The sequence below is a fragment of the Vibrio breoganii genome (assembly GCF_024346795.1).
GTDB lineage: Bacteria > Pseudomonadota > Gammaproteobacteria > Enterobacterales > Vibrionaceae > Vibrio > Vibrio breoganii.
This window is the reverse complement of the sequence record NZ_AP024864.1, coordinates 1-57,671: the sequence shown is the minus strand read 5'-3', so window position 1 is coordinate 57,671 and position 57,671 is coordinate 1. Positions and strand designations below refer to the sequence as shown.

Sequence of the window (57,671 nt, the reverse complement as noted above, 5' to 3'; positions counted from 1 at the left end):
TTTTCAAACAGTAATGCAGGACCACCAGCACGCAGGGTTCGGTCGCTGATTTCTGTCATTTCGTAGTCGGGATCAACCGGATGGGAGATGCGCTTTAATTGTCCTTCTTTCTCCAGAAGGGCAAGAAAGTCTCGCAAGTCTTTGCAGCTCATAACAATCCATTTAGCCTAAAAAGATGGGCGCAGTATAGCAAAAAGCCCATCACCTTCCGCTAACAAATTTAACGGTTAAATATTTCTGGGTACTTACTTGCCCACTGATTGAACCAGCTATTGTACCCATAGCCTTGGATGCTTTCAGTGATCACCTGTGCATCACCTTGATTGCTCATCCTGGAGACCAAAAAATCTTCCGCGGGTTGCGAGGTCGGCGCGTATTTGGCTAGCAACTGCAGACTACGCTCACTCAATGAAGGGTTTTGGCTCGCCACGATCATTTGTTGTATTGAAAAGTCACTACCGTCTTGCCCTAGTCGTTCTAGCTCTCGACTTAATGCGCTATCGGCTTTCATCTTCCACACAATATCGTAGAGTTCAGGGTTATTGGATCTCGTTGCCATTGCGACCATCAGGTCTGAACTTGGTAACCAAGATAACACGCTGTTATCGGTAATCTGCTCAACGAGATAGGCCAATCCCTCATCTGAGATCGTGTCGATGTTGTTAATCAGTAGCTTTTCTCTTTGCGATGTCAGGTCTGGATGTTCCGTTAGCCAAGCACGTAAATCGAGTTGCTCATTCTCCACACCCACGTACAACTCAATGACTTGATCGTCCAACTTCCAATCATCAATCAGGCGCTGTGCCATTATTTGATAGGAAAACGCCGGAGAAACAAAACGGAAGCCATCCCCCTGCTCCACTATTTTCAGTGACGGGGCTACCTTGCGCTGAGTGTCAACAAAGACGGCTAAATCAGAGGTATATTGGGGGGCACTTTCAGAAATAGATTTGATGGCAAGAAACCTGACTACTTCTTGCTGCGGCTGTTTAATTCGAAGCAGATTGAAATTTGCTTGATCGGATTGTTCGGATAGAGCGAGCGATACTATGCGTTGCGCACTCTCCTGAGACTGAGCATCAGATAGCATTTGCTGCTTATCTTCCACGCTAAGTTCAATGGCTTGCACTGCAAATGAGCTGCCAAGCATGGCAGATAACAACGTAGCCAATAGCTTTTTATGCATACTCTTACTCCCTGTAATACTGTATACCAGCTTAGTGATACTATGCCGTCCTAGCATAGTTTTGTCGTAATTAAAAAAACGCCACCTTAGTTAGGTGGCGTATCTTACGATAAGTTCAGTTAATGGCAAATTTCGAAAGAAATCTGCTATTGACGTCGCATAGCGTCGAAGAACTCATTGTTAGTTTTGGTCATTGCCAACTTATCAATCAGGAACTCCATCGCATCAGTCTCACCCATTGGGTGTACGATCTTACGAAGAATCCACATCTTCTGAAGTTCATCTGGCTTAGTGAGCAACTCTTCACGACGAGTACCTGAACGGTTGAAATCAATCGCAGGGAAGACACGCTTTTCAGCAATCTTACGGTTTAGGTGCAGTTCCATGTTACCTGTACCCTTAAATTCTTCGTAGATAACTTCATCCATCTTAGAACCCGTATCTACCAAAGCAGTTGCAATAATAGTTAAGCTACCGCCTTCTTCTACGTTACGAGCCGCACCGAAGAAGCGCTTAGGTCTGTGAAGTGCATTCGCATCCACACCACCTGTTAGAACCTTGCCTGAAGAAGGGATTACTGTGTTGTAAGCACGCGCTAGACGAGTGATTGAATCAAGAAGGATAACAACGTCTTTCTTGTGCTCAACTAGACGTTTCGCTTTCTCGATTACCATCTCAGCAACCTGTACGTGACGAGACGCTGGCTCATCAAACGTAGAAGCGATTACTTCGCCCTGAACCAGGCGCTGCATCTCAGTTACTTCTTCTGGACGCTCATCGATAAGCAATACCATCAACTCACACTCTGGGTGGTTGCGGGCAATACTTTGGGCGATGTTTTGCAGCAACATTGTCTTACCCGCTTTTGGCGGAGCAACGATTAAGCCACGTTGACCTTTACCGATCGGTGAAGCCAAATCTAGGATACGAGCTGTAATATCTTCAGTCGCACCGTTACCTACTTCCATTACCATACGCTCGTTAGCGTGCAGTGGAGTCAGGTTTTCAAACAAAATCTTATTACGTGCGTTATCAGGCTTATCGTGGTTAACGGTATTAACCTTAAGCAATGCAAAGTAACGCTCACCATCTTTAGGCGGGCGAATCTTACCGGCAATGCTGTCACCTGTACGCAGGTTAAAGCGACGAATCTGACTTGGCGATACATAAATGTCATCTGGGCCAGCTAGATATGAACTGTCTGAGCTGCGCAGAAAACCAAATCCGTCTTGTAGAATCTCTAGGACGCCGTCACCAAAGATATCCTCTCCGCTTTTAGCGTGCGCTTTTAGCGTAGAAAATATGATGTCCTGCTTTCTCAATCTAGCAAGATTCTCAAGACCAAGGCTCTCACCAAGTTTCACTAAGTCTGAGACAGGTCTGTTCTTCAGCTCTGTTAGATTCATAGTGGTCGATTTTTCGGTGGTCTTTGTATTAGATTTAGTAGTCAAAATAGGATCTGTATGTGTTAGTTAGAGAGATTTGGTCTCAGGATCGACCAAGAAAAGGAAAATTGTATGATTTACGTGCAATAAACTAGCACTAAAAACAAGCCTAGTCTAGCTTCTAGAAAAAACAAAACCGTGCATTAAAAAATACACGGTTAATTTGTTTTTCTCATTTTAGATATTTGCGTCTAGGAACTCTTTAAGCTGAGTCTTTGAAAGCGCACCTACCTTGGTTGCCGCTACATTGCCGTCTTTAAACAACAGTAATGTTGGGATACCACGAATGCCATATTTTGGTGGCGTTGCTGGGTTGTGATCGATATTTAGCTTACCAATAGTAAGTTTACCAGCGTACTCTTCTGAGATTTCATTCAAAATAGGGGCAATCATTTTACATGGACCACACCATTCTGCCCAGAAATCTACCAGCACAGGGCCTGCAGCTTTTATTACATCACTTTCAAAACCGTCGTCAGAAAGCTGCAAAATCTTATCGCTCATCTTTAGCTCCAAATCAATTTTCTGATGCCGATCCGATGATTATCGGCAATTAGATTGCCTATTGGAATGGATTTCCTTTCTTAATGCAAGCGTAAGCTGATATTCTATGCTCATGAAAAAGACACACATCACAGAGCAAAAATTCGCCGACTTCGATTTGCACCCAGATATTATCACTGGATTGCAAACAAAAGGATTTGAGTATTGTACTCCGATTCAAGCGTTAGCGCTGCCAGTACTGCTCACTGGCCAAGACATTGCGGGGCAAGCTCAGACGGGTACTGGTAAAACATTAGCCTTTCTAACCGCTACTTTCGATTACCTACTTAAAAACCCTGCCGATGAGTCTCGAGCAGTGAACCAACCGCGCGCCATTATTATGGCACCAACGCGTGAGTTGGCTATTCAGATCCATCGTGATGCTGAAGCTTTGATTGCAAGCACCGGCCTTAAAGCTGCGCTTGCATATGGTGGTGAAAGCTACGACAAGCAGCTGAATGAGCTACAACAAGGTGTTGATATCTTGATCGGCACTACTGGTCGTATCATCGATTTCTTCAAGCAGAAAGCTTTTAACCTTAATCATATCCAAGCTGTTGTTCTTGACGAAGCTGACCGTATGTTTGACCTGGGTTTCATTAAAGACATTCGCTTTTTGTTCCGTCGTATGCCAGAGCCAAAAGATCGTCTTAACATGCTTTTCTCTGCAACCCTTTCTTACCGAGTGCAAGAACTTGCGTTCGAACACATGAACAATCCTGAGCATGTGGAAGTAGAACCAGAGCGTCGCACCAACGTCCGTATCGAAGAAGAGCTGTTCCACCCTTCAAATGAAGATAAGATCGCTCTGCTTATGACCTTGATTGAGCAAGATTGGCCTGAAAAAGCGATCATTTTTGCCAATACAAAATACAAATGTGAGCAAGTCTGGGGTTACCTAGCAGCCGATGAGCACCGTGTGGGTCTTTTAACAGGTGACATTCCGCAGAAAAAACGCGAACGAATTCTAGAGCAATTTACTACAGGCGAATTAGACTTCTTGGTTGCGACTGATGTTGCTGCACGTGGTCTACACATTCCACTGGTTACGCACGTATTTAACTACGACCTACCAGATGACGCTGAAGATTATGTTCACCGTATTGGCCGTACAGGACGTGCTGGTGAAAGCGGTCATTCAATCAGTTTTGCTTGTGAAGAGTATGCAGTTAACCTACCTGCAATCGAAGAATACATCGATCACTCAATTCCAGCATCAGACTATGACCCTGAAGCTTTGATTCAAGAGTTGCCGAGACCAATTCGTCTTCAACGCTCACCAAACACCCGTCGTCAAAGTGGTGGAAAACCTCAAGGTCGCAATAATAATCAGCGACGCAGCAGACCATCTAGGCCACATAACAGATAATCAGGAAACAGCTAATTTAGGTTATGACAGACTCATCTCCTCTTTATGCCGCCATTGACCTTGGCTCGAATAGCTTCCATATGCTTGTTGTAAAGCACGTACATGGAAGCGTTCGCACTATGGCGAAGATTAAGCGCAAGGTTCGCCTCGCTGCTGGTTTAGACAGTAGCAACGCGTTAAGTCAGGAAGCAATGCAAAGAGGATGGGACTGTTTGTCTCTATTTGCTGAACGCTTACAAGACATCCCTGAACAAAACATTCGTATTGTCGGAACCGCCACGCTTCGTGTCGCAACCAATATTGATGAGTTCTTGAATAAAGCCAATCAGATTCTGGGTAAAGATATTCAGGTTATCTCTGGGAATGAAGAAGCTGCCACTATATATAAAGGGGTTGCTCACACCTCTGGTGGTAAAGGTAAGCGTCTCGTTGTTGATATTGGTGGCGCCAGTACCGAACTGATTATCGGTGAAGGCTTTGACGCTAAGGTACTTAACAGCCTGCAAATGGGCTGCGTAACTTGGTTAGAGCAACACTTCAACGACCGACAGCTCACCGCTGACAATTTCCACCGCGCCATTGAGGCCGCCAAGCAAACTCTAAGCCCGGTTCTGAATGAATATACAGAGCTAGGTTGGGACTTGTGTGTAGGGGCTAGCGGAACCGTTCAAGCACTGCAAGAGATAATGCTAGCGCAAGGCATGGACGAAGTGATTACTCACTCCAAGTTAAAGCGCCTACAGAAACAAGCCATGCGAGCTCATGCCTTAGAAGAGCTTGAGATCGAAGGTCTCACCCTTGAGCGAGCCCTTGTCTTCCCTAGTGGTCTTTCTATTTTACTGGCCATTTTTGAGCTTTTAGACATTGATGAAATGACTCTTGCCGGCGGCGCGCTTCGCGAAGGCATGGTCTATGAAATGATCACCGAACTGCATCAAGAAGACATCCGTCAGCGAACCTTAACCAGCGTTCAACAGCGCTTTCAGCTCGATCAAGACTATGCACAGCAGGTTGCCGAGACCGCAAATAAGCTAGTCAATCAATGTGGTAGTGAGTTTCTGCCTGAGCCTGTCGCAATAGAATTGCTACAAGCCGCTGCTCAGTTACATGAAATTGGACTGACTATCGATTTTAAAAAGGCAGGTCAACATAATGCCTACCTACTGCAACACCTTGATTTACCGGGTTATACGCGAGCACAGAAAAATCTACTTGCCGACGTTACGCTACGCTATAAGGATGCTTTGTCCTCTTTACCTGAGCAGCAGGCCGTCAGTAAACAAAGCGCAGAAAACATCTTAAGAATTCTACGCTTGTCAGTGCTACTTACCCATAGGCGCAATGTGAATCTGCAGCCCTCAGTGGAACTGCAAGCGACAAGTAAACAACTTTGTTTATCCATTGATGCAAGTTGGTGTAACGCCAATCCATTGACCGTTGCTGAACTAGAGATTGAAGCCAATCGGCAGTCAGACCAAAACTGGCCTTTGCAAATCAAGCAGATATAATTTATCTAGCCCAGTTTATCCAACTGGGCTTTTTTACAGACAAATATTTTGAAAACAAAATCGAAGCAAGGAGAGCTTGAGAAATGAGCATTATATTGGAGTGCATCCGCTGTGTTGGCCGAGGAGAGCGTGGTCGTAAACCTCTCTCATTTGATCAAGCCTTTACGGTGATGGATCAATATCTTGACGGTCAGATCGACGATGATCAAATGGCGATGTTGATGATGCTCATTCGAGTTAACAATGAGACAGCTGCAGAGATTGCCGGCTTTACCAAGGCCTTCCACCAGCGATTACCAAAAATCGAAGTCGATATTGATTGGCCTTGTTATGCAGGAAAGAAAAGCAAACAAGATATCAATGGCAATCAACAATCCCTGCCCTGGAATCTGATCGCCGCCTCTATTCTCGCAGACGAGGGTTATAAGGTGCTGATCCATGGTCATCTTGATACAGGATCAGACCGCGTGCATAGCCAACACTATTTGCAGCCATTGAATATCGAAACGGCGCGCGATATTGAGCATGCTACTTCACTACTGCAATCTTCAAACATCGCTTACTTGCCTCTATCCCACTTTGCTCCTATCGCAGAGAAGATGCTTGATTGGAAGAAGCGCTACGGCTTGAGAACTCCGATAAATACTGTAGTGAGAGGATTAAACCCTGGTAGCGCAAAGTATGGCGTTAGAGGCAGCTTCCACCCAGGCTTTCAGGAATTGCATGCGGAGATCGAAACAAACATAGGTCACTCGAACTGCTCTATTGCCTCCTTTAAAGGAGTATCCGGTGAGTCTGAGTACAATCCAAAGGTAAGCCAGACAATTTGGACAAGTGATAGTAAGGGCTTACATTCGCACTACTGGAAAGAGATGTACAACGAACAAATCGTCAGCCCAAAACAGTGCCCTCTTGGCACGATAGAGGCTGACAAGGTTCAGATGGCTAACCACGTGGTAGCGTCTATTGCCGTGTTACTCTTTACCAAACTAAAAGATAAGCAATTATCCGACCAAGAAGCCTACCGCTTATGGACGCAGTTCTGTACCAAGTACTAACACTCAGTATAAAAAAAAGAGCTCCCTAGGGAGCTCTTTTTTTTGCGATATTCTATGCCTGTGCAGCGATTCTTTGGTCTGATTCGGTCGTCAGTTTTCGAATCAAGTAATTGAGCAAGACACCGTACATAGGAACAAACAAGCCCAAGCTAATTACAAGCTTAAACACATAGTCCACTAGCGCTATCTCTTGCCAGTGTTGCGCCATAAACGCATCAGGGCTGTTATAGAAAGCGATGCTAAAGAAAGCTAAGGTATCTAATGCATTACCAAATAAAGTGGAGCACGTTGGGGCAATCCACCATTGCTTCATTTGACGCAGGCGATTAAATACATGCACGTCCAAGATTTGTCCTAGCAAGTAAGCCATGAATGAAGCAATAGCGATTCTGGCCACGAACAGGTTGAACTCTCCAAGCGGAGCAAAACCTTGAAACTGCCCTTCAAAGAATACTACCGAGAGAAAATAGGACACTACTAGCGAAGGCAGCATTACCAAGAAGATAATTCTACGTGCAAGTGCAGCACCAAAGATGCGAACGGTCAGGTCTGTTGCCAAAAAGATAAATGGAAACGTAAACGCGCCCCAAGTGGTGTGAAAACCAAAAACGGTAAATGGCAGTTGAACGAGATAGTTGCTCGAGGCAATGATGATCAGGTGGAATGACGCTAAAAAGAAAAGCGCTTTTCGCAGTTGCGATGGATTAAAACGGTTCATATTGTACCTTTTTAGTAGATGGGGGCGAGGGAACCCATTCGAAGCAAGTCGCTTCATCTCAAAATTTAAAGCCCACCAAAATGGCGGGCTCGGAATTATACATAACGATTCAGATTGTGCAATACATGAACAGCACTATGGTTTCATGTGAAACCTTTCTAACTAAATACCCTTTGCTACCAGTCCAGCGAGGTATTGCAGTTCTTCTTCCGATTGGCCAGCAGATAGCGCCTCCAACCACATGGATTCACTATAGTGTTCCGCGCGCAGCATTAACTGACAACCTTCGAAGTCAATCAACCAAGAGTGAAGGTCAGCATCTTGCTGCTTTTCCAATACTGTGGCACTGATAAGGTCGATAAATTGCTGTCCAACTGAAGGAAAGTCATCATGATCAAACGATGGCGTGACCAAGGAAAGGCGACCTTTTTGTGAGTCAAAATGACGAAGAGTAAAACTAGACACCAGTAATGTGCTCCTGAATTAGATCGAGAAAGGCATCAGCGTATTTATCGAGTTTGCGTTGCCCCACTCCATTTACGGCCAGCATTTCGCCATACGAAGTAGGCAGGATATCAGCCATATCAATCAAGGTAGCGTCATTAAACACTACATAAGGAGGTAAGCCTTCCTCATCAGCTACGCGCTTACGAAGATTACGTAATTTTGCAAACAGCTTCTTATCGTAGTGTTTGCTTGGGGTCTTGTCGGATTTGGCAGAAACCGTGAGATCCAGCCTAGGCACAGCAAGCTCTAATTCCATATCGCCACGTAATAACGGTCTGGCTTCTTCTGTCAGCTGCAAGGTTGAGTTTCGAGCAATGTTTTGAGTCAGCATGCCTTTATGTACCAATTGACGCATAACACTCACCCAGTAGTCATGGCTATTATCACGACCTATACCATAAGTCGTTAGCTTGTCATGTCCGTTCTCGCGAATACGTATGTTCTGCATACCGCGAAGCACTTCTGTCACATACCCCATACCAAAGGACTGATTAACACGATACACACAAGAGAGCGCCTTTCGTGCAGCCTCTGTACCATCAAAGGTCTTCGGTGGGTCGATACAGATATCGCAGTTACCACACGCTTTCTCACGATACTCACCAAAATAATGCAGCAGGACTTGTCGACGGCAGGTTTGTGCTTCAGCAAAGGCACTCATTGCGTTTAACTTGTGCATCTCGACTTTTTTCTGCTGTTCATCCTCTTTTTCATCAAGCATGCGTCGCAACCAGTTGATGTCGGATGGGTCATACAAGGTCATCGCTTCAGCGGGCAAGCCATCTCGCCCTGCTCGACCGGTTTCCTGATAGTAGGACTCAATGTTTCTTGGGATATCAAAGTGCACAACAAAGCGCACATTCGGTTTATTGATCCCCATACCAAAGGCTACGGTGGCGACAACGATCTGAATATCATCTTTTTGAAACGCTTCTTGTACGTAGCCGCGTTCATCAGGATCCATTCCCGCATGATAGCCCATGGCTCGAATGCCGTTATTGCAGAGTTTTTCCGTCACCATTTCGACTTTCTTGCGACTGCCGCAATAAATGATGCCGCACTGACCTTTTTGAGTGGCGAGATAGCGAATCACTTGAGCAACTGGCTTGGCTTTTTCTACCAAGGTATAGCGAATATTGGGTCTATCAAAGCTGCCTAGGTAGCAAAGAGGGTCATCGAGTTGCAGTCGGCCGTTAATATCAAGTCGTGTCGTATCATCTGCAGTAGCAGTCAACGCCATAAAGGGTACGTGGCTAAATTGCTGCTTTAACTGACCCAAAGATGCGTATTCAGGCCTAAAGTCATGCCCCCACTGAGAGATACAGTGCGCTTCATCAATGGCGATAAGGTTAATCTCTAAGTGCTGTAAACGCTCCATAAACTCATGCATGAGCACACGTTCTGGCGATACATAGATCAACTTTATTTTGCCTTGATGCATACGGTTATACACCGACAACAACTCCTCACGAGTCATGCTTGAGTTGATACACTCGGCAGCCACACCATTGGCTTTCAATTGGTCAACTTGGTCCTTCATCAATGAGATAAGCGGTGATATCACCAAGCCCATTCCAGAAGCCACCAGCATAGGCACTTGGTAACACATAGACTTACCACCACCGGTAGGCATGATAACCAAAGAGTCCTTTCCAGAGAGTGCAGCATCCACCACCTGTTGTTGGCCGTCGCGAAATTCCTGATAGCCAAACACATCCTCTAGCACGCGCTGCGGTGTTATTTGAGTATCGGATTCCTCAATCATAGACAAATGGGTGGACATGTAGGATGTATTACCTGTGAGTAGTGGATGATGAGTCAGCGCTACATTGTAAAGGGGATGATCTAGGATGCAAACCGCATTTTGCTGGCTCTTAGAGAGCACGCTCTCTATACTCTGCTGTTTTCCGAACAGTATCTTGAGAATCTATGGATAACCCAGCTCAACAACGCACTCGACAAGGTGTCATCTTCGCCATAATGGCATACACCATGTGGGGAATTGCGCCTATATATTTCAAAGCGTTATCTTCGGTTCCTGCCATTGAAATACTGATGCACCGAATCATTTGGTCCTTCTTTTTACTGGCTGGTCTGATCCACTTTGGACAAGGGTGGCGTTCCTTTCAAGAAATATTAAAAAGTAAAACCAAGCTCGTTTATTTGATCACCACCTCTCTTTTAATCGGAGTGAACTGGCTTATTTTTATCTGGGCCGTCAACAGCAATCATATGCTAGAGGCAAGTCTCGGTTATTACATAAACCCTATCATCAATGTCATGCTTGGGATGGTGTTTCTGAGCGAACGATTAAGACCGGTACAGTGGATCGCTGTTGCTCTGGCATTCTGTGGCGTTGCTATTGAGCTGATTGCCTTTGGCTCTATTCCTTACATCTCGTTTGCATTGGCCTGCAGCTTTGGTGGCTATGGGTTGTTAAGAAAGAAGGTAAACCTTGATGCCCAAACAGGTTTGTTCGTTGAAACCCTGCTGTTACTGCCACTGGCTGTCATTTATTGGGCCTTCTTTACCCATAGTGATACCTCCAACATGTTTAACAACAGCTGGGATTTAAACACACTACTCTTGCTCGCAGGAGCGATAACCACCGCACCACTACTTTGCTTTACCGGCGCGGCGACTCGTATCAAGCTATCGACTTTAGGCTTCTTCCAATACATAGGTCCAAGCCTGATGTTCATCTTGGCGATCACCGTCTACGGTGAGCACTTTAGTATCAATAAAGCCGTGACCTTCTTATTCATTTGGACGGCTTTGGTGGTGTTTAGCTTCGATGGAATCAAAAACGCTAGGAGCAATAGAAAGTGAACGAAGTTAATGTGTTACTGACTCTGGCTAGCGTACATTTTATTGCCTTAATGAGCCCAGGCCCTGATTTTGCTTTAGTGGTACAGAATTCAACACGCTACGGAAGACAAACGGGCATCGCTATTGCGTTTGGTCTTTCTATTGGCATTCTTATTCACTCAATCCTCAGCCTAACAGGGATTAGCTACCTCGTTCATTCACACCCAACGCTGTTTCTTGTGCTTCAGCTTATGGGAGGTAGCTACCTGGCTTACCTAGGATTAACGGGTATAACGTCGATAATCCAAAGTATTCGAAAGCCTGCGGTAGACAAAAAACCGGGTAAGGATTTTACCCTCAATAGCAAAAAGCAAGCCTTCACTCGAGGCTTGACCACCAACCTATTGAACCCTAAAGCCTTAGTATTCTTCGTCAGCTTGATGTCGACATTGGTCCCTGCAAGCATGTCTGTAGAAGGCAAAGTCGCGGCATTAATCATCCTTTGGAGCCTGTCGCTGTTTTGGTTCGCGCTATTGGCTTGGGCTTTATCGACAAAAAGACTGCAGCAAGTGCTCGCTCGCGTTGCCATCTATATCGATATCATTTGTTGTTTGCTGTTTTCCGTCTTAGGTACAGCCATTCTTTGGCAAGCGATCACTCAACTCCTATAACTTCTCTCTCAAAGTGTTCGTTTTTGTTTGAAAAATCACAATTAAATGCCACGCTTTCAGTACTTTACTGTAGCAGCGTGGCAACCTAATGATTCTTCGAGCACTATCCCTACTCACTCTAACCTGCATGGCATCTTCAACGGTCATCGCCAATCAAGCCAGCGATGCGGTCGCACCTGAAACCCCTACCGGTTGGGAAACTAAGAAAGCCCAACAAAGCAAAGAGTGGATGGTTACAGCTGCAAACCCCATCGCTAGCCAGTATGCAGCCCAAGTGCTCAATGATGGCGGTAATGCGGTCGATGCCATGGTGGTAACACAATTAGTGCTAGGATTAGTTGAACCCCAATCATCAGGAATTGGCGGTGGCGCTTTCCTCGTATACTGGGATGGTGAGAAAAAAAACCTCACCACTTTCGATGCTCGTGAGACCGCCCCTCTAGCCGTCAAGCCTGAACACTTTATTGGCGAGGATGGCCAACCATTAAAATTCTACGATGCAGTCGTAAGTGGTCTGTCAGTGGGCACACCGGGTGCGATAAAGCTATTGTGGGAAATGCACCAAAAGCATGGCAGCGTCAAATGGCCAAGGCTGATTGAACCCGTAATAGAATTGGCAGAGCAAGGGTTTACCATTAGCCCTCGATTAGCCAGTTTAATAGAAAGAGATAAACAACATCTCTCCATTGATGCCAACAGCAAGGCCTACTTCCTCAATGCAGATGGCAGCGCTAAACAAGCCGGTGAAGTACTGATTAATCAGGCGTATGCCGATACGTTAAGGCTTTTGGCCACCTATGGTGAAAATGCTTTTTACCAAGGCGATATCGCCAATGATATTGTTACAGCAGTCGCCAATCACCCCAAACACACAGGGGTGCTAGCAAAGAAAGACCTTGCCAGATATGAAGTCATAGAACGAACCCCAATCTGCGTGGACTATCTAGAATACGATGTTTGCGGTATGGGTCCCCCTAGCTCGGGAGGGATTGCCGTCGGTCAAATACTCAAACTCTCCGAGCAATTCCCACTGCATGAGTGGGGATCAAGCAGCGCAAATAGCTACAAAGTCATCGGTGATGCAACCCAATTGGCCTTTGCAGATAGAGCCAAATACCTAGCCGATAGTGATTTTGTGTCTGTACCCTCTCAAGGGCTCATCAATGAGGACTACCTTAAACAGCGCGCAGAAATGATAAACCTCAAAGCGCCTCTAAAATCAGTCAGTGCTGGGTCTCCTCCTTGGGAGATCGCCCTTAACTACGCCAATGACCAATCCATAGAGCTTCCTTCGACAACTCACTTTAATATTGTTGATGCCGAAGGAAATGTGGTCAGTTTAACCAGCAGTGTAGAAAACGTTTTTGGTTCTCGAATCATGGTCAGAGGGTTCTTACTCAACAACCAGATGACCGATTTTTCCTTTAAACATCATCAAGATGGTCAGATCATCGCTAATCACATTGCGCCAGGAAAAAGACCGCGCTCTTCCATGTCACCAACCATAGTCCTGAAAAATGACTCTCCTTATTTATCCATTGGTTCACCTGGCGGTAGCTACATCATTGGGTATGTTGCACAAGCGCTCATCGCTCACCTAACTTGGCAGTTACCTTTAGAGGAGGTGGTTCAATTGCCCCACATCTCCAATCGATTCGGCACAGTTGAATTTGAGCAAGACACTAGCGCACAGCAGTATGAGCAACAGTTTAAAAAATGGGGTTACAAAACCAAATTGAAGCCTCTCAATTCAGGCCTACACATCATTAAAATTGAGCGAGATTTGACCGGCGCGGCCGATCCAAGGCGAGAAGGTGTCGCTATTGGAGAAAATCAGATGGTAAGACAATAACGACATCCGCCCGAAATTTGTAAGAGATCTCTCACAAAGATGTGCGCGATCGAAGTTAAAATATATCGGAATTAGACCAAGATGACACTAAGCCATTGATTTATATAGAGCTAGATTGTGATTTGTTGTTACGATTAAAATCTTTTTTCTGTCACCCCATTGAGCAAAAATGAAAAAAGCATAATATGACAAGGGTCGGAAGGAAGCTGACACGGAAAAGGAAATCACCAAGGATTCGGTGTTCTTCAGGATGAAGATTCGGTTATTCAGGATGAATAGTCGGCATGGAAAGCAAATTGGACATTGAATGGACGCAATAGTAGCTAGGATGGTTACTACTAAGGAAAGACAATGGACACCTCTGGATGAGGCAAGGACTAAACATCAGGATGATGTAAAGGACACCGCTCAAGGAATAAGTGACGTGCGCTAACGAGGATTGTTGGCAGACCAGGATAAGGTCATATGGACACCGCTAGGATGGCGAGAAAAGGAATACGCTGAAGGATAACAGCACACTATCATGGATTTGATGCATGGAGCACACTTAGTAGCCGGATTGCTGCGAGTAAGACTATAACCCCGAAGAGCGCAAGCTCTCGGGGTTTTTCTTTATGTCACATATTTCATTCATCCCAACTTCCCACATGCCACACCTGATATACTGAGAAAGCCCCCTCCCTTAATCTTTGCTTTAGGAGATAACTTTCTTGCTCAGCATCCTAGTTACTCAATTTGTCGTCCTGTGGGCGGTCATCGATCCTGTTGGCTCAGTCCCTGTGTATCTTTCACAAACTCACCATTTAGCTAAAAAACAACGCCGATTAGTTGCGATTAAAGCCGTAGCGATTGCCACAGGCGTGCTTCTATTCTTTTTACTTGCGGGACAAGTGTTACTAGAGGCAATGCAAATTCCTCTCCCCGCATTCCAAGCCGCCGGTGGGTTAGTTCTACTGTTATTCGCATTGACCATGATTTTTGGCGAAAGCAAGCCAGAGCAAGAAAGCAAGATGTCGAAAGAGATAAACCGATCGGAGCTTGCCGATCTGGCCGTTTACCCTTTGGCTATTCCTTCAATCGCCTCTCCTGGCGCTATGATGGCCATCGTAATGCTTACCGATAACCATAGGCACGCCTTTATCGATCAGGCTATGACGGCAGGTGTTATGTTAGTCGTATTGCTCATCACCCTATTCTTATTACTAGGGGCGACTCATATTCAGAAGTGGATTGGCAACGTGGGTGCGGCTATCATCAGTCGTGTAATGGGGTTGATTCTGGCTGCGGTTGCAGTGAACAACCTTTTGCAAGGCATAAAAGATTTTTACTTAGCCTAAAAAGTAAAAAGCCCCAGCATTCACTGGGGCTCATTCAAATTACAATCTCTCAAGTTTGGCGTACTGGGTAATCAGCCACTTTATTCCTTCGCCGTTAAAGGCCACCTGAACACGGCTTTGCGCACCACTTCCTTCAAAGTTAATAATGGTGCCCTCTCCAAATTTTGGATGGCTCACCCGCTGCCCTAAGCTAAAACCAGTCTCATTAAAGCTTTCTTTCTTAACCGTTTGGCTAAAGCGTCCACTATTGGTTGGTCGACTCACCTGCGCCTTCATACGTACTTCTTGCACGCACGCTTCTGGCAACTCTTTAATAAAGCGAGATGGCTTGTGGTACTTATCTTGGCCATACAAACGGCGCATCTCAGCATAGGTGAGATATAACTTCTGCATCGCTCGAGTCATTCCCACATAAGCAAGCCTGCGCTCTTCTTCGAGTCGACCCGCTTCCTCTGATGACATTTGGCTCGGGAACATCCCCTCTTCTACGCCCACCATGAAGACCAAAGGAAACTCTAGACCCTTGGCACTGTGTAGGGTCATTAATTGCACCGCATCATCAAATTCATCAGCTTGACCTTCGCCAGCTTCTAGAGCAGCGTGGGTTAGGAAAGCGGTAAGATCACTCATCTCATCCGCCTCTTCAGGCTTTTCAAATTGACGGGTGGCCGTGACCAGTTCCTCAAGGTTTTCTATGCGAGCCTGAGCCTTTTCGCCCTTCTCCTGTTGATACATAGTAAACAAGCCAGAGGCTTTGATGGCATGGTCAGTTTGCTTGTGCATTTCCATTGAAGCGGTATCGTCTTCAAGGGCATTAATTAATTCGACGAAGCGCCCTAGAGCACCTGCGGCTCGACCCGCAAAGACCTTTTCTTCTAGAAGCTGATTACTGGCTTGCCATAATGTTGCGCCACGATCTCGCGCTGCAAAACGAATGGTTTCTAACGTCTTTTCACCTAGACCACGAGTAGGAGTGTTCACCACCCTTTCAAAGGCAGCGTCATCATTTCGATTCGACATTAAGCGCAAGTAACCCAATGCATCTCTGATTTCTTGACGCTCGAAGAATCGCATTCCGCCGTAGATGCGATAAGGCAACCCAGCTTGAATCAAAGCTTCCTCGATCACACGCGACTGGGCATTATTTCGATACAAGATTGCGGAGTCTTTTAGTGCCCCACCAGTATCCTGCCACTCTTTGATCTTATTGACCGCAAAGCGAGCCTCATCGAGCTCATTGTAGGCTGAATACACAGAGATTAGCTCACCATCACTGCCATCCGTCCACAACTCCTTACCCATACGCTCAACGTTGTTGGCAATCAGATGGTTAGCAGCGGTAAGTATGTTCTTAGTAGAACGGTAATTCTGTTCAAGGCGCACGGTTGATGCTTGCTTAAACTCATTCAGGAAGCGTTGAATGTTTTCTATCTTAGCGCCACGCCAACCATAAATAGATTGGTCATCATCGCCGACAATCATAACGTTACACTCAGGGCTCGCCATCATACGCAACCAAGCATACTGAATGTTGTTGGTATCTTGGAATTCATCCACCAAGATATGCTTAAAGCGAGCCTGATAGTGTTCACGAATATGTTGCTTATCTCGCAGAAGCTCATGGCAACGCAGCAAAATTTCAGCAAAATCAACTAAACCCGCTCGGTCACACGCTTCTTGGTATACCGAATAGATACGTAGCCAGGTCTTAGTCACTGGATCGTGATAGCTATCGATATGTTGAGGTCTTAGCCCCTCGTCTTTTTTGCCATTGATCCACCAAGCTGCTTGCTTTGCTGGCCATTGCTTTTCATCTAGATTTTGCGCCTTTATCAAACGTCGCAGTAAGCGCTGCTGATCATCAGAATCAATAATCTGAAAGTCTTCTGGCAATTTAGCATCAAGGTAGTGGGCGCGAAGGATACGATGACAGATACCATGGAAGGTACCATTCCACATCCCAGAAGCAGTGCCTTGCATCAGCTCTTCAATACGGCCACGCATTTCAGCGGCGGCTTTATTGGTGAAGGTTACCGACATAACCGAAAATGGCGATGCTTGCTCTACAGACATCAGCCAAGCAATACGATGAACCAATACTCGAGTCTTACCACTTCCTGCGCCCGCTAGGATCAATAGGTTGCCCAATGGGGCTGCAACGGCTTCTCGTTGTTTATCATTGAGCCCGTCGAGTAATAATGATGCGTCCATCGTACCTTTCCAATCAATTACTGTTTATTTATACATTAAAGCTCAGTATACAGGGTTACAGGTACAATCTCTAACCTGTGTTTCTGTCGTTTATTCGTAGAAAAATAAAAATTAATTCCTCTTAATTTTCAATAACCTATATTGAAACCTTCATTTTGTTGTATTTTTTTGAAAGATTTTCGTGATCCAACCCGTCCTATTTAACAGGCATTCGCAACAAACCGTTAACATTAACCCGCGATTGCTCAGACAACTTAGAATCATATCGAGGATGAAATTATGAAAAAGTCTAATCTTGCAGTTACAGCGGCAGTTACTGGTTTATTAGCTCTAGGTGGCACCATGCTGACTGCAACACATGCAGTGGCGGCTGAGAAAGAGAAATGCTACGGCGTATCAAAGGCAGGTAAAAATGACTGCGCAACGAAAACAAGTTCGTGTGCGGGTACATCAAAAGAAGATCACCAAAAAGACGCCTTTGTCGTAGTGCCTAAAGGGCTTTGTGACAAGCTAGCCGGTGGTAGTACATCATCTTCGTAATCTAGCGACGAATTAGATTTAAGGTCTGGGGCACACCTATTAAACGTGCCCCTCTTTTTCGCAAATTTTCGGAGAGTACAACGATGCACAATGCAGGGATTCATAACAGTATTGGGGTGGGTTTACGTCATCCTCATCTCAACTTCTTTGAGCATAACCCTGGTCACGTGTCTTGGTTAGAGGTGCATAGTGAGAATTACTTCGAAATCAACGCCCCCGCACGACAGCAGCTTAGAAGCATTCGTCAGCAGCATCAAATCTCTTGCCACGGCGTAGGACTCTCCCTTGGTTCAGTGGGAGAAATAGATAAATCCCATCTACAGTCTTTGGTAAATTTGATTGATGAGATCGAACCCTCACTGGTCTCGGACCACTTAAGCTGGAGTCAAAATGGCGGTGTGCATTTTAATGACCTGCTCCCTCTTCCCTATACAGAAGAAGCTCTAGAGGTGTTTGTTCGAAATGTGCTTCAGGTACAAGATGCCATCAAGCGCCCGCTGTTAATTGAAAACCCAAGCAGTTATCTACGCTTCAATCATTCCACCATTTCAGAGTGGGACTTTCTAAACGAAGTACAACAACGCTCTGGATGCCAACTGCTACTCGACCTAAATAACATCTATGTTTCTTCATTAAACCATGGCTTTGATGCGCTTCATTACCTGAATGCCATCAACCGACAAGCGGTTCAAGAGATTCATCTTGCTGGGTTTACCGTCAAAGAAATACAAAACTCAAAGATATGGATTGATACACACAGTACCAAGGTGTGTGATGAGGTGTGGGAACTATATCGTATATGGAGTCAATCCAACCCAAACACTGCCACCCTAATAGAATGGGACATGGATATTCCGTCACCAGAGGTACTATTAGGCGAAGCCGAAAAAGCATCTGTGATTGCAAAGCAGTTTTCTGATATGAGGGAAGCCTCATGATCAGCCTGTCTCAACTGCAGAGTAACTTTGCCCGCTCCTTAGTCTACCAAGGAGAGGTGTCTGACTGTCACATTCACAGCGACCACTTCACTGATGAACAGCGCATTCAAATCTATCGAAACAATGTGGTGCATAGTTTTACTGATGTCCTGAAGGCCATGTACCCCTACACATTAGCTTTGGTGGGTGAAGAGTGTTTTGAACAGATAGCACGATCCCACGTACTGAATACGCCCTCATTAAGCGGCAACGTATCCGATTATGGGCAAGGGTTTGAGCAAACCCTATCGACATTTCCAAAAGTTATTGAGGCGGCCCCTTACATCACAGAGATCGCTAGGTTTGAAGCCTTAGCTGATGAACTTAAACTGACTCTTCACAACGCGATAGAGAATGAGCACCAACCCCTTGCAGCGCTGAGCCAGTTGAGCGACCAACAGCAACAAAATATACACTTAGTTTCTAAAGCCAGCGTCCGCAGCTTTGAATCAAATTACTCGATATTCGACCTTATCGAGGCCATTGACCAAAACACTTTCGATGAGTTGCAACTCAACCAACTACAATATGGTTACGTTCAAGCAACGCCCGATGGACACCTTCATTTCCATCAGCTCGAACACAATGACTTTTTGTTGTTGAGAGCGATCGAAAGCCAGCAACCGTTATCACAAATCAACGAACAGCAACTTCCTTCTATACCGTCATTGGTAGATCGAATGCTGATCGCCGGCTTTGCACAGCTAAGGAGTTGATATGAACAGTACAATCCAATCCAAATACCGAGCTTATGAAGGGATCGTTGAGAACCTTCAAGGCCTAGCAGTACCCGCCCTTTTGCTTTTCTGTCGACTTTGGGTTGCTTGGGTTTTCTTTAATGCAGGACTGGTGAAGATAGGAACCTGGGACAGTACCCTCTTTTTATTCGAATACGAATATCAGGTGCCTATTCTTCCTTGGGAAATCGCGGCTTATGTAGGAACCGCAACTGAACTTATCGTTCCTATTTTTATCGCGCTAGGCTTATTTACACGACCATTTGCAGCGATATTATTCATATTCAATATCATGGCCGTGGTGTCTTATCCCGTTCTGTGGGAAAAAGGATTTTATGATCATCAACTATGGGGTTTAATGATCTTAATTAACCTAATTTGGGGAGCAGGAATATTATCTGCCGATCATATTCTGGCGAAGCGGTTCAAACAATAATAATGATAATAAGCTCCTGTATAGGAGCTTATTTATTCATATATGCTTTTAAGTCTTCGATAGAGATACCATCTTTTACGAGTTCTTGCGCGAGTAAGTCAACTTGCTCACCCTTTCGAGATTCAATGACTCTTTGAAACTGATAAACGATGTCTTTTAGAGTGTGCAAGGGTAATTGTTTTGCTGCACTTCTAATTCTTTCTTCACTTTGATTGCCTAGCTCCCTCAGTAATTTGCCATACATTACTTTTTCAGGAGACTCTTCCATCTGCTCCATTATACGAGCTAATTCATAAGTCGTTAATGCCATATTATTTCACTTCAATAAGAACTTGTTGTGTTTTGAAGAAATCAAAACTCGCGGTGGGACGGAAATATTGTCTGTATATAGAATATACTCTTTTTACCGTAACTAGAACAGTTTTCATTTGCGATATGCAACGTCATTTTCCGCACTCTGAAATTGCACACAGGCCTTAAAAAGAGTAGCTTAATCGCCATGCGCATAAAGGTAGTAACGAAAAGGAGAGATTATGCCAGCTCAGATAAAAAGCCGTGTTGCAGATTTTCGCAACTGGTTAAGTACAAATGGATTAGACGCCTTCATTGTTCCTCATGAAGATGAATTTCTTGGTGAATACATTCCAGAGCATAATGAACGCTTACACTGGCTGACTGGCTTTACAGGATCAGCAGGAGCAGCAGTAATCTCAACTAACGATGCGGCTATTTTTGTCGATGGTCGTTATACCGTTCAAGTAACGAAACAAACCCCTGCTGATGTTTATTCATATCAACATCTTGTGCAAACTCCACCTGTAGCTTGGGTCACTCAAAACCTCGCAAAAGGCAGCAAGGTGGGTATTGACCCTAGAATGCACTCTGGTCATTGGCTGGCTTCAACTAAGCAATCCCTTTCTGAAGATTACGAGCTCGTGTACATCGATAGCAATCCAGTCGATACATTATGGAGTGATAGACCACAGGCTACGCTTTCTACATTGCGTCTAATGGAGAATGACTGGGTTGGTGTTGGTAGCCTGGAAAAGCGCACGTTAATTGCTAATGAGTTAACAGCACAAAAAGCGGATAGCGCCGTTCTTACTGCACTAGATTCAATTTGTTGGTTATTGAACATTCGCGGTAGCGACATATCTCGTTTACCTGTTGCCCTCTCTCACGCCATTGTTCATAGCAATAGTGAAGTAGAATTCTTTATTGATTCTGAACGTGTGCCAACTCAGTTTGATGAGCACGTTGGTTCGGGTGTTACGGTCTACTCTCCATCAGAACTTGAGACTCGCCTCACTGCCCTTAAGGGCCGCAAGGTAATACTTGATCCGGCAACCAGTAACGCATGGTTTGAGCTAGTGCTTAACCAAGTGGGTGCGGAAGTACTTCCAATAGCCGACCCTTGCCTAATTCCTAAAGCGGTTAAAAACAGTGTCGAAGCACAAGGAATGAAGAACAGCCACGTTCGTGATGGCGTTGCCATGATTAAGTTTTTGTCTTGGTTCGACAAGCAAAACGATAAAGGCGAGTTTCTCAATGAAGCACAACTATCGGATAAGTTAGAAAGCTTCAGGAAAGAAGATGCTTCATTGGCGGATCTAAGCTTCGATACTATTTCAGCCGCCGCTCACAATGCAGCAATGTGCCATTACAATCACAACAACGAGCCTACTCCAGGTGTTATTTCTGACAACTCCATGTACTTGGTAGACTCTGGTGGTCAATATCCAGATGGAACGACAGACATTACTCGAACCATCGCAATTGGCAACCCGACACAAGAAATGAAGAAACAATTCACTCTTGTATTAAAGGGACATATTGGCCTAGCTCAAGCTCGTTTCCCTAAGGGAACTAAAGGGCATCAATTGGATATCCTTGCGCGTCAGCATTTATGGGCGAACGGATTTGATTACGACCATGGTACAGGTCATGGTGTGGGTCACTTCCTTAGTGTGCATGAAGGGCCACAACGTATCGCGAAGGTATACAATGATACAGCGTTAGAAGCAGGTATGGTTCTGTCTAATGAACCGGGTTACTACCGCACCGACGAGTTTGGTATTCGCATCGAAAACCTAGAGATTGTTGTTGAGATTGAAACAGCCGGCGATTTCTCGGTGTTAGGCTTCGAATCCCTAACACGCTGCCCTATCGATACACGTAACATTGACCTCTCTCTATTATCTGCGCACGAAGTTGAGTGGCTAAACACGTACCATCAAAAGGTATGGAACGACCTTTCACCCCTTGTAGATGGCGAAGTGAAACAGTGGCTTGAACAAGCAACGAGCGCCATTTAATCGTCGTAGTCAGTTACGAACAAAAAAACCAGTGGTTACGCGCCACTGGTTTTTTATTTTGGTTTCACGTGAAACATCTAGCTCGAAACGCTTAGCCCGAGTATATCGAAGTCCAATCTCTCCACACCGGTTCCAATCCTCTATTTCTGATCGCCATTTCCACTTCTGCGGCTGAACGTTCATCTGAGATTTCAAACTGTTCCAGTTCCTCAGTATCGACCGCATAGCCACCTGGCTGGGTCTTAGATGCCGCTGAAACTGTAGTTACACCTAATGGCAGAATGTTGTCTCTAAAGGTGGCTGACTCGCGTGTAGAAAGAGAAATATCAACGTGCTGATTAAAGAGACGGTAGGCACAAATAAGTTGTACCATCTGCTTATCATTCAATATTGATTTAGGTTGTACCCCTCCCTCGCAAGGTCTCAATCTAGGTAGAGAAATACTGTAGCGAGACTTCCAGTAGGTTCTTTCTAAGTATTCCAGGTGGGTAGCAACAAACAAACTATCAACACGCCAATTGTCCAAGCCGATAAGCGCACCTATGCCAATCTTATCAATCCCTGCTTTGGCTAATCTATCGGGTGTTTCCAGTCGATAGTAGAAGTCCGTTTTAGAGCCTTTAAGATGATGCTCTGCATACGTCGAAGGGTTATAGGTTTCTTGATAAACCATGACCGCATCTAGGCCAAGTGTCTTTAGTTCGGCATACTGTTCTTGATCCAGTGGCTGTACTTCCATCGCTAGATAATTGAAATCCTTTTTGATCTCAGGAAGTACTTGTCGGAAATAATCCATACCGACTTTGCTCTGGTGTTCTCCCGTTACCAACAAAACACTGTCAAACTTCATTGCCTTAAGCGCATCGATCTCCAAACCAATCTCGTCCAGATCAAGCGTCTTACGCTTAATCTTATTCTTCATGGAGAAACCACAATAAGTGCAATCGTTTGAGCAAAGATTCGATAGGTACAAAGGAACGTATAGTCCGACGGTAGAACCGAAACGCTGTCTTGTTCTCTGGTAAGAAAGCTGTGCCATCGATTCTAAAAACGGTTCTGCGGCTGGTGAGATCAGCGCTTTAAAATCTTCTATATCGAGCCTAGGTTTCGCTAGCGCTTTTTCAACATCCATTGCTGTCTTAGACATAATGGATAGATAGCTCTCACTCCAGTCAGTAGATTTAAAGACATCTACAAAACTCATAATTTGGCCTCATACTGAGAGTCCAGAAATGCGGTCATAGGGCTAGAAGCTACCGCACTTAATTGCTGAGCACCTAAGCCTGCTACGTAAGCCATTCTACCCGCCTCAACCGCTAGCTTAAACGCTCGACTAATAGCAACCGGATCGCCCGCTGTAGCCATTGCGGTATTAACCAAAACGGCATCTGCGCCTAATTCCATCGCTTGTGCTGCATGAGACGGAGCGCCTATACCTGCATCGACGATAACAGGAACGTTAGCTTGCTCAATGATGATCTTCAGGAAATCGATAGAAGCCAATCCTTTATTAGTACCGATTGGCGCCCCTAGCGGCATAACGGCAGCACAGCCCACTTCCTCTAGGCGCTTACATAGAACTGGGTCAGCATGGCAATAAGGTAGAACGATAAAGCCATCCTTAACCAATTGTTCTGCAGCCTTCAATGTCTCGATTGGATCTGGCATCAAGTACTTTGGATCAGGGTGAATCTCTAGCTTAAGCCAATTTGTCTGCAGGGCTTCTCTAGCGAGGTGAGCGGCAAAAATTGCATCCTCTGCATTCTTTGCACCGGAAGTATTGGGTAAAAGGTTAACGCCAAGGTCATTCAGTGGCTTCAAGATATCATCTTGTCGATCAAATACATCAACACGCTTCAGTGCCATGGTCACTAACTCAGACTCAGAGGCTTCGATTGAAGATGCCATCAAGGTGTTATTAGCGTACTTACCAGTCCCGGTGAACAGTCTTGATTTAAATGTCTTATCTGCAATTTTAAGCATTGTTAGCCTCCAGCTATCGCACGGAACACAGAGAGTGTGTCGCCTTTTTGTATTTGAATAGTGTTCCATTTTGATTTTGGAATCACCTTGTTGTTCACCGCAATAGCACAGCCCTCAGAAGGAATGCCTTGCTTATCTAATACCTCGATAAGATTGGATTCCATACCAATATTGGTTGGCTTCTCGTTAATAGTTACGACTACTTCATTCATTGTTGTTTCCCTCGCTACATACCGCGCAACTTTCATCTTTCTCAATCGCAAATTTTTGGTGGCTCATCTCTCGTCCATTAAACACCATCAATTCGCCGGTATTCAGTGTTTCAGGTTCTGTGATCGCTCTTATTGCGAGCATAGATTGAAGACTGCCTATCATGTTTACACTCGGTCCCATGACACCGGCATCGCTGCATTTTGTGGCTTGATTGGACTCACTGAACGGATATAGGCAGTGATAACAAGCACTCTGTTGTTGCCCATCAAAGTAAGCAACTTGGCCGTCCCAGCCTATCGCTGCACCGGATACTAATGGGGTTTGGTTTAAGGTACAGGCCTTGTTGATGTCTTGTCTTGTTGGGAAGTTATCACTACAGTCCACAACGAGATCGGCCATGCTGACTTCGATGTTGAGTAAATCTAAAGACATTCGTCTGTTTACACTACGAGTACTGATCGATGGATTGAGTCGTTGGATTTGTCCCGCAAGCGCTTTCGCTTTTGCTTGGCCAAGGTCCGATTCTCTGTAGCTTAGTTGACGATGCAGGTTACTTAATTCAACACTATCGTCATCACAAAGCACCAACTTACCTATACCTGCGCCAGCCAGTTGCAACGCCACTGCACTGCCTAAACCACCACACCCAACGATAAGTACCTTGGCATCGAGCAATAATCTCTGCCCACTCTCTCCCAGCTCAGGAAGCATGATCTGGCGTTGATAGCGCAAAAATTCCTGGTCAGACAGCATCAGAAGCCTCTTCTAATCGGTTTACTTTTTCATTGAGGTGTTCGAACAGTTGTTGGAATTGTGCAACAGCTTCATGCTTATCGTGCGCTTGTGTTACCGCCCTCACCACGGCCACACTCGTTACACCTGACTCTATGACTAACGGAGCGCGCTCTAGGTTAATCCCGCCAATCGCTACGGAAGGCAGTATTTCACCTCTTTGTTCACCGATAGAGGTGATGAGAGCCTGATATAAATTAAGCTTAATTAGGCCTTGTGGAGAAGACGGCATATCTTTTGTGGTAGTAGGAAAGATGTGCCCTAGTGCCAAATACGAAGGCTTGTACTGCAACGCATTGATGATTTCATAATACCCATGCGTTGATATCCCTAAACCTGTGTCACTACTTAACAGACGGCTGTCAGCTAACTCTGCTAGGTCTTCTTGCCCTAAGTGAATGCAAGAAGCACCATGCTCTAACGCCAGCTCCCAGTAATCATTAATGACAACATCCACTCCGCGCTGTTTTCCGATCTGAATTGCTCGCCTCACATCTTCAGAAACCGTCTCATTAGACTGATCTTTAATTCTAAGTTGGAGAATGTTCACATCGCTTTGGGCAATTTCATCGACAAGCTCAAGCCTATCAAGCACTGGATATAAGCCAAAGCATCGCGCCGATTTTCGAGCCGACACTTGTTGATGGGTTGTGGCTAATTGAGGAAAGAATTTGATGTGGTTCGGCCATGTTTCACATGAAACATGCAAGGCGCTTTTGGCAATAAGAGCAGCATCTTCAATAGTGAACTCTAAAGACAAAGCGGTGAGAAGCCATGCTAAATAGTCGTCACAACTGGTCAGGTAATCTTCAGGTTTATATGTCCACTCAAAGGAGCTACCATCACTCAGAGTGATTGAGTCCTGCCCTTTAGCATGAAGAACTATCAGGGAAGCAAGCTTATTATTCTCTGAATCGACTATAGTTGCAGAAAACTGCTGTTCTACATTTGTCTCAACAACAAGCTTAAATGTTTGGTTAGGAGTGACTACAGCATAACTGTCTCCAGCAGAGATCGCAGTTATCACATTGCTAAAGCCAGCAGTAGTTGCCTTACTAGCGACAAGTGAGAACGCTTTATCAAAAGCAGGAGTTATCGTTGGAGATTGTATATAACTATTTAGCGGGGATTCCATCGCCCTATCCTTCTGTAAAAAACACAGCTTGTCGGATAGATTGATGGTACAAGTATTAGATAGAAACCCAATAGCTTTTCGAAGTGACCACCTTGTTTCCTTCGCAGGTATTACCCTGTATCAGGTTCAACGAATTCCGTATTCACGGTCTCAGCATCTTGTGATTAACACTTCAGCACTCCGACAAGCAGTTCCATTATATATAAACTACGAGAAGAACAAAGCAGACATGTTAGTTTTTGAAGACTAAATGGAATCCAATCATTGCAGCAGAGATACTGAACACCACATTAAGCACAATGTTCAATCCAGCCTTCCAGTAGTCCCCTTGTTGGAACATAAGGACATTATCCATAGAGAAGGTAGAAAAAGTCGTTAACGCACCTAAGAAGCCAAGGCCGATGATTTGACGCCAAGGGTCGACAGCAATCACTTCATTTTCAAATAGGGCAATCAATGTTCCCATGATAAATGAACCTACAATATTGACCGTCAAGGTACCATACGGAAAACCACGCCCTAGCAATACAACACACAGTTCAGAAATCAAATATCGCGAACAAGCACCAAAAGCACCACCAATTGCGATAAATCCAAGGGTTGCAAGCTGTCCCATTCCCTAGTTCTCCTTCGTAAAATACGATTACATTTAAAAAGTTACACCTGTCACTTATAGGTGCTTTTGTGTGATATAGATCGATAGCATAGCAAACATATGCATCGCATATCGTGCAAAAGTTTAGATTGCATAAAATAACGACAAAAGACTGGGGAGTTTATAAAAGAGGATTTGAAATACTACAGATACAAAAAAACCGCTGACGAATCAGCGGTTTTTTGTAATGTGGCGGAGAGATAGGGATTTGAACCCTAGAACCGCTATTAACGGTTGCCGGTTTTCAAGACCGGTGCTTTCGACCACTCAGCCATCTCTCCACAAATTGTTACTAGTTAAGGTCTTATAAATGCCTTATCCAGTATTTGCTTTCAGATCGTTAAATCTAAAAACTTAATTAAAGCCTGGCGATGTCCTACTCTCACATGGGGAAACCCCACACTACCATCGGCGCTATTATGTTTCACTTCTGAGTTCGGCATGGAATCAGGTGGGTCCACAATGCTATGGTCGCCAAGCAAATTTTAAAATTCGGAAAGCTATTATTTAAAAGTTATATCACACATTCAAAGTTCTACTTTGAGTCCACAAAACCCCTTGGGTGTTGTATGGTTAAGCCTCACGGGCAATTAGTACAGGTTAGCTCAATGCCTCGCAGCACTTACACACCCTGCCTATCAACGTTCTAGTCTCGAACAACCCTTTAGGACACTTAAAGTGCCAGGGAAGACTCATCTCAGGGCTCGCTTCCCGCTTAGATGCTTTCAGCGGTTATCGATTCCGAACTTAGCTACCGGGCAATGCCATTGGCATGACAACCCGAACACCAGAGGTTCGTCCACTCCGGTCCTCTCGTACTAGGAGCAGCCCCCTTCAATCTTCCAACGCCCACGGCAGATAGGGACCGAACTGTCTCACGACGTTCTAAACCCAGCTCGCGTACCACTTTAAATGGCGAACAGCCATACCCTTGGGACCGACTTCAGCCCCAGGATGTGATGAGCCGACATCGAGGTGCCAAACACCGCCGTCGATATGAACTCTTGGGCGGTATCAGCCTGTTATCCCCGGAGTACCTTTTATCCGTTGAGCGATGGCCCTTCCATTCAGAACCACCGGATCACTATGACCTGCTTTCGCACCTGCTCGAATTGTCATTCTCGCAGTCAAGCGGGCTTATGCCATTGCACTAACCACACGATGTCCAACCGTGTTTAGCCCACCTTCGTGCTCCTCCGTTACTCTTTGGGAGGAGACCGCCCCAGTCAAACTACCCACCAGGCACTGTCCTCATCCCCGATAAGGGGACTAAGTTAGAACATCAACACTACAAGGGTGGTATTTCAAGGACGGCTCCAACGATACTGGCGTACCGTCTTCAAAGCCTCCCACCTATCCTACACATGTAGGGTCAATGTTCAGTGCCAAGCTGTAGTAAAGGTTCACGGGGTCTTTCCGTCTAGCCGCGGGTACACTGCATCTTCACAGCGATTTCAATTTCACTGAGTCTCGGGTGGAGACAGCGTGGCCATCATTACGCCATTCGTGCAGGTCGGAACTTACCCGACAAGGAATTTCGCTACCTTAGGACCGTTATAGTTACGGCCGCCGTTTACCGGGGCTTCGATCAAGAGCTTCGACCGAAGTCTAACCCCATCAATTAACCTTCCGGCACCGGGCAGGCGTCACACCGTATACGTCATCTTACGATTTTGCACAGTGCTGTGTTTTTAATAAACAGTTGCAGCCACCTGGTATCTGCGACTCCTAGTAGCTCCATCCGCAAGGGACTTCACCGCCAAGAGCGTACCTTCTCCCGAAGTTACGGTACCATTTTGCCTAGTTCCTTCACCCGAGTTCTCTCAAGCGCCTTGGTATTCTCTACCCGACCACCTGTGTCGGTTTGGGGTACGATTTCTTATAATCTGAAGCTTAGAGGCTTTTCCTGGAAGCATGGCATCAATGACTTCACTGCACGTAGCAGCTCGACATCGTATCTCAGCGTTAAGAAAGTCCGGATTTACCTAAACTTTCCGCCTACATACTTGAACCTGGACAACCATCGCCAGGCCCACCTAGCCTTCTCCGTCCCCCCATCGCAATTATAAGAAGTACGGGAATATTAACCCGTTTCCCATCGACTACGCCTTTCGGCCTCGCCTTAGGGGTCGACTTACCCTGCCCCGATTAACGTTGGACAGGAACCCTTGGTCTTCCGGCGAGGGGGTTTTTCACCCCCTTTATCGTTACTCATGTCAGCATTCGCACTTCTGATACGTCCAGCAGCCCTTACAGACCACCTTCAACCGCTTACAGAACGCTCCCCTACCCCGCATACAAAAGTATGCAGCCGCAGCTTCGGTGTATAGCTTAGCCCCGTTACATCTTCCGCGCAGGCCGACTCGACCAGTGAGCTATTACGCTTTCTTTAAATGATGGCTGCTTCTAAGCCAACATCCTGGCTGTCTGAGCCTTCCCACATCGTTTCCCACTTAGCTATACTTTGGGACCTTAGCTGGCGGTCTGGGTTGTTTCCCTCTCCACGACGGACGTTAGCACCCGCCGTGTGTCTCCCGGATAGTACTCAATGGTATTCGGAGTTTGCAAAGGGTTGGTAAGTCGGGATGACCCCCTAGCCTTAACAGTGCTCTACCCCCATTGGTATTCGTCCGAGGCGCTACCTAAATAGCTTTCGGGGAGAACCAGCTATCTCCAGGTTTGATTGGCCTTTCACCCCTAGCCACAAGTCATCCGCTAATTTTTCAACATTAGTCGGTTCGGTCCTCCAGTTGATGTTACTCAACCTTCAACCTGCCCATGGCTAGATCACCTGGTTTCGGGTCTAATTCTAGCAACTCGACGCCCAGTTAAGACTCGGTTTCCCTACGGCTCCCCTATACGGTTAACCTTGCTACTAAAATTAAGTCGCTGACCCATTATACAAAAGGTACGCAGTCACGCTTCGAGGCGCTCCTACTGCTTGTACGTACACGGTTTCAGGTTCTATTTCACTCCCCTCACAGGGGTTCTTTTCGCCTTTCCCTCACGGTACTGGTTCACTATCGGTCAGTCAGTAGTATTTAGCCTTGGAGGATGGTCCCCCCATGTTCAAACAGGATATCACGTGTCCCGCCTTACTCGTTTTCACTTAAAATGCGTTGTCGGTTACGGGGCTATCACCCTATACTGCGAGACTTTCCAGACTCTTCACCTGACGCATTAAAAGCTTAAGGGCTAATCCAATTTCGCTCGCCGCTACTTTCGGAATCTCGGTTGATTTCTCTTCCTTCGGGTACTTAGATGTTTCAGTTCCCCGAGTTTGCCTCATTAACCTATGTATTCAGTTAATGATACGTGCTTATGCACGTGGGTTTCCCCATTCAGAAATCCCAGACTCAAATGGTTATTACTACCTAATCTGGGCTTATCGCAAGTTATTACGTCTTTCATCGCCTCTGACTGCCAAGGCATCCACCGTGTACGCTTAGTCACTTAACCATACAACCCCAAAGGGTCTTGCTTAACGCAATGCAGTTGCTACGCTGCAGTATGACGTTTCCAAGGTGCGTTATCTCTTTATTATGAGCGAGATAACATTCGATTTTGCCGGACTCAAATTTGAATGCATCCTGGCAAGGATACATTCCCAAGAACACTTGAATGTGTGTTGGTACCTAAATCATAAAGACTTAGGATTTGAGAACTTTTAAATTTGATAAATAATGAAATCACATTATTTATCGTCAGCTTTCCAAATTGTTAAAGAGCGAGATTCAAACAAATGAACCATTTTTAAACACACTCGAAAGAGCGCTTAAAGATGGTGGGCGATACCGGGCTCGAACCAGTGACCCCCTCCTTGTAAGGGAGGTGCTCTCCCAACTGAGCTAATCGCCCACATTGTTTGCTATTTGTGTTCACTATAAAAGTGAATTCAAACAACTTCCTTTGTGGAAAGGAAATGGTGGGTCGTGCAGGATTCGAACCTGCGACCAATTGATTAAAAGTCAACTGCTCTACCAGCTGAGCTAACGACCCAATGGTATCCCGTAGGGGAGTCGAACCCCTGTTACCGCCGTGAAAGGGCGGTGTCCTAGGCCTCTAGACGAACGGGACACTAGATTTATCTTTACTCCGAAGAGCAAACATAAACTGTTGAAGCACCTTGGGGGGTGCTTCAAAAATCTCTCTTTACTTTCTAAACCATATCAATCTGTGTGGACACTCATCGTGAATAATCATCGTATAAGGAGGTGATCCAGCCCCAGGTTCCCCTAGGGCTACCTTGTTACGACTTCACCCCAGTCATGAACCACAAAGTGGTGAGCGTCCTCCTCGAAAGGTTAAACTACCCACTTCTTTTGCAGCCCACTCCCATGGTGTGACGGGCGGTGTGTACAAGGCCCGGGAACGTATTCACCGTGACATTCTGATTCACGATTACTAGCGATTCCGACTTCATGGAGTCGAGTTGCAGACTCCAATCCGGACTACGACGCACTTTTTGGGATTCGCTCACCATCGCTGGTTGGCTGCCCTCTGTATGCGCCATTGTAGCACGTGTGTAGCCCTACTCGTAAGGGCCATGATGACTTGACGTCGTCCCCACCTTCCTCCGGTTTATCACCGGCAGTCTCCCTGGAGTTCCCACCATTACGTGCTGGCAAACAAGGATAAGGGTTGCGCTCGTTGCGGGACTTAACCCAACATTTCACAACACGAGCTGACGACAGCCATGCAGCACCTGTCTCAGAGTTCCCGAAGGCACCAAAGCATCTCTGCTAAGTTCTCTGGATGTCAAGAGTAGGTAAGGTTCTTCGCGTTGCATCGAATTAAACCACATGCTCCACCGCTTGTGCGGGCCCCCGTCAATTCATTTGAGTTTTAATCTTGCGACCGTACTCCCCAGGCGGTCTACTTAACGCGTTAGCTCCGAAAGCCACGGCTCAAGGCCACAACCTCCAAGTAGACATCGTTTACGGCGTGGACTACCAGGGTATCTAATCCTGTTTGCTCCCCACGCTTTCGCATCTGAGTGTCAGTATCTGTCCAGGGGGCCGCCTTCGCCACTGGTATTCCTTCAGATCTCTACGCATTTCACCGCTACACCTGAAATTCTACCCCCCTCTACAGTACTCTAGCCTGCCAGTTTCAAATGCGGTTCCGAGGTTGAGCCCCGGGCTTTCACATCTGACTTAACAAACCACCTGCATGCGCTTTACGCCCAGTAATTCCGATTAACGCTCGCACCCTCCGTATTACCGCGGCTGCTGGCACGGAGTTAGCCGGTGCTTCTTCTGTCGCTAACGTCAAACACTAAAGCTATTAACTCTAATGCCTTCCTCACGACTGAAAGTACTTTACAACCCGAAGGCCTTCTTCATACACGCGGCATGGCTGCATCAGGCTTGCGCCCATTGTGCAATATTCCCCACTGCTGCCTCCCGTAGGAGTCTGGACCGTGTCTCAGTTCCAGTGTGGCTGATCATCCTCTCAGACCAGCTAGGGATCGTCGCCTTGGTGAGCCATTACCTCACCAACTAGCTAATCCCACCTGGGCATATCCTGAAGCGAGAGGCCCGAAGGTCCCCCTCTTTGGTCCGTAGACGTTATGCGGTATTAGCCATCGTTTCCAATGGTTATCCCCCACATCAGGGCAATTTCCCAGGCATTACTCACCCGTCCGCCGCTCGACGCCCAACAAATCACCCGAAGGGTCAATGTTGTCGTTTCCGCTCGACTTGCATGTGTTAGGCCTGCCGCCAGCGTTCAATCTGAGCCATGATCAAACTCTTCAATTAAAGTTTTGTTGAAGCTTTCGCTTCGGCTCAATGAATACTGACTTCAAAACTGTTCCTTACTCGAAAGTAAGAAGTAATTTTAAAGCTATTATCGTTCCAACAGAACGATAATGAATTGACTGTGCCAAATAACCGAAGTTATTCGTTTTGGTCACTCAGTTCATTGATAAATCTTTTCGATTATCATCAACGAGTGCCCACACAGATTGATAGGTTTAAATTGTTAAAGAGCGTTGCTTTCGAGGCTTACCTCTCAAGCGGACGGCCATTCTAGCGATTTGAATCTCAGTGTCAAACACTTTTTTGAATTTATTTTCGAAGAAAAGTTAAACTCAAATGATTCAGCTACTTAGCCTACTGAAACACTGCGAAGCGTTGTCGCCATTGCCGTGTCAGTGGGGCGCATTATAGAGAGCTGAGTCACATTGGCAAGCCTTTTTTAGCGTTTTTTTTGAATTTATTGTTGTTCGGCTAGTTTTGCACCACTAGAGGCTAAAAATGACTATTTTCTATCCATTTCTGCCACTTTTTGCGTGAATAAAGAGACCTTTTCCCAGTTGGTGTACTCGACCTCTTTACTTGTATCCGTTTCTCCACCCGTCATAGACATAATGAAGCGAATCATAAATTTGTCGAAGAAGTTATAGCGGGGATAACGTAGAGCTCCGGCAAAGACCCCTATTAGCTTAGGCTCCCACGGTGATTTCTTTAGGAAGGTTTTAATGTAGGCACTTCCCTCTGGAGTATCTTTACCTTGGTCTTCTTTTCTCGCTGTAAGGTTCACACAGAAGAAAGCGGCATTGACTTGCTCAAGTTGTACTAGGTGCTTTTGAATGAATTGGTACAGTTTCTTGTTCAAGTGCCCATAACGTATTGAAGCACCAATCACTACGCGGTCAAATTTAAGTAAATCCAGCGTATCTATAGAGGCTAGATCAAAAGACTCACATTCAAATCCTTCTAGTTCACTCTCTATATGAGCGGATATCTTACGAGTCTGTCCATCGCAAGTGGAATACAATAATGCTGCCTTTTTCAATGGTTCTTCCTTTAGCTTTTCCAAAATGCAGGAGTAAATAGGATCAATAGTGTGAAGACCTCGAGTCGGCCAAACAACATAGAGACCACCAAGACCCATTTTGCAGAGTCACTGATATCACCGTAATGCAGTGATACTTCACCTAGACCTGGGCCTAGGTTATTTAATGTTGATGCTACCGCTGAGAATGCGGTGAGTTCGTCCATACCGGTTGCGATCAGGGCCAGCATACAGATAACAAACACAAGCGCGTACGCTGAGAAGAAACCCCAGACCGCATCGATAACCCTTGATGACAGCGCTTTATTACCCAGCTTGATGGTAAATATGGCTCTAGGGTGAACAAGACGCTTGAGTTCACGAAACCCTTGTAATGTTAATAGCAGTACTCGTATTACCTTCATACCACCACCCGTCGAGCCAGCACAGCCCCCTATAAAAGAAGAGAAGAGCAAAAGCACAGGTAAGAACAATGGCCACTCGGCAAAACCCGTCGTCGTAAATCCAGCGGTTGTGGAGATAGACACACTTTGGAACAAGGCTTGGTCAAAGGCTTCATAGTAAGTGTCGTAGCTATGATGGTTGAGTAGCACTAAGAAGCAAATCGCGAACAATATGACCTGAACTCCGATAAAGGCTCTAAACTCAGGGTCTCTTAAATAGTACTTAGGATGGACACCACCGGAGGCAAACGCCGCGAAGTGCAAAGAGTAGTTACACGCAGAGATAAGTAAGAAGACTACAGTGATCATATTCACTGCGTAGCTATCGAAGTAAGCCATACTCGCATCGTGGGTAGAGAAGCCACCAATAGCGATGGTAGAGAAACTGTGTCCGACCGCATCAAAGAAGGTCATGCCGGCCATCCAAAAGGCAATGGCACAGGCTACCGTCAAGCTTAGATAGATATACCAAAGCGCCTTAGCCGTTTCAGCAATCCTCGGCGTCATTTTGCTGTCTTTAACTGGACCGGGAATTTCTGCGCGATAAAGCTGCATGCCACCGATACCTAAGACCGGCAATATAGCTACCGCTAACACGATGATCCCCATACCGCCAAACCACTGTAGAAACTGCCGATAAAAAAGCATTGCTTTGGGCAACTCATCTAACCCGACAAGCACAGTGGCACCAGTAGTGGTTAATGCAGAGAAGGACTCAAAGAAAGCATCGGCAACACTTACGGCGGCATTGTCGACAACAAGGAAAGGAAGCGAACCTGCGCTGCCGATAACGGTCCAAAACAAAACAACGATAAGAAAGCCATCACGTGCTTTTAAATCTCGCTTGTGATGCCGATTAGGGAACCAGCAGGCAAAGCCACATATCAACAAAATGACAAAGGTCACCACGAAGGGAACACCTGCACCATCGCGATAAATTAGAGCCACCCCTGCAGGTGCCAACATAGATACGCTAAACAGCGCAAGTAGCAGGCCTACTATTCGAATAATGGAACGAAACTGCATACTTGGGTTAGCTCATCCTTGAAACTAAGGCTTTCGCCCCTGTTTTATTAGTCATGGTTTGGATAAAGTCACTTTCATTGAGGACTTCAATCTCCACAATCAGTTTAGCCTTGATATCGTAGGAGGCTGAGATTTCCACTGCCTCATACTGCGCCATAATAGACTGAGTTAATGATATGAGAGAGTAATCAACCTCTACTATTAACTGAGTTGTGATTTTCTTTTCGATTGTCTCTAGTAGTTTAAGGGCTTGTTGAACCCCTCCACCGTAGGCTTTAACCAGCCCACCAGTGCCTAATCGAATACCACCATAGTAACGAGTCACTACTGCAGTGAGTTCGCCCACTCCCGAACCCGTCAGCTGAGCCAATATCGGCTTACCTGCAGTACCAGAGGGTTCGCCATCATCGCTGAAGCCCCATTTCATTGAATCCTCAGGACGACCAGCAACAAATGCCCAGCAATTGTGTCTCGCGTCATTATGTTTCGCCTTTATTTCATCTACAAATGCTTTGGCTTGTTCAATAGACGGAGTGTGAGCCAAGTAGGTAATAAACTGACTCTTCTTGATCTCTTCTTCAAAAATCGTCGATTTTGCGGGTATTAGATAAGGAGAGGCATTCATTAGAACTATGTTTTATTTAGGTAATCCTATGAGTTTATCACGAGAACGCATTTCGATTAATAGTGACCGAAGCAACACTTGTTAACAACTTGTTGAACAAATGTATTGAATTTTGCTTATTAACTCGTCAAACTTAACTGGTCTTACCACGATCTTTAGCTCGCCTTTAAGGCTGACCCGACTCATGGAGAACACGGATGATCTATCAAGCAGAGACCCTCACGGTCAAACAACATCAAGATGGCATAGCCGAAATATGCTTTAGTGGGGCGAACTCCGTCAATAAGCTCGACCTTAAAACACTAGAATCCCTTGATATTGGCATTAAGTCATTACAGCAACTTAAAGACCTCAAAGGTGTGATTGTTACCAGTGATAAAGAGGCCTTTATTGTTGGGGCTGACATTACAGAGTTTCTTGGACTTTTTGCTAAGCCAAAAGAAGAGCTAAGTCAGTGGCTACAGTTCGCCAACTCCATCTTTAATAATCTTGAAGACTTACCTGTTCCCACCATTTCGGTCATTAAAGGACACGCTCTTGGTGGAGGCTGTGAGGCCATTCTAGCGACAGATTTCCGCTTAGCCGATAAGACAGCCAACATTGGATTACCGGAAACCAAGCTAGGAATAATGCCCGGATTTGGTGGAACCGTTCGACTACCGCGCCTGATCGGTGCTGACAGTGCAATGGAAATCATTACCGCTGGCAGTTCAAAGCGAGCGGAGCAATTACTAAGAATAGGCTTAATCGATGCCATTGTAGATACAGACAAACTGTTTGATTCTGCTGTATCGCTTATTCAAGACGCCAATCGCGGTGCTATCGACTGGCAGGCTCGTCGCAAACAAAAAACCTCACCATTAGGTCTAGGCAAGCTAGAAGCCATGATGAGCTTTACCACAGCTAAAGGTCTCGTTGCTCAAAAGGCGGGTCCTCACTATCCCGCACCAATGATGGCCGTAAAAACCATTGAAAGTGCTGCGAGGTTTGCTCGCGATGAAGCTCTGACTATAGAAAGAGAAAACTTCATAACCCTGACTCAAACAGAGGTCGCAACGTCACTAGTAGGGTTATTCCTCAACGACCAATATATAAAAGGTCTCGCCAAGAAAGCCGCTAAAGCATCGAATACACCTACCGAGCGAGCAGGCGTGCTTGGTGCAGGTATTATGGGTGGCGGTATCGCCTACCAATCCGCACTTAAGGGCGTTCCTGTACTAATGAAGGACATTGCACAGCCCTCTTTAGACCTAGGTTTAGATGAAGCCTCTAAATTGCTGAATAGTCGCCTACAACGAGGACGCATTAAGGCAGACAAAGTGGCTAAGGTTCTCACCTCTATTACACCTAGCCTTCACTACGCGGGTATTGAACAAGCTGATGTGATTATTGAAGCTGTAGTAGAAAACCCAAAAATCAAAGCCAGTGTTCTCGCTGAGGTAGAGCAATACGCAGACAAAGACGCTGTAATTACCTCTAACACCAGCACCATTCCTATCAATCTCTTGGCCAAATCATTAGAACGTCCAGAAAACTTCTGCGGTATGCACTTCTTTAACCCTGTGCATCGAATGCCTCTAGTGGAAATCATTCGTGGAGAGAAAACCTCTGATGAGACCATTAATCGCGTTGTGGCTTATGCCGCCAAAATGGGTAAATCACCTATCGTGGTCAATGACTGTCCAGGGTTCTTTGTAAACCGTGTTCTATTCCCGTATTTCAATGGGTTTAGCCAGTTAGTCAATGATGGTGCTGATTTTCAGCATGTCGATAAAGTGATGGAGCGTCAATTTGGCTGGCCAATGGGGCCTGCCTATTTACTCGATGTTGTTGGACTCGATACCGCGCATCATGCTCAGCAAGTGATGGCCAGTGGATTCCCTGAACGGATGGCAAAACAAGGCACTGATGCCATTGATGTTCTATTTGAGCAACAACGTTATGGCCAAAAAAATGGAGCAGGTTTCTACGAATATCAACCGGATAGAAAAGGTAAGCCTAAGAAGTCCTTTAACCCAGAGGTTAGTGAGTACTTAGCAATGTTAAACGCACCAAATAAGCAGTTCAGTGATGAAGAGGTACTTCATCGTATGATGATTCCTATGATCAACGAAGTGGTGTTGTGTCTTGAGGAAAACATTATTGCCTCGCCACAAGAAGCGGATATGGCCCTGGTATACGGCTTAGGGTTCCCACCATTTAGAGGGGGTGTATTCCGCTACCTAGACAGCTTAGGAATCAAAAATTACCTAGCGCTATGTGAGCAGTATCAATCACTAGGTCCACTGTATAAAGCACCACAACTGCTTCACTCAATGGCCAATTCTGGCGATAGCTTTTTCGCAAACCAACAAGCCACCAGCGTGTAATCAATAAGAGGGATTAGAAAATGAAAAATGTCGTAATTGTTGATTGCATTCGTACTCCAATGGGACGCTCTAAGGGTGGTGCCTTCCGTCATGTTCGAGCTGAAGATCTATCTGCTCATCTCATGAAGGGGCTTTTGAAGAGAAACCCAGCGGTTAACCCTAGCGAAATTGAAGATATCTATTGGGGCTGTGTGCAACAAACTCTTGAACAAGGCTTCAATATTGCCCGAAATGCCTCTCTACTTGCGGGCCTTCCTATTGAAATCGGAGCAGTGACCGTAAATAGATTATGTGGTTCTTCCATGCAGGCACTGCACGATGCGAGTCGCTCTATCATGGTGGGTGACGCTGATATTTGCATCATTGGCGGTGTTGAGCATATGGGCCACGTTCCAATGAATCATGGCGTCGATTTCCATGATGGTTTGGGTAAGAGTGTCGCCAAAGCTTCGGGCATGATGGGACTGACTGCTGAAATGCTAGGTAAGCTACACGGCATACCAAGAGAGCAACAGGACGAGTTTGCCGCACGCTCACATGCGCGCGCTCATCAAGCCACCTTAAGCGGTGCATTTAAGTCAGAGATCTATGCTACCGAAGCACACGCGGCGGATGGTTCGCTTATTTCTCTCGACTACGATGAAGTTATTCGTCCCGAAACCACGGTAGAAGGATTATCGCAACTAAGGCCTGTTTTTGACCCTGCAAACGGCACTGTGACTGCAGGATCATCATCAGCCTTGTCTGACGGTGCCTCAGCAATGCTGATAATGAGTGAGGAAAAAGCTAACGAGCTTGGCCTGACGATTCGAGCCAAGGTTAAATCAATGGCCATTGCCGGCTGCGATCCTGCCACAATGGGCTACGGTCCTGTTCCGGCAACCAAGAAAGCCCTAAAGCGTGCGGGGCTTACCATTGACGATATGGATGTGGTTGAACTTAATGAAGCCTTTGCAGCACAGGCCCTTCCGGTAGCCAAAGACCTTGGGCTGCTCGAAGTAATGGACGAAAAGGTGAATCTCAATGGTGGCGCCATTGCCCTTGGGCATCCACTGGGTTGTTCAGGTGCTCGAATCTCCACAACATTGATTAATTTAATGGAGAGTAAGGATGCGAAATATGGTTTAGCAACCATGTGTATTGGTTTAGGCCAAGGTATCGCAACTGTATTTGAACGACCATAGCCCTCCCTCTGCATGCGGCTCTAACATTGGTTAGAGTCGCACTTCCACTCAGATCATAAATTAACCATAATTAATGCACAAAATGCATACTTAAAATGATAACAAATCATTTTTTTTATTGGTAAATAGTCTCTAAACTTATCAGCAATCAAGCACGTTAACCCTTTGGAGTTACTAATGTTTAAAGCACTTGTTCTAAACCAAGAAGACAAAAAAACCCTTGCTGCTATCGAGCAGGTTGATGAATCACTATTACCAGAAGGTGATGTAGAAATCGCAGTAGATTACTCATCTCTAAACTATAAAGATGGTCTAGCGATTACGGGTAAGGGCAAAATCATTCGTAACTTCCCTATGGTTCCAGGTATCGATCTCGTCGGTACAGTGACCACTTCTGATGACGCTCGCTACCAAGCTGGTGACAAAGTCGTACTTACTGGTTGGGGCGTAGGTGAAAACCATTGGGGTGGCATGTCAGAGAAAGCACGCCTTAAAGGTGATTGGCTAGTACCGCTAGTAGACGGTTTATCTGGTCAGCAAGCAATGAGTATTGGTACTGCGGGTTTCACCGCAATGCTGTGTGTACAAGCTATCGTTGATGGTGGTGTAAAACCTGAAGACGGTGAAATTTTAGTAACCGGCGCTAGCGGTGGTGTTGGCAGCGTAGCCGTAACCCTACTAAACCAACTTGGGTATTCAGTGGCAGCAGTAACTGGCCGTGCATCTCAAAATGGCGACCTGCTGAAAAGCCTAGGTGCCTCTCGCATCGTTGAGCGCTCTGAATTTTCAGAACCGGCGAAACCACTAGAGCGTCAAGTATGGGCGGCAGCAGTAGATACTGTTGGTAGCAATATGCTGGCTAAAGTATTGGCACAGACTAACTACAACGGCGTTGTAGCAGCATGTGGTCTTGCTGGCGGATTCGATCTTCCGACCTCAGTAATGCCATTTATCTTGCGTAACGTCCGCTTGCAAGGTGTTGACTCTGTAATGTGCCCAAGAGAAAAACGCATTCAAGCTTGGGAGCGTTTAGTGGAACTGCTTCCTGCATCATACTTTGAGCAAGCCACTAAGCTCATTAACCTTGAAGATGCAATTCAAGCAGCCAATGACATCACTAATGGCCAAATCACTGGTCGTGTTGTGATTAAAGTAAGTTAGATTGCTGGGGGCAGCATTCTATAAGCCAGCGAAGAGATTCGCTGGCTTACTCCAACCCTAGATCCATAACCCTCTTTTCAATCAACCTCCCACATTCATTCTTTAGTATCCCTCGTAACCACTTTTGCGCCGGAGATGTGTCGCATCTCGAATGCCAGATAAGAGAATAATCAAAGGGAATAAATTCAAATGGCAGTGGCTTTATCACTAAGTCATGTCTTTCTGATACCAGATAAGCCAAATCGGCAGGAACCGTAATCACCAAAGGTAAGCGATCAACAATCGCTAATGCTGCCTCTAAATGATACGCACGCATGATCAAATTCATTGAGCCATGAGGCTTCAAACTGTCATCAATCAGAGATTTAACACCATCACTAATCGCTATCATGGCGTGAGGTAATGTCAAAAAGTCATCAATGGTCAAAGGCTTATCCGCTAACGGATGATGCTTTGATAGCAAACAAGTAACGCCCACTTTACCGAGCACCTCTCTACGCAAAGGCACCATTTCTGAAACGGGTCGGCAGATAGCCATGTCCGCTCTTTCTGCCGTCAATTGATGATAGATGTTGTCATGCTGCAGTGGCTGAAAGTCCAAGGAGATATTTGGCGCTTCTTCATAGATCTTAGGTAGTGCAAACGGCAGTATGGTTTGCATTGCATAGTCAGTGGTCGCTACCACGAAGCGTTGCGTGCACTGTGAGGGATCAAAGTCTGTGGGAGTGAGTAGATCCCTTATCGCTTCTAGCGGAAACTGAATCTGCTCGTTTATCAATAATGCTTTTTCTGTGGCTATGAGGTTTTGTCCATTGCGAGTAAACAGTGGATCATTTAACAGCTCTCTTAGTCGTCCCAACACGCGACTCATCGCCGACTGGCTGAGATTAAGCCTAAGGGCTGCTCGACTCACACTTCCCTCTTCTACCAAAACCCTTAAGGCGATAAATAGATTAAGATCTCTGCGATAAATATCTTCTAGTTCCATGTAACCTCAAACACCAACAAAGCGTATTGTTTTATAGTATCAGTTAAGTGAATTCGTGTTTACAAATAACCAATTTGGGTAGGATACTGAATTTTAGACAAAAAAATCCCGCATCGGAGTGCGGGGAAGCCCAAGAAAAAGGGATAGTGTCGGAATATCTGCTCAACTCAACTGTTATCAAGTTGTTAAATCTAAGTTAAATTAACAATACACCCTAAGGTGAAGATTGCCAAGTTGATATTGAATATTTTTTATACTCGAGTATGATCGCGGTCTCATTTTTTGGGAGAGGAAGCTATGTCGTTTAATCCAGAAGTTGCAAATCACATCCTAGAGGCAGAAGGTTTACGCTGCCCAGAGCCCGTTATGATGGTCAGAAAGACCATTCGTAATATGCAAGATGGCGAAGTATTGCTAGTTAAAGCAGACGACCCTTCTACGGTGCGCGATATTCCAAGCTTTTGTCGCTTCATGGATCATCAGCTAATCGCTGAAAAAACTGACGCAGCCCCATTTGAATACCTAATCAAAAAAGGGCTGGCTTAGTCTCGCCTCTCTAGTAAATGGCTGCGCTTACCGCAAGTATTGCAAACAGTGCAGCCGTTACCTTTCTGATCATTGCCAGTGGCAAGCGCTCTGCTGACAACTTCCCAATAATCACAACTGGCACATTCGCAAGTAACATCCCAATCGTTGTGCCCAGCACAACCATCATCAATGCATCCGAGTATTGCGCCCCTAAGATTGAGGTCGCAATCTGCGTCTTATCGCCGATCTCAGCCACGAAAAAAGCAATAAAGCTGGCCACAAAGGGGCCTTTGTTAGAGATAGACTCATCTTCATCTAGTTTGTCGGGAATAAGTACCCACAAAGCCATAGCGGCAAAGCTTGCTACAACAACCCACTTTAGAATCGCCGGGCTTAACAAATCAGAGACGAGTACGCCAAGCCAAGCTGCAACCGCATGGTTCGCTATAGTGGCTAAGAAAATGGCGGCAATGATAGGCAAAGGCTTGCGATAACGGCTTGCCAATAGAAGAGACAAAAGTTGGGTTTTATCACCGATCTCCGCTAAGGCAACGGTGGTGATAGAAATGGCTAGTACGCTCAAGGAATTCTCTCTTTAGGTGGGGATAACAAACAATAGACAAGTCTCACTCCCCACCTTGGTTCATGATTCTTATCTAAGGTCTTGCTAAACAAGTTGTCTCGAACGCCATGATGATTTTGCATCAATTATGTTGACGGACGAACCGGACAATTGACTGCCACGGTAAGCTACTCCCCAAAGATGCGGGGGATTTTAATCGCGCCCAAGGTCATAATCAAGTAGCAAATCCACCGCAAAGACTAGGATAAGCCCTTTCATTGCTGTTAAAGCCCGTTTGAACAAGGTATTGATGCTTTTTTCGCTACTCCAAAGGGCAATTCATGGGTATAATTTGAAGTTATTTCATTTTCAGACAAAAGAATCGCGCGAAACGACTATGCAAAAATACGATATCAAAACCTTCCAGGGAATGATCCTCGCGCTGCAGGATTATTGGGCTCAAAACGGATGTACTATTGTTCAACCGTTAGATATGGAAGTAGGTGCTGGCACCTCTCACCCAATGACATGTCTGCGTGCACTTGGCCCAGAGCCAATGTCTACGGCATATGTTCAGCCATCTCGTCGTCCAACTGACGGACGCTATGGTGAGAACCCAAACCGCCTGCAGCACTACTATCAATTCCAGGTAGCTCTTAAGCCTTCTCCAGATAATATTCAGGAGTTGTACCTTGGCTCACTTGAAGTGCTTGGTATCGATCCATTAGTTCACGATATTCGTTTCGTAGAAGACAACTGGGAAAACCCAACATTGGGTGCCTGGGGTCTTGGCTGGGAAGTTTGGCTAAACGGCATGGAAGTGACTCAGTTTACGTACTTCCAGCAAGTGGGTGGCCTTGAGTGTAAGCCAGTAACCGGCGAAATTACTTACGGTATCGAACGTCTAGCGATGTACATCCAAGAAGTAGACTCTGTTTACGACCTAGTATGGAACGTTGCTCCTGACGGCTCTAACGTGACTTACGGTGATATCTTCCACCAAAACGAAGTAGAGCAATCGACTTACAACTTCGAACACGCTGATGTTGATTTCCTATTCACATTCTTCGACCAGTGTGAAAAAGAGTGTAAAGAACTCCTAGAGCTAGAGAAGCCATTACCGCTTCCTGCTTACGAGCGTATTCTAAAAGCTGGCCACGCATTCAACATTCTTGATGCTCGCAAAGCTATATCTGTAACAGAGCGCCAACGCTACATCCTCCGCATCCGCAACCTAACAAAAGCTGTTGCAGAAGCATACTACGCATCGCGTGAAGCACTTGGCTTCCCTATGTGTAAAAAACAAGGTGAGGAGAAGTAATCATGGCAAAAGAATTTCTAATTGAACTGGGTACCGAAGAGCTACCACCAACGGCACTTCGTTCTCTAGCAGAAGCATTTGCTTCTAACTTTGAAGCGGGTCTTAAATCAGCTGAGCTTTCTCACGAAGGCATCAAGTGGTACGCAGCACCTCGTCGCCTTGCACTTAAAGTAACTGCACTGGCTGAAGGCCAAGCGGACAAAGTCGTTGAAAAACGTGGTCCTGCTATTTCTGTGGCCTTCGATGCTGAAGGTAACGCAACGAAAGCGGCACAAGGTTGGGCTCGTGGTAACGGTATTACTGTTGAGCAAGCTGACCGCCTGAAAACAGACAAAGGCGAGTGGCTTCTTTTCAAACAAGAAGTGGCTGGCAAACCTGTTCAAGAATTGGTGATGGACATTGCAGCGAAAGCACTAGCTGGCCTACCAATCCCTAAAGCAATGCGCTGGGGTAACTCAGACATTCAATTTATCCGTCCAGTGAAAACACTGACAGTACTGCTAGGTGATGAGCTTGTTGAAGGCGAAATCCTAGGCGTAGCATCTGCTCGTACTATCCGTGGCCACCGTTTCATGGGCGAACAAGAGTTCACAATCGATTCTGCTGACCAATACCCTGCGATCCTAGAAGAGCGCGGTAAAGTAATGGCCGATTACGAAGCACGTAAAGCCATCATCCTTGCTGATTCTCAAAAAGCGGCAGCAGCGGTTGGCGGTAAAGCTGACCTAGAAGATGACCTTGTTGAAGAAGTAACGTCTCTGGTTGAATGGCCAGTAGTATTGACAGCGAAGTTTGAAGAAGAATTCCTAAAAGTACCTTCTGAAGCTTTGGTTTACACCATGAAAGGTGACCAAAAGTACTTCCCTGTTTACGACGAAAACAAGAAGCTACTTCCTAACTTTATCTTCGTATCAAACATCGAGTCTAAAGAGCCTCGTCACGTTATCGAAGGTAACGAGAAAGTTGTACGTCCACGTCTTGCTGATGCTGAGTTCTTCTTCAACACAGACCGTAAGCGTCCGCTGATCGACCGTCTTGCTGAGCTAGACCAAGCTATCTTCCAGAAGCAGCTTGGTACTATCAAAGACAAAACAGACCGCATCACAGAACTTGCTGGCTACATCGCTGGGCAAATCGATGCTGACGTTGAGAAATCTAAGCGTGCAGGCCTACTGGCTAAATGTGACCTAATGACATCTATGGTATTCGAATTCACGGATACACAAGGTGTAATGGGTATGCACTACGCGACTCACGATGGTGAAGACGAGCAAGTTGCACTGGCGCTTTACGAGCAGTACATGCCTCGTTTCGCTGGTGACGATCTACCAAGCACTGGTATCTCTTCAGCAGTAGCAATGGCAGACAAGCTAGACACTATTGTTGGTATCTTCGGTATTGGCCAAGCACCAAAAGGTTCTGACCCATTTGCTCTACGTCGTGCATCACTAGGTGTGCTACGTATCATCGTTGAAAACGGCTACAACCTAGATCTAACCGATCTGATCGGTAAAGCGAAAGAGCTACTAGGCGACAAGCTAACCAACGACAATGTAGAAGCTGACGTTATCGACTTTATGCTAGGCCGTTTCCGCGCATGGTACCAAGATGCTGGTTTCAGCGTTGATATCATCCAAGCGGTACTCGCACGTCGTCCAACTAAGCCAGCTGACTTTGATCAACGTGTAAAAGCAGTTTCTCACTTCCGTGAACTTGAAGCAGCAGAGGCACTAGCGGCAGCCAACAAGCGTGTGGGTAATATCCTAGCGAAATTCGATGGCGAGCTAGCGGAAGAGATCGACCTTGCTCTTCTACAAGAAGATGCTGAGAAAGCACTAGCAGAAAACGTTGAAGTCATGGCTGAAGCGCTAGAGCCTGCATTTGCAACGGGTAATTACCAACAAGCCCTAAGCAAACTTGCTGATCTACGTGAGCCTGTTGATGCCTTCTTCGATAACGTTATGGTTATGGCCGATGACGAAGCATTGAAAAAGAACCGCTTAACGCTGCTGAATAAGCTGCGTAATCTGTTCTTGCAGATTGCTGATATTTCTCTTCTGCAGAAATAACCCATTTAAAGCCCAGCACTCGCTGGGCTTTTTCTTTGCAAATAATTATTCCAGCTATTGAGTAACCCCCTCCCTCTGAGCTAAGGTTTGTCTCTTTCCTATACTTTTAAGAAATAGTCAGGGCTTTGCATGTCTTCTTCGAAAATCTATTCAAAATTCGGCGAAAAATTTAATCGCAACTCAGGTATCACTCAGTTGATGGGTGACCTTAATGACGGCTTGCGTACACCTGGTGCCCTCATGCTCGGCGGTGGCAACCCTGCTGCTATTCCAGAGATGATGGACTACTTCTCAGAAGTCACCTCACAAATGCTAGCCAACGGCGAGCTTGTGTCTGCAATGGCCAACTATGATGGCCCTCAAGGCAAAGACACCTTTGTTAAAGGCTTAGCAAAGCTACTCAGAGATACCTATGGCTGGGACATCAGTGAAAAAAACATCTCGCTGACCAATGGTAGCCAAAGTGCGTTCTTCTACCTATTTAACCTGCTTGCAGGTAAGCAACCAGATGGCAGCCATAAAAAAATACTACTACCACTCGCACCTGAGTATATTGGTTACTGTGACTCTGGCATTGAAGACGACATCTTTGTCTCTTATAAGCCAGAAATTGAGTTGCTAGAAGATAGACAATTTAAGTATCACGTTGATTTCTCACAACTGAAAATTGATGAATCTGTCGCGGCCATTTGCGCATCTAGACCTACAAACCCAACCGGAAACCTATTGACCGATGAAGAGGTTTACAAGCTAGATGAGTTGGCACGTAAGCATAATATCCCTCTGATATTAGATAATGCTTATGGCACGCCATTTCCCAATATTGTGTTTGAAGAAGCGACGCCATTTTGGAACGACAACACCATATTGTGTATGAGTCTTTCCAAACTGGGTTTGCCCGGTTTACGCTGCGGAATTGTGATTGCCAATGAAGAAACCACACGAGCCTTAACCAACATCAATGGCATCATAGGATTAGCCCCAGGTAGTATAGGCCCTGCGGTGGCTCAACATATGATTGAGTCAAATGACCTACTGCGATTAAGCGATGATGTCATCAAGCCTTTCTATCAACAAAAATCCATAAGAGCGGTATCGCTTTTGCAATCAGCGATTGTTGACCCAAGATTTAGAATTCACAAACCTGAAGGGGCTATGTTCCTTTGGTTATGGTTTGACGAACTGCCGATTACCACAATGGAACTGTACAAGCGTCTGAAGGCTAGAGGTGTATTGATTGTTCCTGGAGAGTACTTCTTCTTTGGACAAGAAGACCTGTGGGATCACTCTCACCAATGTCTGAGAATGAACTACGTACAGAATGATGAGGATATGCAAAAGGGTATTCAAATCATTGCTGAGGAAGTCAAAAAGGCTTATCAAGGCGCATAATACGCCATATAAAAACGACGATAACCGATAAGCGTCATCGTCGTTTACTCTCCTCAAACCAATATGACATCAGAGCGCATGCTATAAAGAACAAACAGCACTTCTTCTTGCTCTCTCTGCCCCACATTATTTTTATTCATGGCCTCAAGAGCGTCATCTAACACGGCTACAAATTCAACAGCAGAAATATTCATGCCTTTATGTACAGCAAGCATGTCTTTTCCCTTATACAGGTTAGGACCTCCAGTCCCCGTAATAAAGAACTCTGCCACCGACGTCTTTAATCGCGATAAGTCAGAATCAGCAAATCGAGTGCTGATCGCCTTATTGGCAAGGTGAAGGTCTACAATATCACTGGAGATTTGAGTAATAGACTCTGAGCCTCCCAATCTTTCATACAATGTCGACATAACTCTATTCCTTCATTATTTATTCTTGATGGGCACCATAATGTGAGCATAAGGTGTGTCCTTCCACATTACATAAGGCCCTCCATTAAAGGGGTCATCACTCACCCCTTTCAGAAGCTCTTTTGGCACAACAATCATTAGATGTGGCCCCTCTTTCACCCATACATCACCATTGTCAGGATCCGTAGCGGCTGGGTTGGAGTTACTCACATACGCATCACCCTGCATCATGTATGAAATGCCTATCCGGTCGGTTTCAAAGGGCTGACCGGTAGCTGCGGCCTTAAGTAATTTAGACCACACCGCATCGTTACACATCGGGTGCATATCTCCGGGCACAACAGGGATGCCAGGAACACAATGCCAATGAGAGTCCCCCTCACGCAGAACTGAGCCATCGGTATCAAGGATAGTCGCTTTTGAGCTAAGGTCGCTATGTGCGGCACTTTCTGCACGCTGAACCTTTTCCTCTGCAGCACTACTCGTAAAACCAATCAAATAACTTCCTAGCACTAGGCCTATTAGCAATTTACTCATAGGAATTCCTTACGTTTCATCTATGTAAGACACTTACAAGGATAAAACTTGATAGCGACTATAATTATGAGGATTTAGTGAGATTTGCATGAAGTAGCGTGAATAAGAAACCCGACAACCTCACCTAGGCATTGACTATGGACACAGCTGTCATTGAAAAGACTCGATCCAGAGAGCTAGAGTTTTTGGCTCAAAGTATGCAGTTCTATGGCCCTGATGTGATTGGCTTATATGGCATTGCTGGTGTGGGCAAAAGCACGCTTCTTAATCAATTCGCGACTCTCTACCCTAGCCGCTGCTTTAAAATCAATTGCCAACAAATAGAACCAACACCAAGAGCCTTCTTGCAATGTCTTCAGCAGATAACCATGAGTGATGAAGCAAGCTTAAGCTCTATTTCTGCGGCTCTCGATGCAGCAGCAACGCCAACTCCGCCCGTGTTGCTACTCGATCAATTTGAGTCCATAAACCTGATCGAGTCTTGGCTAAGACAAGAATGCATGCCGGCTCTTTTAGGAAGAATAAGGCTCATATTTTGTGGTCGATTACTGCCTGCTAACCAATGGATAATCAACCCAAGCGCTGAGCTAAACTACCTCAGCTTAAAGCTAGAGTGCTTATCCTTTAACGATTCTATTCGCTTCCTGCAAGCTCAGGGGCATTCTGTCAGTGTCGCATTGGGAATCAACCAATTTGCTAATGGTCACCCCCTTGCGTTGAGGTTGGCTAGTAACGCGGTCTTGGAACGACCTCAACGCCAGTTGAGCGAACAACCTCCCAATAACATTATTCATTCATTGGTGCGTTTTTTTATTGAAGACATTCACGACCCTGAGTTACAGCAGGCATTACTTGCCTGCTCGGTGATCAGACGAATGACTGAGCCTTTACTCAAGGCCATGCTGCTTTGTACTCATTCACAAGCCAATAAGCTGTATGAGGATTTAGCACAGATCGATTTTGTAGAGGTCAATGAAGATGGCTTGAGTTTGCATGAGGTACTGAAAAAGACATTAAGCTCGGATCTGAAGTCCCGCTCACCACAACAATTTAGTGTTTTCCGCCAAAGAGCGAGCCAGCAGATACGTACCGAGCTAGAGAGTGCAAGTCTGGGTCAGATGTGGCGCTACACGGCCGACATTATCTATCTGGTAGAAAACAGTGTCATTCGTAACGCCTTCTTTCCTCCCAACGATCAGCGCGAATATAGCATTGAGCCCGCTTGTGAAGCCGATAAGCCGTCTGTGATGGCTATCATTACAAATCATGAGCCACAACAGGCAATATCCATCTACGAACATTGGTGGCAAAAACATATTAATGCCTTTCATTGTGTTAAGGATACACAAGGAAAAATAGCAGGATTCTACTGCTTACTGAAAACGACAGAAATACTGACCCACCAGCTAGATGAAGACCCTATAACCAAAGCCTGGGTTACCCACTTAAACGAGACTGAAGCGCCAGACGGCAATAATGCAGAGCACATTTTTATTCGTCGTTGGCTATCCCTAGATAAAGGAGAATCATTAAGTGGCGTACAAGCCGCATGCTGGCTCGACATAAAACGAATCTATCTGGAAATGAGGCCTCAACTTAAACGCGTCTATCTCACTCTGCAAGATCTCCAGCCCTATGCCCCTGCGGCGCTTGAGCTAGGTTTTCAAGTTCTTGATATAGAAGTCGATATTGACGGTATCCCCTATTACTCAGCCATGCTAGACATGGGAGAAGAATCCGTGAATGGCTGGGTATCTAAGCGACTGCTTCATGAACTCAGCTGTCAGGAGTCCATCATCGCCCGCCCATCATGGTTTGATGTTGATGCAAGGCAGATCCGAACGAGCCACTCGCAAATCGACCTGACACCACTGGAGTTTAATACCTTGTCTCTATTAATCTCACATCAGGAAGAGGTGGTATCACGCAAGCTGTTGCTCAAAGAGGTGTGGGGAATTGAGCATAATGGTTCAAGTAATGTGGTAGATACCATTGTACGTTCATTAAGAAGGAAGCTGGGTAGTAACTCAACGCACATTCAATCTGTAAGAGGTACGGGATACCGGTTTAATGTTGATGCGTAAGCAATAAAAAAGAGCGCCTTAGGCGCTCTCTCACTACTTTATTATGTTGCTAGTTACTTTTCTATTGCTAACTACTTTGCCGAGTCAGTGTTGCTCTCGATAAGATTGCTGCCATTGATTGCAATTTTACGTGGTTTCATCGCTTCTGGAATTTCACGCTCTAAATCAACGTGCAGTAAGCCATTTTCCATCGTTGCACCAATCACTTTCACATAATCAGCTAACTGGAATTTACGTTCAAAATCACGCTCAGCGATACCTTGGTAAACATAGGTTTTACCTTCTTCGGCTTTACGCTCACCACGTACAATAAGTACGTTTTCTTTTTGAGTAATATCCATTTGGTCATCAGAAAAACCTGCTACCGCCATTGTAATGCGGTACTTATTTTCATCTTGCTGTTCAATGTTGTACGGAGGGTAACCGCCAGAAGTATTCTTCGCGTTTGATGTTTCCATCATGTTGAAAAGACGGTCAAAACCAATAGCGTTACGGTATAAAGGAGTGAAATCTACAGTTCTCATATAACTATCCTAATCTTTAGCAATAGCCTTAACTCAGAGTGGCGAGTTAAGGGTGTTGTTTCCATTCCATCTAGGACATGGGTTCAACAGGTTTAAGTTGTATGCTTGACTCTGTCCTTCCTCTCATGAGCGAAGCGAGTTAAGCGGTTCAGAAGACCCATCAGGCATCCTCTTCACAACTAGATATAGGGATGAGCAAAATCTGTTTCAAGGGATTATTTTGAAATTTTTTAGCAACTATTTATTTTTCAGATAGTTAGAAAAGAAAAAAGCACCACCAAAACGGTAGTGCTTTTCTTTAGTTCTGTGTGCTCTAAGATTCTGAACTTTCGTCAGAATGACGGCAACCGTTACTAAACGTCTAGGTTAGCTACTTTCAGTGCGTTATCTTCGATAAAGCGACGACGAGGCTCTACGTGATCACCCATTAGAGTAGTGAACAACTGGTCTGCGCCCACTGCATCTTCGATAGTCACCTGCATCATGCGACGAGTATCCGGGTCCATAGTGGTTTCCCAAAGCTGATCTGGGTTCATCTCACCTAGACCTTTGTAACGCTGTAGTGAAAGACCACGACGAGACTCTTTGGTTAGCCACTCTAGTGCTTCTCGGAAGGTGGTTACTTGCGCGGTACGCTCACCACGTTTCACATAAGCATCTTCTTCTAGCAGGCCTTCTAGCGCCTCAGAAAGAGTCGCTAGCTTGTTGTATTCTTTCGTCGCAAGTAGCTCTAGGCTAACCACATACTCGTAGTGAACACCGTGAGTACGAACAACAACCTTAGGCAAAGAAACATTCAGCTCTTGGTGTTTTTCAACTTCTAAGCTGTATTGGCTAGCGCCTACTTCTTTTGCATTAAGTTGAGCCACTAAACGCTCACCCCAAGCCGTTACTGTCGCTTCATTTTGACACTCTTCAGCAGTAAGACGAGGTACATAAATGAACTCTTCCACTAGCGCTTTTGGCAATTGACGAGCCATACGTTCAACGAGCTTAGTCGCTTGGTTAAACTGAGTCACTAGAGCCTCTAGAGGCTCACCCGAAAGAGCGGGAGCTTCAGGGTTCACATACAGTGCAGCGTTATCAAGAGCCAGCGCAGTTTGGTACTGAGTCATTGCATCTTCATCTTTAATGTACTGCTCTTGCTTACCCTTCTTCACTTTGTAAAGTGGTGGCTGAGCGATGTAGATGTAACCACGCTCAATCAGCTCAGGCATTTGACGGTAGAAGAACGTCAGCAGTAGAGTACGGATGTGCGAGCCATCCACATCGGCATCGGTCATGATGATGATGTTGTGGTAACGCAACTTATCTGGGTTGTACTCGTCACGACCAATACCACAGCCAAGTGCTGTAATCAGTGTCGCTACTTCTTGAGAAGAAAGCATCTTGTCAAAGCGTGCCTTCTCAACGTTTAGGATCTTACCTTTAAGTGGAAGAATCGCTTGGTTCTTACGGTTACGACCCTGCTTAGCACTACCGCCCGCAGAGTCACCCTCCACTATGTATAGTTCGGAAAGCGCTGGGTCTTTCTCTTGGCAATCTGCGAGCTTACCTGGCAGACCTGCTAAATCTAATGCGCCTTTACGACGTGTCATCTCACGTGCTTTACGCGCTGCATCACGCGCACGTGCTGCATCGATAATTTTGCTACAAACGATCTTAGCTTCACCTGGGTTCTCCATTAAGAACTCAGATAGCTTCTCGCCCATTGCAGATTCAACCGCAGACTTCACCTCAGACGAGACTAACTTGTCTTTGGTTTGGCTTGAGAACTTAGGATCAGGAACCTTAACCGAGATTACCGCAGTCAAACCTTCACGAGCATCATCACCTGAAGTGGCGGTTTTCGCTTTCTTAGAGAAACCTTCTTTATCCATAAAGCTGTTCAGTGTACGCGTTAACGCAGCACGGAAACCGGCTAGGTGAGTACCACCATCACGCTGAGGGATATTGTTGGTGAAACAGTAGATATTCTCTTGGTAGCCATCATTCCACTGCATCGCTACTTCAACTGAGATACCGTCTTCACGCTCAGAATCAAAGTGGAATACTTTTTGGATGATAGGTGTTTTGTTCGTGTTTAGGTAATCAACGAACGCTTGTGTACCACCTTCATACATGAAGTGATCAAACTTATCTTCTTCACGTTCATCCATTAACTTGATTGATACGCCAGAGTTCAGGAATGAAAGCTCACGTAAACGCTTCGCTAGAATATCGTAATGGAATTCGATATTGGTGAACGTATCTTCACTTGGCCAGAAACGAATCTCTGTACCTGTTTTATCTGTTGTACCAACTGCAGCAAGCGGTGCTTCAGGTTCACCATGATGGTAAGTCTGCTTATAAATTTCACCCGCGCGTTGAATGGTCAGAGTGACTTGCTTAGACAGTGCGTTTACAACTGAAACACCTACACCATGAAGACCACCCGATACCTTGTATGAGTTGTCATCAAATTTACCACCCGCGTGCAATACGGTCATGATAACTTCGGCTGCAGAGACTTTTTCTTCTTCGTGCATTTCCGTAGGAATACCACGACCGTCATCGCTTACAGAGACAGAGTTATCTTCATGGATAGTTACGATAATGTCGTTACAGTGACCTGCTAACGCTTCATCAATAGAGTTATCCACTACCTCGAATACCATATGATGAAGACCTGTTCCGTCGTCTGTGTCACCTATGTACATACCTGGACGCTTACGAACCGCATCTAGGCCTTTTAGTACTTTAATACTCGATGAATCGTAATTTTCTGCCATGAGTTACTCTCTATTTGGGTCTATGTATCATCCATGTTACGGCCAAACCAAAGTGACGCTTTGGTGAGCTCGCAAATACCGATAATAGCCATCTATATTGAATATGTTCTACTACGCTAGGAATCTAAAATCTCTAGCTGTTAAAGTAGCATAGTAAGACCTAAACCTAGTATTTGAGGGGCTTTCATCCCTCATTGGTTTAAATCTCGATTTTTCGTCAAATTTGTCTAATTTGCTCAGCTACAACAAAGGGGTCGATGCATAATCTAACCCTTATTCTACTAGCTCTATTTTGCCACGTTCCACATGAAACATCTTGCTATTTTCGCTGTTCATTTCAGCAATTTGGCTTTTTGTAATAGAGCTTACAAATACTTGTGCTCCAGTTTCCTTTAAGCAGTCCGCTAAGCGTGCTCTTCGTTGACTATCAAGCTCTGATGCAAAGTCATCGATGAGGTATATGCACTGTTTTTCAGTCAACTTTGTTAGGTGTTGGCCTTGGGCAACTCGCAATGCACATACCAATAGTTTTAGTTGTCCTCGAGACAGGATATCTTCTACTGGTGTGCCGTTGACCCTAATTTTTAGGTCAGCCTTATTTGGTCCACTAAAAGTATAGCCAAGGTGCTGATCTCTCTCGAAATTTCTTTCCAATAATTCGGCATAATCCGCTCCTTTCTCCCAACCTTGGTAAAAAGAGATAGAAACATCAAACTCTGAGAGAAAATCCTTACACAGTGGCTCGGCCACTTCTTTCAATTGCGCCACATACTGAGCACGCCAAGTGGAGATCATTTCCGCCAGCTTTGCCAGTTCCTGATCCCAGTAACTCAGCTCTCGATAACTGCGGGCAGTTTTGAGTAAGGCGTTGCGCTGCTTGTTGAGGCGCTTTATTCGCCCCCACACCTCATAAAACTGAGGTTCACAGTGAAAGACGCCCCAATCAATAAAAGCGCGGCGGTGCTTAGGTCCATCAGTAAGTAAATCAAAGCCTTCGGGGTGAATCAGCTGCAAAGGTAACACCTTAGCAAGCTCAGCCAGCTTTTGGCCTGTTTCACCAGAGATCTTCACCTCTGTACTGCCATCACGACGCTTGTTGATACCAATAGGAAGTTCAAATTGCTGTGGGTTCTGTAATCTGCCATGAACAAACAAGTCACTGCAGTCGTGCTGAATAATACGACCGGTAATCGAGCTCTTGAATGAGCGACCATGTCCAAGTAGGTAGATGGCTTCTAGCAAGCTGGTTTTACCGCTGCCGTTAGCCCCTATAAGAAAATTAAAGCCTGGCGATGGGCTAACATCGCAGGCTTCAATATTTCGGAACTGTTTAATAACAAGACGAGTAAGAGGCATACCGTTATAGACGGATCGGCATTACCACGTATTGAGCGCTTGAATCTTCAGCGTTCTCAATCAAGGCACTCGCATTCGCATCAGACATAGAAAGAGAAACCTTCTCACAGCGTACTGCGTTTAATACATCCAATACGTAGCTAACATTGAAGCCAATCTCTAGGTCATCACCTTGATAATCAACATCAACCACCTCTTGCGCTTCTTCTTGCTCAGGGTTGTTGGCTGTGATCTGCATAGTGCCACTAGAAAGGTTTACTCGCACACCACGGAATTTCTCATTGGAGAGAATAGCGGCGCGAGAGAATGCCTGACGTAGGTCTTCACAATCCGCAATCACAGTCTTAGTGGTGTTTTGTGGCATTACTCGGCGGTAGTCAGGAAAACGTCCATCGACTAGTTTAGAGGTGAACACAAAGTTAGCGACACTTGCTCGAATGTTTGAAGAACCAATCAACAAGGTGACAGACTCGTCCGGCTGGTCAAGGATCTTCATCAGCTCAAGAACACCCTTGCGAGGGATAATCACTTGCTGCTGAGGGTGACTGTCAGAGAGCGTTGTTTCAGAAACCGCCATACGGTGGCCATCGGTGGCCACAGAGCGCAACGTACTGCCATCGATATCAAACAACATACCGTTGAGGTAGTAGCGCACATCTTGGTTAGCCATAGAGAATTGTGTCTTCTCTATTAGTGCTCTTAGGTTACCTTGAGTCAAAGTCAGCTCTGTATCAGACTGCCAATCTTCAATGTTTGGGAAATCTATCGCAGGTAGCGTCGCTAAAGAAAAGCGGCTTCGACCTGAACGAACGACCACGCGCTCGGCATCAAGGGAAAGGGTAATATCCGCATTATCAGGAAGACCACGACAAATATCGAAGAACTTACGTGAAGGAACGGTAATGCTTCCTGGCTCAAAGTCATTCTCTAATTGAACCTGACTGATCAGCTCAACCTCAAGGTCTGTTGCCGTCATAGATAAGAAGCCGTTTTCAACCTTGAGTAATACATTGCCCAAAATAGGTAAAGCAGGGCGACCTGCTAGCGCACCAGAAACCTGTTGCAGGGGCTTGATCAGAAGCTGACGATTAATAGTGAATTTCATTCTATTAATTACCTATTACGATGAAAGTGTACGAATTAAGTTAGAGTAGTCTTCTTTGATGTCATGACTCTCTTCACGAAGCTGTTCAATCTTACGGCATGCATGCAGTACCGTAGTATGGTCACGACCACCAAACGCATCACCAATTTCAGGCAAGCTGTGGTTGGTCAACTCTTTTGCGAGTGCCATCGCCAATTGGCGCGGACGAGCAACAGAACGAGAACGGCGCTTAGACAAGAGGTCTGCAACCTTAATCTTGTAGTATTCCGCGACGGTCTTTTGAATATTATCTATGGTGACGAGTTTTTCTTGAAGAGCCAGCAAGTCACGCAGCGCTTCACGAACAAAATCGATAGTGATAGGACGGCCAGTGAAATTCGCATTCGCGATCACACGGTTCAATGCCCCTTCAAGCTCACGGACATTTGAACGCAGGCGTTTAGCAATAAAGAATGCCACTTCATCCGCTAAATGAATCTGATGGTCTTCAGCCTTCTTCATCAAGATAGCGACGCGAGTCTCAAGCTCTGGTGGTTCAATCGCAACCGTCAAGCCCCAGCCAAAGCGAGACTTAAGACGGTCTTCTACCCCGTTGATCTCTTTAGGATAACGATCCGAGGTAAGGATAATTTGTTGATTGCCTTCTAACAGCGCATTAAAGGTGTGGAAGAACTCTTCTTGTGAACGCTCTTTGTTCGCAAAGAATTGAATGTCATCGATAAGCAAGGCATCGACGCTTCGGTAATAACGCTTAAATTCTTCTATCGCATTGTTTTGCAGAGCTTTTACCATATCTTGCACAAAACGCTCAGAGTGCATATACACCACTTTTGCGTTCGGCTTGTTATCAACAATGGCATTACCTACAGCATGCAAAAGGTGAGTCTTGCCCAAACCCGTTCCACCGTATAGGAACAATGGGTTGTAGGCAGCACCTGGGTTATCAGACACTTGGCGTGCAGCCGCTAGACCCAATTGGTTCGATTTACCCTCAACGAAGTTATTGAAGCGGTGCTTCACATTTACGTTTGAACGGTAGGTGATGTCAGAAACATCACTATCGTTATCCCAAGTTTTATGCACAGGCTTACGACGCGCCAATTGTGCAGGTGCAGAGAACTCAGCAGCTACGTCAGCGGCCGACTTTCTGGCAGTCGGTGGTGGCGCTGATACCGGTTTACTGCCCACCTCAAATCTGAGGTTAGGGATATCGTTATCACAGAATTCTTGCAGGTGGCGATTAATGCTGTTGATGTACTTATCGCGAACCCAATCCAAAACGAATCGATTTGGGGCAAATAAGGTCAGTGTGTTACCACTTAGCTCAGCTTGAAGTGGTCGTACCCACATGCTGAATTCGGCAGCAGGAAGCTCTTCCTGAAGTTGCTGCAAACATTGAGTCCAAAGCGAAGATGACAC

The 57,671-nt window shown here is 45.6% G+C and carries 47 protein-coding genes, 4 tRNA genes, 3 rRNA genes and 1 riboswitch (1 of these 55 running past the window's edge); of the genes, 20 read left to right on the top strand and 34 right to left on the bottom strand.

Annotated features, from left to right (window positions below):
• The 4 genes from ubiD to trxA form a co-directional block, all read right to left on the bottom strand.
• Positions 1–152, bottom strand: partial view of a 4-hydroxy-3-polyprenylbenzoate decarboxylase gene (gene ubiD / locus OCU35_RS00270; protein WP_261825488.1) — the 5' end (the start) only. It extends 1,708 nt beyond the left edge of the window; the window shows 152 of its 1,860 coding nt (coding positions 1–152); its start codon is at positions 150–152; its stop codon lies off the left edge, out of view.
• Positions 153–220: 68 nt separating this feature from the next.
• Positions 221–1,186, bottom strand: coding sequence for a hypothetical protein (locus tag OCU35_RS00265; protein WP_065210315.1), 966 nt, complete (start codon positions 1,184–1,186; stop codon positions 221–223).
• A gap of 146 nt (positions 1,187–1,332) precedes the next feature.
• Positions 1,333–2,592, bottom strand: a complete 1,260-nt coding sequence (gene rho, locus OCU35_RS00260) for a transcription termination factor Rho (RefSeq protein ID WP_017027073.1) — start codon at positions 2,590–2,592, stop codon at positions 1,333–1,335.
• Positions 2,593–2,808: 216 nt separating this feature from the next.
• A complete protein-coding gene (trxA, locus tag OCU35_RS00255) occupies positions 2,809–3,135 on the bottom strand; it encodes a thioredoxin TrxA (RefSeq protein ID WP_017027074.1) in 327 nt (108 codons plus the stop codon).
• 112 nt (positions 3,136–3,247) lie between these two features.
• On the opposite strand from trxA, the gene rhlB reads away from it, so the two are divergent.
• The 3 genes from rhlB (at position 3,248) to OCU35_RS00240 (ending at position 7,109) form a co-directional block, all read left to right on the top strand.
• Complete coding sequence (gene rhlB / locus OCU35_RS00250) at positions 3,248–4,543, top strand: ATP-dependent RNA helicase RhlB (protein WP_026026055.1); 1,296 nt, start codon at positions 3,248–3,250, stop codon at positions 4,541–4,543.
• A 23-nt stretch (positions 4,544–4,566) separates the two neighbouring features.
• Positions 4,567–6,051 carry a guanosine-5'-triphosphate,3'-diphosphate diphosphatase gene (gene gppA, locus OCU35_RS00245; RefSeq protein ID WP_065210316.1) on the top strand — a complete coding sequence of 495 codons (1,485 nt, stop codon included), beginning with the start codon at positions 4,567–4,569 and terminating at the stop codon, positions 6,049–6,051.
• 83 nt (positions 6,052–6,134) lie between these two features.
• Positions 6,135–7,109 carry a glycosyl transferase family protein gene (locus OCU35_RS00240; protein ID WP_017027077.1) on the top strand — a complete coding sequence of 325 codons (975 nt, stop codon included), beginning with the start codon at positions 6,135–6,137 and terminating at the stop codon, positions 7,107–7,109.
• Between the two features lie 52 nt (positions 7,110–7,161).
• Here OCU35_RS00240 and OCU35_RS00235 read toward each other — a convergent pair whose 3' ends face one another.
• The 3 genes from OCU35_RS00235 to recQ form a co-directional block, all read right to left on the bottom strand.
• Positions 7,162–7,827: a 7-cyano-7-deazaguanine/7-aminomethyl-7-deazaguanine transporter gene (locus OCU35_RS00235; RefSeq protein ID WP_017027078.1), complete on the bottom strand. Its 666-nt coding sequence runs from the start codon at positions 7,825–7,827 to the stop codon at positions 7,162–7,164.
• A 162-nt stretch (positions 7,828–7,989) separates the two neighbouring features.
• A complete protein-coding gene (locus OCU35_RS00230; protein ID WP_102321755.1) occupies positions 7,990–8,292 on the bottom strand; it encodes a DUF3630 family protein in 303 nt (100 codons plus the stop codon).
• Positions 8,285–10,099 (bottom strand): ATP-dependent DNA helicase RecQ, encoded by a 1,815-nt coding sequence (gene recQ, locus OCU35_RS00225; protein ID WP_083188938.1) that lies wholly within the window; start codon positions 10,097–10,099, stop codon positions 8,285–8,287. Before recQ ends, OCU35_RS00230 begins: the two co-directional genes overlap by 8 nt.
• Positions 10,100–10,263: 164 nt before the next feature.
• Here recQ and rarD point away from each other — a divergent pair, with 164 nt between their 5' ends.
• The 4 genes from rarD (at position 10,264) to OCU35_RS00205 (ending at position 15,002) form a co-directional block, all read left to right on the top strand.
• On the top strand, positions 10,264–11,163 hold the full coding sequence (gene rarD, locus OCU35_RS00220) for an EamA family transporter RarD (RefSeq protein ID WP_017027081.1): 900 nt from the start codon (positions 10,264–10,266) through the stop codon (positions 11,161–11,163).
• Positions 11,160–11,813, top strand: a complete 654-nt coding sequence (locus OCU35_RS00215) for a LysE family translocator (protein ID WP_017027082.1) — start codon at positions 11,160–11,162, stop codon at positions 11,811–11,813. The genes rarD and OCU35_RS00215 overlap by 4 nt, the downstream gene beginning before the upstream one ends.
• Before the next feature lie 127 nt (positions 11,814–11,940).
• Positions 11,941–13,665: a gamma-glutamyltransferase gene (gene ggt, locus OCU35_RS00210; RefSeq protein WP_082961366.1), complete on the top strand. Its 1,725-nt coding sequence runs from the start codon at positions 11,941–11,943 to the stop codon at positions 13,663–13,665.
• 710 nt (positions 13,666–14,375) lie between these two features.
• Positions 14,376–15,002, top strand: a complete 627-nt coding sequence (locus tag OCU35_RS00205) for a MarC family protein (protein WP_017027085.1) — start codon at positions 14,376–14,378, stop codon at positions 15,000–15,002.
• 39 nt (positions 15,003–15,041) lie between these two features.
• Here the strand turns inward: OCU35_RS00205 and uvrD are convergent, their stop codons facing one another.
• Entirely contained in the window at positions 15,042–17,213 is a 2,172-nt protein-coding gene (gene uvrD / locus OCU35_RS00200) for a DNA helicase II (RefSeq protein WP_017027086.1), read from the bottom strand.
• A gap of 279 nt (positions 17,214–17,492) precedes the next feature.
• On the opposite strand from uvrD, the gene OCU35_RS00195 reads away from it, so the two are divergent.
• From OCU35_RS00195 to OCU35_RS00180, 4 genes are all read left to right on the top strand, one after another.
• A complete protein-coding gene (locus OCU35_RS00195; RefSeq protein WP_017027087.1) occupies positions 17,493–17,753 on the top strand; it encodes a BufA1 family periplasmic bufferin-type metallophore in 261 nt (86 codons plus the stop codon).
• Positions 17,754–17,836: 83 nt separating this feature from the next.
• Positions 17,837–18,691: an MNIO family bufferin maturase gene (gene bufB / locus OCU35_RS00190; RefSeq protein WP_261825487.1), complete on the top strand. Its 855-nt coding sequence runs from the start codon at positions 17,837–17,839 to the stop codon at positions 18,689–18,691.
• Positions 18,688–19,446, top strand: coding sequence for an HvfC/BufC N-terminal domain-containing protein (locus tag OCU35_RS00185; RefSeq protein WP_261825486.1), 759 nt, complete (start codon positions 18,688–18,690; stop codon positions 19,444–19,446). Before bufB ends, OCU35_RS00185 begins: the two co-directional genes overlap by 4 nt.
• 1 nt (position 19,447) lies before the next feature.
• Positions 19,448–19,903 carry a DoxX family protein gene (locus OCU35_RS00180; protein WP_102329455.1) on the top strand — a complete coding sequence of 152 codons (456 nt, stop codon included), beginning with the start codon at positions 19,448–19,450 and terminating at the stop codon, positions 19,901–19,903.
• A 28-nt stretch (positions 19,904–19,931) separates the two neighbouring features.
• Here the strand turns inward: OCU35_RS00180 and tsrA are convergent, their stop codons facing one another.
• Positions 19,932–20,213, bottom strand: coding sequence for an H-NS-like global regulator TsrA (gene tsrA / locus OCU35_RS00175; protein ID WP_026012783.1), 282 nt, complete (start codon positions 20,211–20,213; stop codon positions 19,932–19,934).
• 223 nt (positions 20,214–20,436) lie between these two features.
• Between tsrA and OCU35_RS00170 the strand changes: the two genes are divergently transcribed.
• Complete coding sequence (locus tag OCU35_RS00170; RefSeq protein ID WP_315972627.1) at positions 20,437–22,218, top strand: aminopeptidase P family protein; 1,782 nt, start codon at positions 20,437–20,439, stop codon at positions 22,216–22,218.
• Between the two features lie 91 nt (positions 22,219–22,309).
• Here the strand turns inward: OCU35_RS00170 and thiH are convergent, their stop codons facing one another.
• The 16 genes from thiH to OCU35_RS00090 all read right to left on the bottom strand — a co-directional run bounded on the left by thiH (position 22,310) and on the right by OCU35_RS00090 (position 35,891).
• On the bottom strand, positions 22,310–23,422 hold the full coding sequence (thiH, locus tag OCU35_RS00165) for a 2-iminoacetate synthase ThiH (protein WP_017027093.1): 1,113 nt from the start codon (positions 23,420–23,422) through the stop codon (positions 22,310–22,312).
• Positions 23,419–24,201, bottom strand: a complete 783-nt coding sequence (locus OCU35_RS00160) for a thiazole synthase (protein WP_017032898.1) — start codon at positions 24,199–24,201, stop codon at positions 23,419–23,421. The genes thiH and OCU35_RS00160 overlap by 4 nt, the downstream gene beginning before the upstream one ends.
• Before the next feature lie 2 nt (positions 24,202–24,203).
• A complete protein-coding gene (gene thiS / locus OCU35_RS00155; protein WP_017027095.1) occupies positions 24,204–24,413 on the bottom strand; it encodes a sulfur carrier protein ThiS in 210 nt (69 codons plus the stop codon).
• The gene (locus OCU35_RS00150; protein ID WP_065599058.1) at positions 24,406–25,167 is read right to left on the bottom strand and encodes a HesA/MoeB/ThiF family protein; all 762 of its coding nucleotides are present in this window, start codon (positions 25,165–25,167) and stop codon (positions 24,406–24,408) included. The genes thiS and OCU35_RS00150 overlap by 8 nt, the downstream gene beginning before the upstream one ends.
• Entirely contained in the window at positions 25,157–26,341 is a 1,185-nt protein-coding gene (locus tag OCU35_RS00145) for a thiamine phosphate synthase (RefSeq protein ID WP_261825485.1), read from the bottom strand. Before OCU35_RS00145 ends, OCU35_RS00150 begins: the two co-directional genes overlap by 11 nt.
• Positions 26,342–26,420: 79 nt before the next feature.
• Positions 26,421–26,534, bottom strand: a riboswitch (TPP riboswitch).
• A gap of 39 nt (positions 26,535–26,573) precedes the next feature.
• Positions 26,574–26,957, bottom strand: coding sequence for a fluoride efflux transporter CrcB (gene crcB, locus OCU35_RS00140; RefSeq protein WP_017027098.1), 384 nt, complete (start codon positions 26,955–26,957; stop codon positions 26,574–26,576).
• A 229-nt stretch (positions 26,958–27,186) separates the two neighbouring features.
• Positions 27,187–27,277 (bottom strand) — tRNA-Ser (locus OCU35_RS00135).
• Positions 27,278–27,359: 82 nt separating this feature from the next.
• Positions 27,360–27,475 (bottom strand): 5S ribosomal RNA (rrf, locus tag OCU35_RS00130).
• Between the two features lie 90 nt (positions 27,476–27,565).
• A 23S ribosomal RNA gene (locus OCU35_RS00125) occupies positions 27,566–30,455 on the bottom strand.
• A gap of 323 nt (positions 30,456–30,778) precedes the next feature.
• A tRNA-Val gene (locus OCU35_RS00120) sits at positions 30,779–30,854 on the bottom strand.
• Between the two features lie 65 nt (positions 30,855–30,919).
• A tRNA-Lys gene (locus OCU35_RS00115) sits at positions 30,920–30,995 on the bottom strand.
• A gap of 2 nt (positions 30,996–30,997) precedes the next feature.
• Positions 30,998–31,073: transfer RNA gene (locus tag OCU35_RS00110), tRNA-Glu, on the bottom strand.
• Between the two features lie 130 nt (positions 31,074–31,203).
• Positions 31,204–32,758 (bottom strand): 16S ribosomal RNA (locus tag OCU35_RS00105).
• The 16S, 23S and 5S rRNA genes sit together here with 4 tRNA genes alongside, the layout of an rRNA operon.
• A 502-nt stretch (positions 32,759–33,260) precedes the next feature.
• Complete coding sequence (gene hemG / locus OCU35_RS00100) at positions 33,261–33,797, bottom strand: menaquinone-dependent protoporphyrinogen IX dehydrogenase (protein WP_017029826.1); 537 nt, start codon at positions 33,795–33,797, stop codon at positions 33,261–33,263.
• A gap of 11 nt (positions 33,798–33,808) precedes the next feature.
• Positions 33,809–35,266, bottom strand: coding sequence for a TrkH family potassium uptake protein (locus OCU35_RS00095; protein ID WP_017029825.1), 1,458 nt, complete (start codon positions 35,264–35,266; stop codon positions 33,809–33,811).
• A gap of 7 nt (positions 35,267–35,273) precedes the next feature.
• Positions 35,274–35,891 carry a YigZ family protein gene (locus tag OCU35_RS00090; protein ID WP_017029824.1) on the bottom strand — a complete coding sequence of 206 codons (618 nt, stop codon included), beginning with the start codon at positions 35,889–35,891 and terminating at the stop codon, positions 35,274–35,276.
• Positions 35,892–36,088: 197 nt separating this feature from the next.
• On the opposite strand from OCU35_RS00090, the gene fadB reads away from it, so the two are divergent.
• The 3 genes from fadB to acuI all read left to right on the top strand — a co-directional run bounded on the left by fadB (position 36,089) and on the right by acuI (position 40,605).
• Positions 36,089–38,260 carry a fatty acid oxidation complex subunit alpha FadB gene (gene fadB, locus OCU35_RS00085; protein WP_261825484.1) on the top strand — a complete coding sequence of 724 codons (2,172 nt, stop codon included), beginning with the start codon at positions 36,089–36,091 and terminating at the stop codon, positions 38,258–38,260.
• A gap of 20 nt (positions 38,261–38,280) precedes the next feature.
• A complete protein-coding gene (gene fadA, locus OCU35_RS00080) occupies positions 38,281–39,444 on the top strand; it encodes an acetyl-CoA C-acyltransferase FadA (protein WP_065599299.1) in 1,164 nt (387 codons plus the stop codon).
• A gap of 177 nt (positions 39,445–39,621) precedes the next feature.
• Entirely contained in the window at positions 39,622–40,605 is a 984-nt protein-coding gene (acuI, locus tag OCU35_RS00075; RefSeq protein ID WP_261825483.1) for an acrylyl-CoA reductase (NADPH), read from the top strand.
• Between the two features lie 46 nt (positions 40,606–40,651).
• On the opposite strand, the gene OCU35_RS00070 is transcribed toward acuI, so the two are convergent.
• Entirely contained in the window at positions 40,652–41,593 is a 942-nt protein-coding gene (locus OCU35_RS00070; protein WP_261825482.1) for a LysR family transcriptional regulator, read from the bottom strand.
• Between the two features lie 297 nt (positions 41,594–41,890).
• Between OCU35_RS00070 and tusA the strand changes: the two genes are divergently transcribed.
• Positions 41,891–42,139 carry a sulfurtransferase TusA gene (tusA, locus tag OCU35_RS00065; RefSeq protein WP_017029819.1) on the top strand — a complete coding sequence of 83 codons (249 nt, stop codon included), beginning with the start codon at positions 41,891–41,893 and terminating at the stop codon, positions 42,137–42,139.
• A 10-nt stretch (positions 42,140–42,149) separates the two neighbouring features.
• Here the strand turns inward: tusA and OCU35_RS00060 are convergent, their stop codons facing one another.
• A complete protein-coding gene (locus OCU35_RS00060; RefSeq protein ID WP_017029818.1) occupies positions 42,150–42,704 on the bottom strand; it encodes a TMEM165/GDT1 family protein in 555 nt (184 codons plus the stop codon).
• A 376-nt stretch (positions 42,705–43,080) separates the two neighbouring features.
• Here OCU35_RS00060 and glyQ point away from each other — a divergent pair, with 376 nt between their 5' ends.
• From glyQ to OCU35_RS00045, 3 genes are all read left to right on the top strand, one after another.
• On the top strand, positions 43,081–44,004 hold the full coding sequence (gene glyQ / locus OCU35_RS00055; protein ID WP_017029817.1) for a glycine--tRNA ligase subunit alpha: 924 nt from the start codon (positions 43,081–43,083) through the stop codon (positions 44,002–44,004).
• A 2-nt stretch (positions 44,005–44,006) separates the two neighbouring features.
• Positions 44,007–46,073: a glycine--tRNA ligase subunit beta gene (glyS, locus tag OCU35_RS00050; RefSeq protein WP_065210326.1), complete on the top strand. Its 2,067-nt coding sequence runs from the start codon at positions 44,007–44,009 to the stop codon at positions 46,071–46,073.
• Between the two features lie 129 nt (positions 46,074–46,202).
• Positions 46,203–47,465 carry a valine--pyruvate transaminase gene (locus tag OCU35_RS00045; RefSeq protein WP_065210327.1) on the top strand — a complete coding sequence of 421 codons (1,263 nt, stop codon included), beginning with the start codon at positions 46,203–46,205 and terminating at the stop codon, positions 47,463–47,465.
• A gap of 53 nt (positions 47,466–47,518) precedes the next feature.
• Here OCU35_RS00045 and OCU35_RS00040 read toward each other — a convergent pair whose 3' ends face one another.
• Both OCU35_RS00040 and OCU35_RS00035 read right to left on the bottom strand, forming a co-directional pair.
• Positions 47,519–47,875, bottom strand: coding sequence for a group I truncated hemoglobin (locus tag OCU35_RS00040; RefSeq protein ID WP_065210328.1), 357 nt, complete (start codon positions 47,873–47,875; stop codon positions 47,519–47,521).
• Between the two features lie 15 nt (positions 47,876–47,890).
• Positions 47,891–48,412 (bottom strand): hypothetical protein, encoded by a 522-nt coding sequence (locus tag OCU35_RS00035; protein WP_261825481.1) that lies wholly within the window; start codon positions 48,410–48,412, stop codon positions 47,891–47,893.
• Positions 48,413–48,549: 137 nt separating this feature from the next.
• On the opposite strand from OCU35_RS00035, the gene OCU35_RS00030 reads away from it, so the two are divergent.
• Positions 48,550–50,496, top strand: a complete 1,947-nt coding sequence (locus tag OCU35_RS00030; RefSeq protein WP_261825480.1) for a winged helix-turn-helix domain-containing protein — start codon at positions 48,550–48,552, stop codon at positions 50,494–50,496.
• A 71-nt stretch (positions 50,497–50,567) separates the two neighbouring features.
• Here the strand turns inward: OCU35_RS00030 and OCU35_RS00025 are convergent, their stop codons facing one another.
• The 5 genes from OCU35_RS00025 to dnaA all read right to left on the bottom strand — a co-directional run bounded on the left by OCU35_RS00025 (position 50,568) and on the right by dnaA (position 57,671).
• On the bottom strand, positions 50,568–51,020 hold the full coding sequence (locus OCU35_RS00025) for an Hsp20 family protein (RefSeq protein ID WP_017029811.1): 453 nt from the start codon (positions 51,018–51,020) through the stop codon (positions 50,568–50,570).
• Between the two features lie 353 nt (positions 51,021–51,373).
• Positions 51,374–53,791, bottom strand: a complete 2,418-nt coding sequence (gene gyrB, locus OCU35_RS00020) for a DNA topoisomerase (ATP-hydrolyzing) subunit B (RefSeq protein WP_261825479.1) — start codon at positions 53,789–53,791, stop codon at positions 51,374–51,376.
• A 273-nt stretch (positions 53,792–54,064) separates the two neighbouring features.
• Entirely contained in the window at positions 54,065–55,147 is a 1,083-nt protein-coding gene (gene recF, locus OCU35_RS00015; protein ID WP_017029809.1) for a DNA replication/repair protein RecF, read from the bottom strand.
• Positions 55,148–55,151: 4 nt separating this feature from the next.
• On the bottom strand, positions 55,152–56,252 hold the full coding sequence (gene dnaN / locus OCU35_RS00010; protein WP_017033074.1) for a DNA polymerase III subunit beta: 1,101 nt from the start codon (positions 56,250–56,252) through the stop codon (positions 55,152–55,154).
• A gap of 15 nt (positions 56,253–56,267) precedes the next feature.
• Positions 56,268–57,671 carry a chromosomal replication initiator protein DnaA gene (gene dnaA, locus OCU35_RS00005; protein WP_026026254.1) on the bottom strand — a complete coding sequence of 468 codons (1,404 nt, stop codon included), beginning with the start codon at positions 57,669–57,671 and terminating at the stop codon, positions 56,268–56,270.

What these genes read in the sequence shown, in the direction of transcription:
- rhlB (WP_026026055.1), top strand. Translation starts at nt 3,248, where the DNA reads ATGAAAAAGACACACATCACAGAGCAAAAATTCGCCGACTTCGATTTG.
- OCU35_RS00240 (WP_017027077.1), top strand. Translation starts at nt 6,135, where the DNA reads ATGAGCATTATATTGGAGTGCATCCGCTGTGTTGGCCGAGGAGAGCGT.
- tusA (WP_017029819.1), top strand. Translation starts at nt 41,891, where the DNA reads ATGTCGTTTAATCCAGAAGTTGCAAATCACATCCTAGAGGCAGAAGGT.
- OCU35_RS00030 (WP_261825480.1), top strand. Translation starts at nt 48,550, where the DNA reads ATGGACACAGCTGTCATTGAAAAGACTCGATCCAGAGAGCTAGAGTTT.
- uvrD (WP_017027086.1), bottom strand. Translation starts at nt 17,213, where the DNA reads ATGGACGCATCATTATTACTCGACGGGCTCAATGATAAACAACGAGAA.
- fadB (WP_261825484.1), top strand. Translation starts at nt 36,089, where the DNA reads ATGATCTATCAAGCAGAGACCCTCACGGTCAAACAACATCAAGATGGC.
- acuI (WP_261825483.1), top strand. Translation starts at nt 39,622, where the DNA reads ATGTTTAAAGCACTTGTTCTAAACCAAGAAGACAAAAAAACCCTTGCT.
- recQ (WP_083188938.1), bottom strand. Translation starts at nt 10,099, where the DNA reads ATGATTGAGGAATCCGATACTCAAATAACACCGCAGCGCGTGCTAGAG.
- OCU35_RS00090 (WP_017029824.1), bottom strand. Translation starts at nt 35,891, where the DNA reads ATGAATGCCTCTCCTTATCTAATACCCGCAAAATCGACGATTTTTGAA.
- crcB (WP_017027098.1), bottom strand. Translation starts at nt 26,957, where the DNA reads ATGGGACAGCTTGCAACCCTTGGATTTATCGCAATTGGTGGTGCTTTT.
- OCU35_RS00235 (WP_017027078.1), bottom strand. Translation starts at nt 7,827, where the DNA reads ATGAACCGTTTTAATCCATCGCAACTGCGAAAAGCGCTTTTCTTTTTA.
- OCU35_RS00035 (WP_261825481.1), bottom strand. Translation starts at nt 48,412, where the DNA reads ATGAGTAAATTGCTAATAGGCCTAGTGCTAGGAAGTTATTTGATTGGT.
- OCU35_RS00045 (WP_065210327.1), top strand. Translation starts at nt 46,203, where the DNA reads ATGTCTTCTTCGAAAATCTATTCAAAATTCGGCGAAAAATTTAATCGC.
- OCU35_RS00025 (WP_017029811.1), bottom strand. Translation starts at nt 51,020, where the DNA reads ATGAGAACTGTAGATTTCACTCCTTTATACCGTAACGCTATTGGTTTT.
- tsrA (WP_026012783.1), bottom strand. Translation starts at nt 20,213, where the DNA reads ATGGCATTAACGACTTATGAATTAGCTCGTATAATGGAGCAGATGGAA.
- gppA (WP_065210316.1), top strand. Translation starts at nt 4,567, where the DNA reads ATGACAGACTCATCTCCTCTTTATGCCGCCATTGACCTTGGCTCGAAT.
- OCU35_RS00150 (WP_065599058.1), bottom strand. Translation starts at nt 25,167, where the DNA reads ATGCTGTCTGACCAGGAATTTTTGCGCTATCAACGCCAGATCATGCTT.
- OCU35_RS00185 (WP_261825486.1), top strand. Translation starts at nt 18,688, where the DNA reads ATGATCAGCCTGTCTCAACTGCAGAGTAACTTTGCCCGCTCCTTAGTC.
- OCU35_RS00170 (WP_315972627.1), top strand. Translation starts at nt 20,437, where the DNA reads ATGCCAGCTCAGATAAAAAGCCGTGTTGCAGATTTTCGCAACTGGTTA.
- OCU35_RS00180 (WP_102329455.1), top strand. Translation starts at nt 19,448, where the DNA reads ATGAACAGTACAATCCAATCCAAATACCGAGCTTATGAAGGGATCGTT.
- fadA (WP_065599299.1), top strand. Translation starts at nt 38,281, where the DNA reads ATGAAAAATGTCGTAATTGTTGATTGCATTCGTACTCCAATGGGACGC.
- OCU35_RS00040 (WP_065210328.1), bottom strand. Translation starts at nt 47,875, where the DNA reads ATGTCGACATTGTATGAAAGATTGGGAGGCTCAGAGTCTATTACTCAA.
- OCU35_RS00070 (WP_261825482.1), bottom strand. Translation starts at nt 41,593, where the DNA reads ATGGAACTAGAAGATATTTATCGCAGAGATCTTAATCTATTTATCGCC.
- rho (WP_017027073.1), bottom strand. Translation starts at nt 2,592, where the DNA reads ATGAATCTAACAGAGCTGAAGAACAGACCTGTCTCAGACTTAGTGAAA.
- rarD (WP_017027081.1), top strand. Translation starts at nt 10,264, where the DNA reads ATGGATAACCCAGCTCAACAACGCACTCGACAAGGTGTCATCTTCGCC.
- thiH (WP_017027093.1), bottom strand. Translation starts at nt 23,422, where the DNA reads ATGAGTTTTGTAGATGTCTTTAAATCTACTGACTGGAGTGAGAGCTAT.
- recF (WP_017029809.1), bottom strand. Translation starts at nt 55,147, where the DNA reads ATGCCTCTTACTCGTCTTGTTATTAAACAGTTCCGAAATATTGAAGCC.
- bufB (WP_261825487.1), top strand. Translation starts at nt 17,837, where the DNA reads ATGCACAATGCAGGGATTCATAACAGTATTGGGGTGGGTTTACGTCAT.
- gyrB (WP_261825479.1), bottom strand. Translation starts at nt 53,791, where the DNA reads ATGGCAGAAAATTACGATTCATCGAGTATTAAAGTACTAAAAGGCCTA.
- OCU35_RS00145 (WP_261825485.1), bottom strand. Translation starts at nt 26,341, where the DNA reads ATGGAATCCCCGCTAAATAGTTATATACAATCTCCAACGATAACTCCT.
- thiS (WP_017027095.1), bottom strand. Translation starts at nt 24,413, where the DNA reads ATGAATGAAGTAGTCGTAACTATTAACGAGAAGCCAACCAATATTGGT.
- OCU35_RS00160 (WP_017032898.1), bottom strand. Translation starts at nt 24,201, where the DNA reads ATGCTTAAAATTGCAGATAAGACATTTAAATCAAGACTGTTCACCGGG.
- OCU35_RS00265 (WP_065210315.1), bottom strand. Translation starts at nt 1,186, where the DNA reads ATGCATAAAAAGCTATTGGCTACGTTGTTATCTGCCATGCTTGGCAGC.
- OCU35_RS00195 (WP_017027087.1), top strand. Translation starts at nt 17,493, where the DNA reads ATGAAAAAGTCTAATCTTGCAGTTACAGCGGCAGTTACTGGTTTATTA.
- dnaN (WP_017033074.1), bottom strand. Translation starts at nt 56,252, where the DNA reads ATGAAATTCACTATTAATCGTCAGCTTCTGATCAAGCCCCTGCAACAG.
- glyS (WP_065210326.1), top strand. Translation starts at nt 44,007, where the DNA reads ATGGCAAAAGAATTTCTAATTGAACTGGGTACCGAAGAGCTACCACCA.
- ggt (WP_082961366.1), top strand. Translation starts at nt 11,941, where the DNA reads ATGGCATCTTCAACGGTCATCGCCAATCAAGCCAGCGATGCGGTCGCA.
- OCU35_RS00095 (WP_017029825.1), bottom strand. Translation starts at nt 35,266, where the DNA reads ATGCAGTTTCGTTCCATTATTCGAATAGTAGGCCTGCTACTTGCGCTG.
- glyQ (WP_017029817.1), top strand. Translation starts at nt 43,081, where the DNA reads ATGCAAAAATACGATATCAAAACCTTCCAGGGAATGATCCTCGCGCTG.
- trxA (WP_017027074.1), bottom strand. Translation starts at nt 3,135, where the DNA reads ATGAGCGATAAGATTTTGCAGCTTTCTGACGACGGTTTTGAAAGTGAT.